Annotated in this window: 9 protein-coding genes (2 of these 9 cut by a window edge); 5 read left to right on the top strand and 4 right to left on the bottom strand. The window is 61.0% G+C overall.

Features of this window, described 5'->3' with window-relative positions; translation table 11 throughout:
• Window positions 1-15891, top strand: partial view of a beta-propeller fold lactonase family protein gene (locus Enr13x_RS36285; RefSeq protein ID WP_197455632.1) — the 3' portion only. Its footprint begins 2514 nt before the window's first position; 15891 of the gene's 18405 nt are visible here — the last part of the coding sequence; the start codon falls outside the window, past its left edge; it ends in the stop codon at window positions 15889-15891.
• Window positions 15892-16101: 210 nt separating this feature from the next.
• Here Enr13x_RS36285 and Enr13x_RS36280 read toward each other — a convergent pair whose 3' ends face one another.
• The 3 genes from Enr13x_RS36280 to Enr13x_RS36270 form a co-directional block, all read right to left on the bottom strand.
• Window positions 16102-17586 carry an arylsulfatase gene (locus Enr13x_RS36280; protein ID WP_231743999.1) on the bottom strand — a complete coding sequence of 495 codons (1485 nt, stop codon included), beginning with the start codon at window positions 17584-17586 and terminating at the stop codon, window positions 16102-16104.
• A 92-nt stretch (window positions 17587-17678) separates the two neighbouring features.
• Entirely contained in the window at window positions 17679-19190 is a 1512-nt protein-coding gene (locus tag Enr13x_RS36275) for a sialate O-acetylesterase (protein WP_231743998.1), read from the bottom strand.
• 23 nt (window positions 19191-19213) lie between these two features.
• A complete protein-coding gene (locus Enr13x_RS36270) occupies window positions 19214-20791 on the bottom strand; it encodes a sulfatase family protein (RefSeq protein ID WP_231743997.1) in 1578 nt (525 codons plus the stop codon).
• A 369-nt stretch (window positions 20792-21160) separates the two neighbouring features.
• On the opposite strand from Enr13x_RS36270, the gene Enr13x_RS36265 reads away from it, so the two are divergent.
• Window positions 21161-22021: a helix-turn-helix domain-containing protein gene (locus Enr13x_RS36265; RefSeq protein WP_145391801.1), complete on the top strand. Its 861-nt coding sequence runs from the start codon at window positions 21161-21163 to the stop codon at window positions 22019-22021.
• A gap of 146 nt (window positions 22022-22167) precedes the next feature.
• Window positions 22168-24924 carry a bifunctional acetate--CoA ligase family protein/GNAT family N-acetyltransferase gene (locus Enr13x_RS36260; RefSeq protein WP_231743996.1) on the top strand — a complete coding sequence of 919 codons (2757 nt, stop codon included), beginning with the start codon at window positions 22168-22170 and terminating at the stop codon, window positions 24922-24924.
• 15 nt (window positions 24925-24939) lie between these two features.
• Here the strand turns inward: Enr13x_RS36260 and Enr13x_RS36255 are convergent, their stop codons facing one another.
• Window positions 24940-56541 carry a right-handed parallel beta-helix repeat-containing protein gene (locus Enr13x_RS36255; protein WP_145391800.1) on the bottom strand — a complete coding sequence of 10534 codons (31602 nt, stop codon included), beginning with the start codon at window positions 56539-56541 and terminating at the stop codon, window positions 24940-24942.
• A gap of 558 nt (window positions 56542-57099) precedes the next feature.
• On the opposite strand from Enr13x_RS36255, the gene Enr13x_RS36250 reads away from it, so the two are divergent.
• Window positions 57100-57309 (top strand): hypothetical protein, encoded by a 210-nt coding sequence (locus tag Enr13x_RS36250; protein WP_145391799.1) that lies wholly within the window; start codon window positions 57100-57102, stop codon window positions 57307-57309.
• Between the two features lie 136 nt (window positions 57310-57445).
• A protein-coding gene (locus Enr13x_RS36245; RefSeq protein WP_145391798.1) for a DUF1559 domain-containing protein crosses the window boundary here: on the top strand, window positions 57446-57671 show its 5' end (the start). Its footprint extends 1016 nt past the window's final position; only the first 226 of its 1242 coding nucleotides appear in the window; it begins with the start codon at window positions 57446-57448; the stop codon falls past the right edge of the window.

Here is a 57671-nt window from a genome sequence, read left to right as displayed (position 1 = left end):
TATGCGTTGTCACCGTACGGATCCAAGCTGGCGCTTTATTCACGCGTTTCGGTCAACGACCCGTTCGCATTGCAGGCGACTTGGTCGGACGCCAGCCCGGGGTTTGCGGGTCTGGGAAGTCCGTCGCACTTGATCTTCGATTCCGACGAGCGGTTTGGGTATTTAATCGCAATCAACACCATTTTTGTCGTCCGTCGCGACGCAGCGACCGGCGAACTGACCGTCGTGGATTCGGTCGAGGGCGCGGTCAGTGACAATCGTTCGTTCGATCGAATCCGTTCTGTGGCGATCAGCCCCGACGGTGAGTTTCTGTTTACGGCGGGCATGTATAGCGACACGGTTTCCGTTTATCGGATCGACGATTCAACGGGGCTGTTGCAACCGATCCAAGAGCTGCGCCAGGGATTCGATGGGGTCGATGGGTTGGACTATCCCGATCTCGTTCAGGTCTCCCCCGACGGCACTCAGCTCTTCGTGCATTCGTATTTTCAGTCCAGGCTGACCGTTTACGACATCACCCCGGGAAGCGGTCGTTTGGTCGAGTCGCAGTCGTTCCCGGGAATCGGATCGTCGACCGATATCGAGTTTTCGCCGGACGGAGAATTCGTTTATTGCTCCAGTGCGACCAGTGGATCGCACAAAGTCCATATTTTCCAGTTGATCGCCGGACAGTGGACGCAGCAACCCACCGCGAGCGTCGGGCTGCTCACGCCGCGGGACTTGGAGATCAGCGCCGACGGACGATTTGTTTATGTCGCCGACAATGGCATCAGCAAGATCGTTGTTCTCTCGCGTGATTTACAAACCGGTGAGCTGACATCGCAACAAGTCCTGGAAGATGTTTCGCCACACGACTCGCTTGGTGGAGTGGAGTTTGTCAAGCTATCGCCCGACGGACGAGAGTTGTTCGCGGCGGCGGCAAGCGATCACAGTCTGACCCGGTTTACACGACTGAGCGGCGACGTCACGGCCCAGCCGATCACGGTCACGACGACGCGACGTGAGACGACCGGTGTCGATTTTGGAATCCGTAACCTGTCTCCATCGGTCACGGATCTCAGTCCCGCCGTCGCCGGTCCCATCACCGACCCGACCGTCTCTTTTATCGCGACCTTCGACGAACCGGTGACCGGAGTCGATTCGACGGACTTCGTGATCGAGTCGACGGGCCTCACCGGCGCGACGATCGTTGAGGTCACCGGAGGCCCCACGCAATTCAACGTCTTGGTCAACACCGGCAGCGGCGACGGCACGTTGCAATTGCGGTTGCTCGATGACGACTCCATCGTCAACGCGGCGCTCAATCCGCTCGGTGGAGTCGGTGTGGATAACGGGGGAATGCTTTCCGAATCGTTGACGGTCTTGAAATCAGGATCGATCAGCGGACGGATGGTGTTGGATGCCGACGAAGACGGCTACGCGGACCTGGGAGAAGTCGGGATCGCCGGAGCGACCGTGTTCGTCGACCTGGACGCCGATGGAACACTGGATCCGGGCGAACCGTTTGCAATTTCCATGGGCGACGATCCGGCCACGACCGACCAGGACGAAGCGGGCACGTATCTGGTTCAAGGCATCGCTGATGGCGAACATACCGTCGTCGTCTTGCCACCGCCGGGGTTTGAATTGACGAACCCGGCGACACGCGCGGCTCCGATCGGCAGCACCTCTTTCGTCAGAGCGATCAAGGATGGGACGTCCGGCGCCAACTACTTGGACGAAGCCGCCGGGGTGACGACCAGTCCCGACGGCAACTTCCTTTACGTCGCCTCGTACAACGACGATTCGGTCACGGTGTTCTCACGCAATGCCGCGACCGGACAACTGACTGTCGTCCAGCAAGTCGTCGACAACGTCGGCGGCGTGTCCGGACTGTGGGGCGCCCAGTCGATCGCGATCACCCAGGACGGTGAAAACCTGTACGTGGCTTCGGCACTCGACGACGCACTGGTGATGTTTGATCGCGATCCGCTGACCGGGCAGTTGTCATTCCTGGGAAAACTGACCGACGGAATCGGCGGCGTGGACGGTTTGAACGAAGCCGTGGGCGTCCAGGTCAGCGACGACGGAAAGCACCTGTACGTCGCGGCGCTCACCGATGGCTCGGTCACCCTGTTTACACGCGACCCGTCCACGGGGCTGGTTTCCTACACGCAGAAATACGTCGGCAATACGAGCGGCGCCTTTGCCGCCGAATTCAGTCCTGACCAGCGGCATGTGTACGTCTCCGGGGCCAGCAGTTCGGCGATCACCGTTTATGACCGTGACCTTTCCAGCGGATTGTTGACCCTGAAACAAACCATCCGTCAATCGGATCCATCCGTCGATGGGCTGTCCGGAGTATCCGGTCTGTCGGTCAGCACCGATGGAAAGAACCTGTACGCGGCCGGCTATTTCAGCGATAAGATTGCGGTATTCGACCGAGACACAACGACAGGTTTGTTGACGTTTCATCAGACGACCGCCGACCCCAATGGGACGTCGTCCGCCCGGCCCATATCGGTGCTGGCCAGCCCGGACGGTCACCACGTCGTGGCGATGTACGAAGCGTACGATGCCATCGAGATCTTTCGACGTGACGCATCGACCGGCCAGCTGACTTCGTTGCTGCGATACCGCGACGGATTTGGTGGTGTGGACGGGCTCAACGGTGCCTGGGATGCCGAGTTCTCCAATGACGGTCGGTTTTTGTATGTGGTCGGCGCCTACGACGACGCGGTCGTGATTTTCAATCGCAATGCGGGCGAGTGGACCGCGACGACGACCCAGGCGACCGTCGCGACGGGTTCAACAACCGTTCTGCCAGGCTTTGCCGCTCTCAACGTGGCGCCGCAGGGTGTCTCGATCGACTACGTCGGAAGCGTTCCTGCGACGACAAACACGATCGATGTTGAGGTGACATTCAGCGAACCCGTGGTCGGACTTGATCTCGACGATGTTCAACTCGGCGGTTCACTGACTTCGGCGACGGTGACCGGGTTGGTCGGATCCGGCGACAGCTACACCGCAACGATCTCATTGGGCGCCGAGCAGGGAACGCTGACCGTCACGGTGGTCGATGACGGTTCCATCGACGATTTGTATGGTCTTGACCTGGGCGGCCCGGCGATCGGCGACGGCACGTTTTCCTCGTCAGCGATCGACATCGATTTGCTCGCCCCGACGGTCCAGTCGATCGAAAACGTCTATACCGATTCGACCTCCACCCGTCGACTTGAATTTGTGGTGACATTCAGCGAGCCTGTAAGCGGTGTCGACGTCGGCGACTTTCAGGTCAATGCCACAGGTTTGACAGACGTCACGATTGAATCCGTCAACGGTGCCGACGATCGCTACACCGTTGTTGTCACCAACACTTCCGGTACGGGAACGATCTCGCTGAACCTGGTCGACGACGACAGCATCATTGACGTCGTTAATTTGCCTTTGGCAGGGGCCGGTCTGGGCAACGGCGACTTTGCCGGCGCCGTTGAAACGGTCCAGCCGGCGGTCGTGACCGGACGGATTTTCCATGACGAGGACGACGACGCGTATCAAGATGCTTCCGAACCGGGGATCGGCGGCATCCTGGTCTACCTGGACGAAAACGGCAATGCCGTCCGCGACGCGGGCGAACCCTTCGCCGTCACCAGCGATGATGATCCGGGGACCATCGACACCGATGAATCGGGACTCTATGCGATCTCAACGGACCAGACCGGACCCGCGACGATCGCGATTGAAGTCTCCGGCACGCAATACCTGCAGACCGCGCCACGTCAGTTCACCGGCGGCAGCGGATTTCTGAGCCATCAACAAACCATCACGACCGATCCCTTGCTGGTGACCGTGTTCGGCAACTATGGCGTCGAAGTCTCACCGGACGGGGATTTCGTCGTGCTGCAGGTCAGCGACGGTGGCGGCGGCATCGCCGTCTTTCGACAGCATCCCGGCGGAACGCTGGAGTCGTTGCACTGGTATCCGGCGGGCAGCTTGACCGATTTTGGCGATCCTCAATCACCGACGTTCTCCCCCGACGGCAAGTTTCTGTTTCTCTACTCAAAGCAGAGCAAGCAACTGCAAACCTATGGATTTGACTTGAACGACGGTTCGCTCACACAGGTCCAAAGTCTGGATCTGTCAGCGGCGGGGATCAGCAGTACCGCTTCCCAGGATCTGCAGATCAGCCCCGATGGGAAGAACTTGTACGCGACGTCTTATACCGATAGCACACTACGAGTGTTTGGCGTCGAACCGGCAACAGGCGTTGTCACGCTGCTGCAAACCTTCCATGACTGGGCCGAGACGCCGAGGCTGCAAAACGCGTCCGGACTGACCATTTCGCCAGACGGACGGCATGTTTATGCAGGCAGTTTTGCCGAGTATTACATCAACGCCTTTGATCGCGACCCGACCGATGGGACGCTCACCAAGATCCAAGAATTACCCGATGTGCGCCGTCCTACCCGGTTGCTCAGTTCATCCGACGGCGAATTTATCATCGTCAGCGGTTGGGACACGTTCAACAATCAGGACTTGACCACGCTGCGACGTGATCCCGCGACGGGATTGCTGAGTGTTCATTCCCGGCGGGTGATGCCGGCAACACCGGCCGGTGCTTCGCTTTCGCCCGATGGAACGTCGCTGCACTATGCGGACGACGACTACGCAAATTTGAACACGCTGACTCGCGATCCGGTCACCGGGGCGTTTACGGCGTTGGATGTCTTGACCGACGACGTCGATGTGCCGGGGATGCGCGGGGTGGACGACACCGCCGTCAGCCCGGACGGCAAGTACGTCTATGCCGTCAACGGATTCGAACGCAACTTACACCTGTTCACGCGGGACCAGGGGACTCGCAGCGAAACAAATCATCTGACGTCATTGAGTTTTGGAGCACAGAACGACAGGTTCGATTTCGGCTTATTCAATCCATCGCCTGTTCTGGTTTCAGCGACATCCGACCGCCCCGACCCGACCAGCGAAACCTCGGCAACGATCACCATCGAATTTAGCGAACCGGTCAGCGGGTTCGATGAGGCCGACCTCGTGTTGAGCGCCGAAACGCTGACGGCATTTCCGGCCGCGACGATCGGAACAGTCGCCGACGGACCGACGATCTACACCGTGACGATCAGCGGATTGTCGGGCGACGGAACCGTTTCCCTGATGCTCGACGACGATGACTCGATCGTCGACACGCTGGGGGAACCCTTCGGCGGAACGGGGACGGAGACCGTCGCGTTGATCTCCTTTGACGTGGACAATGTGGCCCCGTTGGTCAGCGGTTGGTTGCCCGCTGCCGGGACGGTGACGGCCGAATCGACAATCACCTTCACCGTCAACTTTGACGAACCCGTGCAAAACGTCGACATCAGCGATTTCCAATTGGACGCGGTCGGCATCACGGGCGCATCGATTCTTGGGGTATCCGGTTCGAGTGACATCTACACCATCGATGTCGACACCGGCAACGGTGACGGGACGCTGACGTTGCGGTTGGTGGATGATGATTCGATCACGGACGGCTTGACGCAACCGCTGGGCGGTCCGGGTGCGGGCAACGGAGATTCGAATTCCCATCCGGTGACGATCACCAAGACCGGAACGATTGAAGGAACGCTGTGGCATGACTTCAACGAGAATGGCGTGCAAGACCCAACCGAAGGCGGCGTTGCCGGGGTCACTCTCTACCTGGATTTGAACGACAACGGCCAGTTCGATGCCGCGAGCGAACCGAGCACGATCACCGCTGACGACGACCCCGCGACGGTGCAAGACGATGAATCCGGGTGGTATCAGTTCGTTTCCATTGACCCGGGCGAGTATGCACTTCGCGTCGATTCAGGCGTCTGGAACGCGCTGGAACACAACGATTGGGACAACGTGACGGCCAGCACGTATTCCGATCTGGTGAACTTCAACGCCGACAATAAGACGCTGCGACTGAGTCCCGATGGACGACACCTGTACGTTTTTGATCACTTGTCCGACGCGATCGTTGTCCTGGCGATGCCCCAAACCGCGGCCGAATCCTTGACGCAGGTTCAAGTCCTGGCCGATCAATTTGTCGACGCCACCAACGCTGCCGGTGACATCGCGTTCACGCCCGACGGCGCGTTCATGTATGTCTCCGAAGACCAGACCGAACGCGTCGCGGTGTACGCACGAAATACCGCCGACGGCACGTTGGTGCGAAAACAACTGATCTATGTCCCCGACATTGGTCCCTATGCACTGGAAGTCTCACCCGACGGAAAGCACCTGTACGTCGGTGGCGGTTACATCGCACCGCACGCGATTGATCCGGTGGAAGGGACGTTGACCACGCTTGCCAGTACCGGCGTACCGGCGCGGGTGCAGGACCTTGTGTTCAACAGCGACGGCACCAAACTCTATGCCGTTGATTATGGCAACGTCCTGATGCGAGTCTATACGCGGGATCCCTTGACCGGCGACATCACGCAAATCCAAGCGACGGATTCCCAGAGTAGTCCGAGTCTCTACAGCAATTGGTCCGCCGAAATCGCCGACAACGACCGCGACGTTTATGTGGCGGCACCGCTGAACGATCTGGTCTGGCATTTTCATACGCTCTCCGACGGGCAACTCTCCTACTTCAGCAAATTGGATCTCGATACCGACGGCGTTCGCGATCTGCCGATGGATCTGCAATTGAGCCCCGATGGCGAGATCGTGTTCGTCGCCTTGGGTTTGGACAATGCGATTCAGTTGCTTCACCGCGCGGCCGACGGCAGTCTGACGCAGGGGCCGATCTACGGGACGAAAGACGCGACGATCAGCAACATCTATCAAAACACATCTTCCTTGATGGCGGTCTCTTCCGCAGGAGACGTCGTCGTCCGTGTCAACAATCGAGATCAATCCATCGAGCTTTACCGCGCCGAACGATCTGACGCCCTGCGGGTCACGGTGGCGTCCACGACGGTGACGGGCGCCGACCTGGCGGTCACGACACCGGTGCCGGAGCTGGTTTCGATCACGACGTCGGCGACGAGTCCCTGGACGGGGGAATCGCTGCAATACGAAGTCACGTTCAACGAAAGTGTCAGCGGAGTGGACGCCGGCGACTTTCGCATCGCCACGTCCGAAATCAGCGGCGCGGTGATCGATACGGTGGCCGGAAACGGGACGACGTACACGGTCACCCTCGATTTGTCCGCCGCGTACGGTCGTGGTGATTTGTCGGTGGAACTCGTCGACGATGATTCGATCCGGAACGATCGCGACGTTCCTTTGACAGGCTTCGGTGCCGGCACGGTGGTCGGCGTCTCACCGACGATCGACGTTCAATTGCCAGCCCCCACGATTGCCTCCATGGTCATCGCCGGCGGAACGGCAGAACAGCTTCAGTTCACGGTCACATTTGACCAAAGTGTGTCGGGCGTCGACGCGAGTGATTTTGGACTGGAAATCGTGTCGGGCTCACTCACAGGGCTCTCCATTGCCTCGGTGACCGATGGGCCGGTCAGTTACACCGTGACCGTTGATTTGACCGCGGCCGGCGGTCAAGGCGAATTCGCTCTATTCTTGACCGACGACGATTCGATCATCAACACGCGATCGATCCCTTATGACGGGGTTGGCGTTTCAACCGCGACACCGACGTCGGATCCCGTTGTGCTCGATTTCGTGAATCCGTCCGTGGTGTCCATCACGGCCAGTCCATCGCCGTTGCTTGATTTCGCCGACCTCTTGTTTGACGTGACGTTTTCCGAGCCGGTGTTCAACGTCGACGCCGGTGACTTTTCGGTTTCCCAGTCCGGCGTTTCCGGAGCTTCCATCCTCTCCATCACCGGACTCCCAGACGGAAAAACGTTTCAGGTGCTCGTCGATTCGGGTTCCTCCGATGGCTCGATTCAGTTGTTGCTGGGCGACGATGACTCGATCGTCGACGCAACCGACAGTCCATTGGGCGGGGTCGGAGTCGGCAATGGAAACCACGCCAGCGAGATCGTCACCGTCGAACGATTCCCTCGACGTAGTCTGTCCGGACACATTTACTTTGATGCCGACGGAGACGGTGTCCGCGACCCGGGGGAACGGGGTGTGGATGCCGCGGGTGTTTACCTGGATTTAGACAACGACGGGCACCGTGACGCCAACGAACCGGTCGGCACCGCGGCCAGCGATGATCCGCTGACCACGGACGTCGACGAGGGGGGATTCTATCGCTTCGGCAGCCTGGAACTGGGAGATTACATCTTACGGGTCCGTCCGGATTTGCGTTGGATCGACGACATCAATGATTTCACCACCGTCACGCTCGAATTGTCGACGACCGAAGCCGTTGCCGACTTGGGAGTCACTGAAAACAAGGCAACCCTCAGCGGGATGGTCTTTGATGACACCGATCGTGACGGCGTGTTGGAGACGGGCGAACCCGGGCTGGCCGGCTGGACCGTTTATCTGGACGCCAACGGGAACGACCAATTCGACTCCGGGGAACGCACGACGGTGACCTCGGACGACGATCCGGCCACCGGGGAAGATGAAACGGGATGGTACTCGTTTTCGCCGCTCGAATTTCAATCGCACCGCGCTGGTCTGGTCAGTCGACCCGGTTTCTTTTCAACATCGCCGGTGTTCGTGGACCGGACGATCGTTGACGCCACGTCGATGGAAGTCGCCAATTTCGGGACCACACCCAATCTGACGCGAATCAGTGGCGCCGTTTACGGGGACACCAATGCCGATGGTGTTCGCTCGGCCGGCGAAACGGGGTTGGTCGATTGGACGGTGTTCCTGGATGAAAACCAGAACGGCCAATGGGACAGCGGCGAGCCGACGATGCAGACGCTGGCGGACGATCCGGCAACGACGTCCATCGATGAAGCCGGGATGTTTGAATTCACGACGCTGGAACTCGGCACGCACGTTGTCTACGCCAGTTTGCCGGTCGGGTACTTGAGCACCAGTCCCAATCCGGTGTCCGTCTCCTTCGCCGCCAGCACCGACACGGCGGACGTCAGCTTTGCCCTGACCAGCAACGACACGACGCTCTCCGGATACGTCTTTGACGACGCCGATCGCGATGGCGTTCGGGACGCCGGAGAAGCCGGGGTGTCCGGAGCGACGGTGTATTTGGATCTCAACGATAGCGGCGGTCACGATGTGGATGAACCGTCTCAATTCACGGGCGTGGACGGGTACTATGAATTTCTGCACGTCGTTCCGGGAAACCATGTTGTACGCGCGTCGTTGCCGCGATTGCACGAATCGACCAGCCCGGCACATCAGGTCACGGTGGCGCTGAACCAGGTGATCACGGATTTAAACTTTGGCGCACGCTTTTTCGGCTACGAGATCACCGGTACACAGTATGACGACCTGAACGACAACGGAGTTCAGGACCCCGGCGAGCCTCCGCTGAAGGGCGTCATCGTGTTTGCCGATTCGAACGACAACGGTTTTCCCGATGGCAACGAACCGCAGACCGTTTCAAATTTCAACGGCGAATACGTGCTCACGGGGACGCAATCGGGAATGTTTACCATTCGAGCGCTTTCGCCGGAACACTATCGACCCAGTGATTCCTATCCCTCACGCGATCGACTGTTCGGCATTTCCGACGTGCATTCTCAGGTCGGCCAACGACTGGTGCTCAATGAGTTTGATCCCGTCAGCGGAGCTGTGTTGGGCGAGTACATCGTCAACGGGTCTGAAACGACCGAGACAGAACTCGCATTCGATGGGCAGAACCTTGTCTTGATCAACAGCGATTCGCATGATCTTGTCCAGCTCGCATTCAACGGAACGCCGTACCAGGACTTCAGTTTACCGAGGGCGTTGACGGGCACGCCCTACGGCACGTTCAACGTCTCCTCACCGATCTTTATCGGCGGATTTTTGTTCGTCGTGGCAGGTTCGAGAACCGACAACATGGAACTGTGGCGAACGGATCTGACGCCCAGCGGGCTGGGTCAGATCTATGCCTCGCAAGGAGACTGGGAATACCTCGGTCCGATCACGCTGAACAGCCCTCCTCCGACGCAGGGAGTGACCCTGTCACTTCAGCCTGCCAGCACAACGTCGGCCGACGGTCGGTCCATTTTGGTCGGCGTGAATGCCTCGGCATCCTTTGTGAATACTTGGCTGCAGATCGATCCGTTCACGCAAACGGCCGACTTGGTCAGCGATTTCAATACGGAGGACTATGAACGCGGCATGGCACGCATCGGTGACGAGGTCTTTGTTGCCTACCCGGTTCCCTTTACAACCAATGCGGGCCAAATCCTCGTTTACGACAACACCGGGGCTCGCACCCGAACGCTGGACGGGTTCCTCCCGCAGCACGGCTTGGCCGGCGGTTTGTATCGTGACAATGGCGTCGTCGTCACGTTGGCCGAGCGTGATTCGATCACCGACGTCAACCATTTTCACCACGCCGAACTGGCTTCGATCACCGGCAACGTCGCGAAAGACCTGGACCTGAGCGGCACAATCGATGCCGGCGAACCCGCGTCGGAAGGCGTCACGGTTTACGTCGACTTGAACGAGAACCGACGATTCGATTCGGGTGAACCATCGGCGATCACGGACCAAAACGGTGACTACGCGATCGCCGGACTGATTCCCGATCGATACACCGTTCGGCAAGTTTCCCCGGCGGAGCATGACGGATTTGCCGCCGGGGATCCGATCACCCGACTGTTCACGCAAGCGACCGACGCCGGCGTCTCGACGATCTATGAAATCGATCCCCAGTCCGGAGAGGTGTTGAACCAATTCCCGTCGCCCGGACCCGTTGAAACGCACGCCGGGATGACGATTTACCAAGGCGATCTGTTTCTGGCCAAATCTGATCAGCTCTTCCAAATCGATCCCGACACCGGCGACGTGTTGGAGACGATTCCGATCACACCGGGGCCGAAAGACGCGATCGAAATTCGCGACGGCATCGCCTACATGACTCAATACAACGGCGCCGGAATCGAACAGTTCGATCTGCGACGCCGACGTCTGATCGCACAACTCGATGTGCATGCGATCAACAACATCACCGGATTAGGCTACATCATTTCCACACGCGGCACGGCCGTCGACCGGGAAAGTTTCGTACTCGAGATGCGTTCGGGCACTTACAACGTCGACTTTCGCACGGGACAGATCATTCCGCACACCCCGACTCACGGATTCCCGTGGAACGCATACCTGGCCGCCGCCGGTGGCGAATCGTTTACCTACGCCAGCTACGGCAGTTTACTGAGGACCATCGCAACGACGTCGATGGAGCCTTACAACGTTCCGGGAGCCGTCACGTACCGCTCCTTCACTTCGGTGATTTCCGGAACGGTCAGTGACTACGGCGCCGAAGTCGATCTGCCGTCGGAGCACATCGTTTGGGCGGCGCAAGGCGAACCGACCACGGGCATCGACTTCGGAAACCAACCCGGTGTCGGGACGATCAGCGGCGTCCAATTCGAAGACTTAAACGGGAACGGCGTTCAAGATCCCGGTGAATCACCATTGGCCGGCGTGACGGTGTTCGTCGATGAGAACGCCAACGGCGTTGCCGATGCCGGCGAACCTCAAACGGTCAGCGCCGCCGACGGAACGTATTTGATCGTCGACGTCCCGCGTGGAGAGCACCTCGTCCAAGCGATTTCGCCACCGCATTTTCAGCCGACCATCATCGACAGTGTGGCGGACCGTCTGTTCGGCGTCGCAAGGATCACGAACGCGGAAAGTGCGACGGGCTATTATCTGCAGATTCGCGAACTCAATCCCCTGACGGGAGACCGCTTGAGTACCCTCGACACGACAATCCCGGTTGACTTGCCGTACACCGCGGCATTCGATGGGACGCGATTGATCGTGATCGACAACAATCTGGATCTGTTGTTCGAAATCGGACTCGACGGCAGGCTGATCGATCAGGTTCCGCTGCCGGGGCAGGGAGGTTCAACGGTCTTTTCGCAAGGACCCGTCGTCATCGACGACACGATCTATCTGATGACCGTGGGCGGATCGATGCCGATGCAGTTGATTCGGTACGATGCCGATGCCAATGCGTTTTACGGTGCGATGCCGATCTCTCGCTACATTGACCCGGCCGCTGAGCTTAACGGATTGCCGCAGCTGTCCCTCTCGCTAAGTGAATCGCCCGACGGGAGGTCCATTCTCGCGTTTTCCAACGTCGATTCACGTGTCTTCGTGATCGATCCGTTGACGGCGCGGATGACATCGGTGCTGGATCTGCCTCGGACCGATGATGGCGTTTATAGCGCCGCAGCCGTCGGCGGTGAGTTGTTCGTCCGTGCCGCGGGCAGTCAAGGCAACCTGGACGTGTATGACAGCCAATACAATTTGCTTCGGACGCTCGGCAACACTGCGACCCCGGGAATGGGCGGTGGCAAGTTCATCGAGTCGGGGATCGTCGCGACCGTCTCGACGACCAGCGGAGCAACCGGAATTAATTTTGGCCACCGCAGCGTTGCAACCACGCTGTCCGGGACCGTGCTGGATGATCCCAACCACAATCGCGCCGCCGACAGTGGCGAAGCCTCTTCGGCCGGTGTGCGCGTTTATTTGGATACCAATCGCAACGGTCGTTTTGACAGTGGCGAACCGGAAACGTTGACCGATGCCGACGGGGCGTATTCGTTCACAGGCCTTACACCGGGCGACTACACGGTGCGCGTCGATCAGCCGGTCAGTTTAAAAGTATTGACCGACACCGACGCCGTCGAACTGTTTTCGCTGGAAGTCGATCAGGGCGTTTCGACGATTCGCAAGTACGATCCGATCACCGGCCAGCTGCTTCGTGAATTTCCCGCCCCCGGTGCGAGCGCGACCGATGCCGGATTGGCGCTCGACGATTCAGGTTTGTTCTATTCCGCCAATTCGACGCTTTGGAAACTGGATCCGGATGACGGAAGCGTCGTTGATTCGATTGCGCTTCCCACGGGAGAGTATGGCGGGCTGGCGGCAATCGACGAGACGGTTTACGCGATCGATGCGTCGACAAACACGTTTTACAAAATCGACGTGTTCACGATGCAGGTGATCGAATCGATCGACGTGAATGCAGTGAACCCGCCGGGCCCGAGTGGCGTCGACTTCCAAGACAACTTGGGCGAGACGCCGGACGTGACCCGTTTGATGACACGTCTGCATTCCGGTGGTGGTACCATCGTCTTGGATCCGGCGACGGGAATCTATGAACCACGCATCCCGACCAACCTGGGGACGACGGGGATCTCCGGCGCGGAGGGAGAAATTTACCGGGAGATCGGGGGAAAGATTCGTGTCGAGTCGTTCCTGGAAGGATTGATTCGCGAGGTGGTGCCGCTGCAAGCTCCCTATGGGATCGGTGCCGCTCTGGTCCCTTCGAGCGAGTACACCGTCCGCGCGGCGCCGGGGGTCGACCATCCGGGGTTGGACTTCTTTCAGCAGGTTGCCGAAGCATCGATCGAAGGCGTTCTCTGGGATGATCTCGATGCCGACGGAGCGATGGATTCCGGTGAAAGCTTGCTCGCCGGCCGGACCGTGTTTTTGGATGAAAACCAAAACGGGCAACTTGACGCCGGCGAGCCCTTTGTCGTGACCGCGACGGACGATCCTGGCACGACCGGAATCGACGAAACGGGCTCGTACCTGTTCAGCGACGTTGCGCCGGGAACGTACGATGTCGCCCAGGTCTTGCCGACGAGTTGGCGGCAGACCTATCCCTACGCCGACGCAGTTGAGGTGCGGCACGTGGCGGACAACGGCTATGTCGCGGGGCAGAGCAATGGCACCAACCCGTACTACGATTCCTCCGTCAGTGATGGTGGTGCCTTCATCGCGTTTTCGACCTACAACGCGTTGCTGGCCGAAGACACCAATGGCCAGGCGGATGTTTATGTCATTGAGACGGCAACCGGACAGCTGGAATTGATCTCGGTATCCAGCGACGAAACACTCAGCAACGGCCGCAGCTTACATCCGGTCATCAGTGCCGATGGTCGTTACGTCGTCTTTTGGTCTTATTCCACCAACTTTGTCACCGACGACAATAATAACACGTTAGACATCTTTGTCCGTGATCGGCAACTCGGTACGACGACCTTGATCAGTGCGGCCGACCCGAACCTGTCGACAGGAAGCTCGTCCGCAAACAGTTTCAGTTACAGCCCCGGATTTAGCGACGACGGACGTTATGCGACGTTCTGGTCTGACGCGACGGACATCGTTCCCGGTGACACCAACGGCATCTTCGATTTGTTTCTCCGTGATCTTCAACTGGGGACGACCGAGCGGATTAACCTCGCCCCTGATGGCAGCCAGGCCAGCGGGGGACGTACGCACGACAGCCACCTCAGCGCCGACGGTCGTTTTGTCGCCTATTGGAGCTGGGCCGATAACTTGGTCGCCGGCGATACCAACGGCGTTTCCGACGCGTTTGTGCTGGACCGTGACACGGGCATCACCGAACGCGTCAGCGTCACGGCCGGCGGTGTTCAAAGTGACGCCAACGTGCATAACGTCAGCATTTCCGATGACGGGCGCTACGTCGTCTTCCAGTCCAGTGCGACGACGCTGGACAATGTCCCCGGCGCCATTGGCACGCAGGTCTATTTGAAAGACCGAACGACGGGCGAATTGAGGATGATCGGACGCGACCGAGACGGATTCGGGCCCAATCAATCCTCGATTATTCCGACGATTAGCGGCGACGGGCGATGGGTGGTGTTCAGCTCTTGGGCCAGCAATCTGACCGACGACGATTCCGATGGCGGCAGCGATGCATTTCTATATGACGTCGCCAACGACAGGGTGACGTTGCTCAGTCAATCGATTTCCGGCGGCTCCGGCAACGGACGCAGTGACTGGGTTCGGATTTCCAACGACGGTTCGACCGTGACGTTCAATTCTGCGGCGGACAACCTGACCTCACCCGCGACGTCGGGCGGGAACCTCTATTCGGTCAGCCTCGATCAACTCACCGCTGATACGGTCTCCCATTCGGTCACTGTCGCATCCGGCCAGACCCTCGACGAAATCAACTTCGGCAGTGTTTACGATCCGATCGCGCCGAGCGATATCGTGCTTTCGGTCACCGAAATCGCGGAAAATCTGGATACCACCGCTTCCGACACGCTCATCGCACAATTATCGACGGTCGATTCCGACACGCCTGCCGGACATTCCTATGCCTTGGTTTCGGGCGTCGATGACGCGGACAATTCCAAGTTCTCCATCGTCGGCAATCAGTTGTTCCTCAAACAAGGCGAAGTCGTCGACTATGAGACTCAGGGCGAGTACCGCGTCCGCTTGAGTGTGACCGATACGACCGGATTGATGTTTGAAAAAGCCGTGCGGCTGGATGTGGCGGATGTGTTGGAGATGGCCCCGATTGAGATGGGCGGCGGATCATCACAGCATTCCTCCATGAGGTCGCTGACGATCGCGTTTGACACGCAGGTTGACGTCGATCCGGGGGCGTTTTCCGTTCGCCATCGGGACAGCGACGGCGCGGTGGACGTCGTCGTCGCACTGGACCACAGCGGCGGAAAGACGACGGTGACGTTGACGTTTACCGGGACCTACACGGAACTCAGCGGGTCGCTGGTCGACGGCAATTACCAATTGACGATCGACGGCGACAAAGTCCGCTCGACGGTCGGCGGCACGACCTTCGACGCCGATGGAGACGGCGCCGGTGGCGGGCTGTATCAATTCGGCGAAGAAGCCGCCGACGGGTTCTTCCGCTTGTTCGGCGATAGCGACGGCGACCGAGACGTCGACGGCCAGGACTACGGACAATTCGGATTGACGTTCTTGAAAAACGAAGGCCAGACCGGATTCAACGACGCATTCGACTCAGACGGAGACGGAGACGTCGACGGCCACGACTACGGACGCTTCGGCCAACGGTTCCTGCGAACCCTTGGGTTTGATTGAGCGGGGTGCGGACGGCGGATCGTTGTGCGACGTCCTTTCTAGGTCGTCGCGCAGAGCCCCACGGGCGACGGCCCGGAAGGGCCATCGTACATCAGAAAAGTGATCGCCTTAAGCTGGGCGGTCTCTTTAGCCGCTTCGCGTCGCTGCTCCGCAGCGAGCGGGGCATCGCCGAAAGGCTAGACACTAACAATGCATCGAGCGAGTGAAGGTTCAATCGCGGGCTTCCCCACCGCTGTTCTTCAAGAAGTTGAGGTTTCCTTTGTGCGGGGCTTGGCGATGGTCTTTGTTGGTCAATTGGCGGTCGTAGATTTCGCCTGGTTGGACCGGATGGTGCGCCTCGTCCGCCGTTGCCACAAGCTGCTTCAGGACGTCTGGATGGTCGTCGGCGACATTCTGTTTTTCTTCGATGTCCTGAGAGAGGTCATAAAGTTCCCACGTCCCGCTCCTGCCTCGATAGGCCTTCCATTGATTCATCCGCACCGCCGTCTGGCCCTGGTATTCCCAGTACAGATAGGGATGCGTGGGTTGATCGCCTTGCCCGAGCAAGCTGGGGGCGAAGGACAGGCCATCGGTCGTCGGACATGCCGCGCCGGCGATCTCCGCAAGCGTCGGCATGATATCCGGGTAGTAGAGTAGATGATCCGAGACCGAAGCCCCCTTGATCCGACCCGGCCAACGCACCAGATAGGGCACCTTGAGGCCGCCTTCATAGAGCGAGCCTTTCCCGGCACGGAAACGTTCGCCGGTCTCGGGGTTCAGGTTGGGGCCGAAGAAACCGTGCGGCCGCTCGGGCGTCGCGAAATAGTCCTGCCCACCGTTGTCGCCACAGAGAAAGATCACGGTGTTGTCGTCGATCGCTAACTCTTTCAGCAGGCTGATGATCTGTCCCAGTTGGCGGTCGATCAGATGCATGAATGCGGCGTAGACCTTGGCATCGTTTTCCGTCTGCTGGCCCGCGGTCCACGGTTTGTCTTTGAAAAGCTGCCAGGAGGGATCGTCTTCATCAATGCCCCACAAACCATGGGGCGGCGTCCAGGGAAGGTAGCAGAAGAAGTGCTGGTCTTGGTTCTTGCGGATGAACTTCAACGACTCCTGAAAGATGGCGAGTTGGGCATGTGTCTCGCCTTCGTAGAAGCTCAAGCCGGGATTGCCTGGCAGCGGCACTTCCACACTATTGCGAATCAGGTAGCGCGGATAAAACGTGTGGGCGTGGACTTGGTCGTAGTAGCCGAAGAACAAATCGAAGCCGTGCTTTTCGGGGATCCCGGAAGTGCCTCGTCCGCCGATGCCCCACTTGCCGAACCCACCCGTGGCGTAGCCCTGTTGCTTGAGCATGCTGCCCAGGGTGGGTTCCTCGGCGCGAATCGGCGAAAACCCGTCGTTCTTTCGCATCGACATGTGTCCGGCATGCAGTCCGGTCAGCAGCGAACAGCGGGTCGGGCCGCAGACGGGAGCGCCCGCATAGGCATTGGTCAAACGCATGCCCTCGCGAGCGAAACGGTCGATGTTCGGGGTCAGCAGATCGGAGTTCCCCATGTGCCCCGATTCAAAGTAGCCCCACTCGTCGAGCATGATGTAGATGATGTTGGGCCGCTCGGGCTCGGCGGATTGGGCCATGGATCGCGAAGGGGCCATGGCCATGCCGGCGAGCACGATCCATGTGGTTGCCAACACCAGTGCAGGATATCTTTTCATTGGATACATCTTCTCGATTGCCATCTTCAAAAACGACCGGCACTCGTGAGTCGAGTTCCGGTTCATGATTTCGCAAAACACCCGAAACGTTGTTACTCGATCGGCCAGTCATCGGTGCGGAATGATGACGCGGGAAGTCCATCTTGATTGGACAAATTGGGCATGTCGCCGCTTCCCCAGGCAAACCGTACGGCCACAGGATTCGTGACCTGATCGCTGCGAACAACGATCGTGTCGCCGTCGATGACCGCGCTGGCATCGACAAACGTTTTGTCGGCACCGGCGATGGTGAAGTGGGTCAGCGGTTGGCCGTCGCGACTGGCCAGACCGCTTCCCAGTTCTGCAAAGCGAAGTCGAATGGCGTCTTGTTCGACGGTGTGCCCGCGATAGATCGGCCCGGAGGCGACCAGATCCGTTTGCCCGTAGTCGTGCTTCAGGGCAAGCAGTGCGAGTCGCTCGCCGACGGGCTTCTTCTGTTTGGGGTGAATGTTGGTTGGATCTCCGATGTCCATCGTGACCACCATCGCCGTGTTGGGTTGTGAAAGCGACATCAGTTGTGCTTCGCGCAAGAACGCCGCGCTGACAGGTTCTTGTTTGTAGGCAAATGGAGCGATCTGGACGAAGTAAAACGGGAAATTGCCCCGCCCCCAGCGAGTTCGCCAATCGGTGATCATCGCGGGGAATAACCGTCGATACTGTTCCGGGTGCTTCACGTTGGACTCTCCCTGGTACCAGATGACGCCACGGAACGCGAACGGAATGAGCGGGCGGATCATGGCGTTGTAAAGCACGCTGGGGCTGCGTTGGTTCAGACCTTTCGGCGGTTTCCGGCCGCGACTGAACAGGACACCGGTTTGTTCCGCGATCTCGTCGTAGGTCGCAGATTGCTCATTGAATTCGGGGAAGTCGCGTTTGAGAACTTCGGGGCTGACCCATGCCTCTGCCGAAGATCCGCCCCAGTTGGTCGAGATCAATCCGATCGGCACATCGAGTTCTTGGTGCAATCGAGAACCAAAGAAATACGCCACTGCGCTGAAGTTCAACGCCGACTCGGGGCTGCAGACTGTCCAACGGGCATTCACATCGTCCTGGCCTTCGAGCGCCAAAGCCTGTGGAACATCGCAGAACCGAATTCGAGGAAACGTTGCTTTTTCGACGTCTTCTTTGAAGTGGTCAACGCCGAAGCCGCGCAGCTTCCATTGCATGTTGGATTGGCCGGAGCAGATCCAGACTTCGCCGACCAGCACGTCGGAGAGTTGCTCCCTTTCCGAACCGCTGTTCACGTCGATCTGGAAGGGGCCCCCTGCCGCAGGCGTCTCGATCGACGTGCGCCACTTGCCGCTCTCGTCGGCGATGGCTGTGGACGTTTCTTGCGACCAGGAAGGCGCGACCGCGACGGTGGCCCCAGGTTTTGCCGTCCCCCAGATCGCCGCGTCGGATTCGCGTTGAAAGACCATGTGGTCCTTGAACATGCCCGCCAGCTTCAGGGAATCGGCTGTTTGTGTTGCGGCGGCGGATGGTTGGGGCGATGCAACTTGCTGCGCCGACGCTGGCGGGCAAGCGATCGCCATCAACAATGCGAACAGGAATGAAATGCGTGACATGATCGTCGGCCAGTTGTATGTGCTTAGTTGCGGAACGGCTTGCGGCCGATGGGAGCGCTGCGGCCCGAGGTCTTCAATTTTTCCAACAGGGCTTGCAGCTCTTTGCGTTTGGCTTCTTCCTTGAAATACAGATTCGTTGTCTCGCCGGGATCCGTTTTCAAGTTGTAGAGCTGCCCGGGCGCATCCGGTTCTTGTTCCGGCAGCGCGTACAGCGCCATGCTGCCCTGTTCATATCCGTTGCCGCCGGATCCTTGGTGATCGAGGTATTTCCAGTGTCCTTGGCGAATCTGGAACTCGCCACGAAAGCTCTGCGTCAGTAGATGAGGTCGAATCGGATCGGTTTCCGGCTGTTGTCCCAGCATCACCGGCAGCATATCGAAGCTGTCCGTTGCCGCGTCGTCGGGCAGTGCAACGCCCACGACCGAAGCGACCGTGGCGAAGATGTCGGTGGTGTTTGTCATCTGGTCGGTCACCTGGCCGGGCGGGATGTGTCCCGGCCATCGCGCGATGAAAGGAACCCGGTGACCGCCTTCCCAACCGTCTCGCTTCATGCCCCGCCAGCCGCCTGACGGATCATGCTGGTGGTCTTGTCGCATCCAATGGACGTGCAGCGTTTCGGCGCCGTTGTCGGAATTGAACAGCACCAATGTGTCGTCATCGATGTCCAGTTCGTTCAACAAATCAATCACACGTCCAACGATCGCGTCGAGTTCCCACACAAAGTCGGCTCGCGGCCCGGCGTCCGTGACGCCGTTGAATTCCTTGGCCGGCAAGACCGGGGCGTGAGCGATCTGGGTCGACAGCACGGCGAAGAATGGTTTGTCGGGCGTTTGCCGGACGTGATCGGTGATGAAGGCTTTGGTCTTTTCATAGAACAGCAGGTCGGCATTGACAAAGTCATAGCCCGGCGACTTCCAGCCTTCGTCATTGTCCCACCGCCACTTGCCACCGGGGTTCGGCAGCGTGTCGCGCTGATGCCGTACACTGGCCGGAGTCGGGACCATGCCGTTTTCGATGTAGACGTAGAGCGGATCGGTGTTCGGGCAATTGGGAGTGACGAACGATTCGTCAAAGCCTCTGGCGTTGGGGCCATCGATCAGCGGCGTACTCTTTTCGTAATCGATCAGCAGCGAGTTTTCGAAGCCACCGCCGAGACGCTTGCCGTCTTTGTCGAACCAGCTGAGCCCCACATGCCACTTGCCAAAGACACCTGTGCGATAGCCCTGCTGTTTCAGCATGTCCGCAATCGTTAGCGTACCGGGCTTTAGATAGCTGGGGCCGCTTGGTCCTTCGAACGCTCCACCGCCCCGGCCGGTCGATCGATAAATCTGCTGTCCGGAAAAGAGACCGTATCGCGATGGCGAACAAATCGTGGACGGGCTGTGGGCATCGGTGAAACGAATGCCTTCGGCGGCCATCTGATCCAATCGAGGCGTCTTGTATGGCGCGTCATCGTTGTAGCACGACAAGTCGCCGAAGCCGAGATCGTCGGCATAGATCACGACGATGTTGGGGAGGTCATCAGCGGCCCGAGCGGGGTGGGACGACGCCAACACGAGGAGCCAGGCGGCACAGCAGCCGAGAAGCGTAGCATTCTTCAAAACGTTGTATTCTCCAAATCGAATCGAAAGGACAGGGACCGCAAATGGTTTCCGTGGCCAACAACGTCAAGGATTGTAGCCGAAAGAACGTCTATGCCGGACGCTTCGGCTGATCCGACACGGCAACGGTCTGAAAGTTGACATCATGCCGCGTCAGTGGATCCGAGTGGAGGGTTGGTCCGCCGTGGAGGACTGGTCAAACACAGGAAATGAATCGTTCACGGCGTAGCCCTTTGCCTGGGAAACCTTGACGACCGGTCAACGAACTAGCACAATCATCCCCTGCAGGGCAGTCTCTTTACCGGGATCCAAGCGGCCATTATCTGGCGGTTTGTGGTGCGTTCTCCAGGCGAGGCAACTTTTCACACGATGAGAACGCTCAAGAAACAGGACTGGTTTCACGAGGACGGATTTCCCATCGTCGTGGAGCGACGTGATCCCCAGGAACCGTTCGGCTTGCACCGCCACGAGTTTTCAGAAATCGTCATCATCACCGGCGGATCGGGGGTCCATATCACCGGTGAAGACAGCTACGAACTGACGACGGGAGACACCTTCGTGATCGGTGGAGACCGTCCCCATGACTATTTGAACATGGATCGATTGAGTTTGATCAATATCCTGTTCGTTCCTAGCGAGCTGCCGTTGTTCCTGGGCGATCTGCAATCTCTCTCGGGATACCATGCCCTGTTCACGTTGGAGCCTGCCTGGCGGAGCCACCATAACTTTACAAGTCGTCTGCAGTTGACCCCGGCGGAACTTGCCGAGACGCTACGGCTGGTGAAGAAGCTCGACGATGAACTCAAGCTGCGGCGATCGGGATTCCGAGTGATGGCGATCGCGGCCATGCTCGAACTGGTGACGTTCTTGTCTCGCAGCTACAGCGAGACGCGAAACCCAACGAGCCAGACACTGGTTCGGATTGGGGAAACGATTTCGTACATGCGACGCAACATCGATCGTCCGATCACGCTGAACGAGCTTGTCACGATGTCCGGCATGTCGCGGACCAACTTCTTGCGGATTTTTGAGGCCGCCATGGGAACGTCGCCGATCAACTACCTGATTCAGCTTCGGATCGACGAAGCGAGCAACCTGCTGAGAAACACCGATCGCAGCATCACCGACATCGCCTTCACCGTTGGCTTTTCAGACAGTAACTACTTCAGCCGCCAGTTCCGCAAAGTACACGACCGGTCGCCGCGCGACTACCGTAAACGCCATCAATGAAATGGGTGGGGCGGGTGAGTCGATTCTGTCGCGCGGGGAGCCAGTCGTGCGAGTCCTTGGGTGGGGGCTGACCCTCCCTTTGAGTCGCTGTTTGCTTTGTGCCCGTGATCGGAGACAATTGACATCAGCGTTCAGCCGACGGTTTGATGGTTCGCAAGATGCAGGCCGCTGCCACGCTCAAGACCTGCGAGCAACTTGCCATGCCGATTCGCAATCTAGACATGATCTTCGCGCCCCGTAGCGTGGCCGTGATCGGTGCGAGCGAACGTCGATCCAGCGCCGGGCGCATCATTGTCGACAATCTTGTCGCGGGCGGATTCGTCGGGCCGGTGTACCGGGTCAATCCCAAGTACACCAGTGTCGGCGGTATGCCGTGTTATCGCTCGATTGCCGACTTGCCCGAGGCCGTGGACTTGGCGGTGATCTGCAGTCCGGCCGAGACGGTGCCGCGATACGTTGGCGAGTGTGGTCGGGCGGGCATTCGAGGATTGGTCATTCTGACCTCCGGATTTCGCGAAGCGGCACCCGGCGGGAAAGTCCTCAAAGAGGCGGTGCTGCAATCCGCTGCGCCGTTCGAGGGGCTGCGGATCGTGGGGCCAAACAGTCTGGGCATCATGGCGCCCCACCTTTCACTCAACGCCAGCTTTGTCAGCGACATACCACCCAAGGGGAATATCGCCTTCATTTCACAATCCGCGGCGCTTTGCACCGCCGTGCTCGACTGGGCGCTCCAAGAGAACGTCGGCTTTTCGCATTTCGTGTCCGTCGGCAACATGATGGACGTCGGCATCGCCGATCTGATTGATTATTTCGCAATCGACCGATGGACTCGGTCGATCATCTTGTACGTCGGGTCGATCACCGAGCCACGCAAGTTCATGTCGGCGGCCCGGGCGTTCACGCGAACCAAGCCGATCATCGCTTACAAGGCGGGCCGATTCACCGGGTCCGCCAAGGCCGCGGCCACGCACACGGGAACAATGGCCGGCGTCGACAGTGTCTATGAAGCGGCGATGAAGCGGGCGGGTGTGTTTCGGGTCTACAGCGTGGAACAGTTGTTCGACTGCGCAAAACTTCTGTCGCAACAAAAGACGCCTTCCGGACCACGATTGGCGATCATCACCAATGCCGGTGGGCCGGGCGTGATGGCGACCGATGAGCTACTCGGTCAGCAGGGTTCGCTGGCAACGTTGTCCGATGACACGATTGAAAAGCTGAACCAACAACTGCCGCCGGTTTGGTCGCATGGTAATCCGGTCGATGTGCTCAGGGACGCCACGCCAGAACGATTTCAGTCCTCGGTGGAACTCGTGTTGGCCGACCGGGGCGTCGATGGCGTGTTGGTGGTGCTGTCGCCCTACGCGACGACCAACCCGACCGGCACCGCCGCGGCGGTGGTGCAGGCTGCAAAACATGCGTCGAAACCCGTCCTGGCGGCGTGGATGGGAGGTGGCAGGGTTCGCGAAGGCACCGAGTTGCTCAACGCGGCAGGCATTCCGACGTATTCGTCACCGGAAAAAGGCGTTCGAGCGTTCATGAACCTGGTGGCCTATGGACGGAACCGCGAAACGCTCTACGAAACGCCGCGTGAAGTCCCGATCGAGTTTCCTCTTTATCGTGCAAAGCAGCGTTCCCTCGTCACGACGTTTTTGAGCGAGGGTCACGACGTGCTGACGGAAACCACGTCCAAGGCATTCCTGCAGGCGCATGACATTCCGGTCATCCCCACCCATGTCGCCTGTTCGTTGGCGTATGCGACCGAGTGCGCCGCGCGCGTCGGATACCCCGTCGCGCTCAAAGTGTTTTCACCGGACATCACACACAAGACACACGTCGGCGGCGTCGAACTGAATCTCGCCAATCGCAACGATGTCGCACTGGCGTACGATCGGATTCTGAAACGGGCAGAGGAACTCTGTCCCGAAGCCAGAATCGATGGGGTCACGGTCCAACGGATGTTGGTCGAACCGAATAGCCGCGAGCTGATCGTGGGTGCCAAACGTGATCCGGTCTTCGGAACCGTCTTGATGGTCGGTGCCGGAGGGACGACGACCGAGTTGTTGCGAGACCTGGCGCTCGAGTTGCCGCCGCTGAACGAGCGTCTTGCCAGGCGAATGGTCCAGTCGCTCAAGTCATGGCCCTTGCTGGAGGGTGAACCTGGGCGTCCCGGCATCAATCTGAACCGGCTTGTCGAGGTCTTGATGCGGCTTTCCTATCTCGTTGCGGACTATCCCGAAATCACAGAACTGGATGTCAACCCGCTGTTGGTGACCAGCCATGACGTGATCGCCCTGGACGCCCGGATCGTGGTCGATCATGACACCGTGCTGCATCCCGTGCGGCCCTATTCGCATCTGGCGATTCGGCCCTATCCGGACGAATACACCAAGCGGATCATCCTGAAGGATTCGACGGCCATTCTGCTACGTCCGATCAAACCCGAAGACGAACCGATGTGGCACAGCCTGTTGGCTTGTTGCTCACCCGAATCGCTTCACATGCGATACCGCTACATGTTCAAAGCGTCGACCCACGAGATGGCCACGCGGTTTTGTTATATCGACTACGACCGAGAGATCGCCATCGTCGCCGAAGCCGAGGAAGACGGTCAGCGGAAACTGCTCGGGGTCTGCCACTTGGTCGCCGATGCCGACCACCACGAAGCGGAGTTCGCGATTCTGGTCGGCGATCCTTGGCAAGGCGTCGGGCTCGGTTCGGTCCTGATGGACTATTGCCTGGAGATCTGTGCGGACTGGGGGATTCGATCGGTCGTCGCCGAAATGGCTCCCAGGAATGCACGCATGATCCGCATGTTCACCAACCGTGGATTTGTGATGGACCGCAGCCAATCCGACGATGTGGTGATCGCCAGAAAGCGTCTCTCGCCTCTCATCCTGATGTGAATCATTCAGGCCTGTTTAGAACGGCAACTGTTTCAGCATACGCTGGCCGAAACGGCCGTAGTCGATTGCATCGACGTCCCCGTCGTTGTCGCTGTCGAGGGCGGGATTGAATCCCGTTTCTCCGACACCTTTCAGGAACGAGAGGCCGAAACGACCATAATCCTGGCCATCGACATTGCGGTCGCCGTCGCTGTCGCCGAACAAGCGGAAGAAGGCGTCGGCCGCTTCGTCGCCGATCACCACATCGCCACCGGCGGTGCCATCCTGGTCTCCATCGAGTACCAGGCCGCCCGCGCCGACGATCTCACCGCCCAGCAGCGTCAGCATGTAGTTGCCATCCGACAAAGACGCTCCCGCCACGTCCAAGTGCGATCCCGTGAACGTCAGCGTCGCTTCGCTGTGTCCGGCGACGTCTTCTACCGAAACGCTGAAGTCGACCGCGGCGGCGATCGGATCGGAGATGCCGCGTTTGATGACCTCAAACGCCGTCCCGCTGGGCGTGACGGTCTGATCAAACACCAGCGTGACGCTGGAGAGCCTTGATCGCTGGTGGTTACCGGCTTGGTTTTGGTCGTACCGCATTTCCACCAGCTCGGGCAGATTCAGCACCTCGACGGTCAGTGGACGCTCCAGTCTGGCCCCGACGGCATCGATCGCCGCGACGCGAACTTGGTAACTGGATTGTTGTTCATAATCCAACGACTCGTTTTGCTTCAAATACAACGAATCGCCGACGACCAGGAACCGGCCGTTGTCGATGTCCCCGTCACCGGCGACCAGTTCGTAGCTGTGCGAATCCGGAACATCGGGGTCGACGACCGTGAAGGCGGACACCAACACGTCGCCCGCGGAGGTGTTCGTGTTTTCGATCAGCAGGTTGTCGACCAAATCCACGTCGCGGGGCGCGTCGTTGACCGGCGTGATGCTGATGGTCACCCCGGCCGGGGTGCTCGTGTCGACGCCACCGTTGGCGGTGCTGCCGTCGTCTTGCACATAAAAATCAAAGCCTTCGGGTGCGACGGAATCCATCGCGGGTGTGAAGTAGAGCTGCCCATCGGTTTGGATCGGCAGATCCGACGCTTGCAGCGGCGTTCCACCCGGCGAAGTGGCCAGCGTCCCGTTGGCCGGCAATTGGGTCAGCCAATAGCTGAGCCCTTGGACGATCGCCGGATCACCATCGTCGCCGGTCAGCGTGATCGGCAATTCGACGTCTTCGGTCGCGGTCACCGATTGCGGGTCGGCGGTCGGTTGCTGGTTGATCGCGACGGTGAAAAAGCGTTCGAAATCGCCGCCTTCGTTTCCGTCGCCGTCCCCGTCCAGTCGCAGTCCGGCGGTGTCGTGAACGCTGCGGCTGAGTCCACTGGGGACCCGCAAACGGTAATCGCCCGGCGGCAAAATGCCTTCGGCGATGTCCAAGGTGACGAAGTCGTCGCCGAGATTAAACGCCGGCACCACGGTGAACACGACGTCATCACCGTCGCCGAACAATCCGTTCGTGCCGCTGGCACGCAGGTCATAGGCGGCCAACGCGGCGGCATCGATGTTGTTGACTTCTTCGCTGAAGACGATGCCGATGCTGTCGATGCCCAGCGTCGTGATCGTTTCGTTTTCGACGGCCGACGGGGTGGACTGAATGACCGTCGGCGGCGTCACGTCGGAACTCTCGCCGCGGAACTCGTAGGCGCCGATGTCGACGAAGCCGGGGACGAGTTCGAACCGCAGCGAATGAGTGTCCGTCAGTGTGGCCGAGTCGTTCAGGCTGGCGATGGTCTGTTGTCGGCCGGGCACGCCGGAAATACCGATCGTCGGTGTCAGGTTGGTGTTTCCCGGGCCGTAATGGAATTCGACTTCGTGATCGTCGTACAAGGTGACCGAAAAATTGACCGGCGATTGGTCGGCTTCATTCGTCGCCGCCCAGCGGATCGTGACTTGTCCGCCGATCGATTCGTCGATGTAGATGTCATCGCCGGTGCGGTAGGTGGACAGGTTGTCCCACAGCCCCGCGATCCGCGGGTAATCGTCCAGTTTGTCGATCGAGTTGTTCAGGTCGCCCGCATTCGAAGTGGTGCCGAACTGCAGCAGGCCATTGCTGCCGACGTTGACCTGCGTGAACGTTTGATTCGCCAGCTCGAACGGGAACGGCAGATCGTAAGTCCAGCGGGCGCCGTAGCTGCGCCAGTTTTGGGCGACGCCGACTTCTGCGAAGCCATTCGATCCCAGGTCGACTTCCCTGTATTGGAGTCGTCCGGCATCGACCGTGTCGGGATCGTCCAATCGTGGCGAACCTTGCAAGTCCGTCAGCGTGGCGACGACGCCATCGCCGCGGTCGATGGTCGGCGAGTTCTTGCGGACGATAAAGTTGTCATCGCGACCGCCGTCGTAGCCGTTCCCGGAGTTGGCCAACGGATCGAATCCGATCACATTGTCGGCACCGTCCAGGTCGATGAACAGCGGGTCGGCTTCGACGCTGAACGCGTCCTGGCCGCTGACGGTGCGCCAGTCGGCGATCAGATCCGCATCCACGCCGGCCCAGTGCCCGACAAACGCATTGGGATCGGTGCCTTGCAGGAAGACGTTGCGATCGATGTCCAGTCCGGTGGTCGCACCGGGCTGGGCAAAGATGCCGTGTCCGCTATCGATCCGTAGCACGTTGTTGCGAATCGTGGCGTCACGGCTCGTGCCCGTCAATCGAATCGCTTCGCCGACCGGTTGGTAGATCGTGTTGCCAATGATTTCGGCACCAGCGGCGGAGTAGTTGAGCTGAATGCCCTGATTGGTGTTGACGTAGATCAAGTTATTGAAAATGTCGCCTTTGAACGTTGAATACGACAATCCGGCCGCGGCAATCCCGACGCTGTTGGAATAGACCGCGTTTGCTTCGACCAGGCTGGTCGGATAGGCGAGGATCCCGGACGCCGCATTGTCAAACACGCGATTTCCGATCGCCACGCCGCCGCCGTACGTGCTGCCCAACTGGATGCCGGTGCCGCCGCCGTGAACCACGTTGCCGCGTGCGACCGACGCCGTGGTTTCGACCAGGATGCCGACGTTCGAATTGGCAAAGACGCGGTTGTTTTCCACGTCGACCGATCCGGTCACACGAATCCCGTAGTCGCTGTTGGATTCCACCACATTGCCGCTGACCAATCCGCGGCTATCGTTGTTGCTATAGTAATTCTGATAGATCCCTGTTTCGTTGGAATAGACATGGTTTCCGACGACGCGCTGCGAGGGCAACGTGTAATCGGTGTTGTTCATGTAAATCCCCCAACGCGTGTTGTCGTAGACCTCGTTGTCGGCGATCACGTTTCCACCGCCGCTGGGTTGGTAAATCCCATCGCGGTGTCCGAAGACTTCATTCCGCAGAATCACATTCTCTCGACTGCGAAGATCGATTCCGGCATAGGTCGGATTGTTATCAAAGATGCGTGAATCGAGAATGGAGATCAGATCGTTGCTTTCAAAGATTTCAATTTGAACCTGCAGGTTGTTGAACACCGTCAGGTCCGAAAGGATCAGTGAGTCACTGTCGCTCTGACTGGCCGCAACGATTCCATTTTCACCGCCGGTGATCGAAAGCGACTCGAGTGTGACACCATCGGCCCCGACAAACTCGATCGTGTGGGCCAACGCCGATTCATTGTCGCGGTCCAGCAGTGCGACCGCAGCGCCACTGGGGCCGACGATCCGGACACCCGAATCGGACTGATCGAGGAACAGATTTCGGAGCAATTCGTAATCGCCGGTGTCCACGTAAACGGTGTCGCCGGGATCCAAGTCATAGGCTTGGACGAGCGCCCGCAAATCGGCCATCGGAGTCGCCGCCGATTGGCCGTCGTTGTGATTGTCGCCGGTGGCCGTCGTGTATTGATCGCCGCTGGTTGCGGCGTCGTTGATATAGAAGACATTGCCGGCGGGAACGATCTGGAACGAATCGGTGGAGATTGCCGACGCGGCGGAGGGCTCGTTGGAGAGGATGCGGATTTGATAATCGCGTGAGACCGGGATGTCGGTCGGCACGGTCCAGGCGTAGCTGCCTTGCGCGACCACATCGTTGGCGATCACCGTGGTCGCACCGCTGGCCGAATCGACCAGTTCCAGGTCCACGCTGCTGAGCGGGGCAAGGTTTGACAAGTCGCGGATTTCGCTTTGCGTCAGGACACGCGGGTACATCGCCACTTCATCGATCGAATCTTTCCAGGTGTACGAAGGATGAGCGAAACGCCCGATTTCCAGCGGAGCCGTGTTGGTGCGGAGCGGGTCGGCGATGGTCTGTTCACCCACCAATTCACCGTCGGCGTACAGTCGTGCGGTGCTGCCGTCATAGGTCCCGACGACGTGGACCCAGCGATCGTCTGCCAGCGCAAAACTCGGGTTCTGACCGGCACCCGTTCCCCATTGATTGACGAAGAAATACAACCGTCCGTTGACGTGATAGATTCCAAATCCGTCGTTCCAGCTGGTGTTGGTCGTTTTGGAGATCAGACCGTCATAGTTTGACAAGAGGTCGGAACCCAACACCCAGGCTTTGACCGTGAACTGTGGTGTCAACAGCGAATCGTTGTGCGGCACGCGGACGTAGGTGTCATCCCCTGTGATCGTGATCGCCGCGTCGTCTTGGGAGCCGAACACACCGTCGGCCATCAATTGGACGTTGCCGATCACGGTGCCGGCTAGCGAGTTGGGACCGCTGTCGAGAATCGGAGACCCGTCGACGGTTGCCCCGGCGGCGTCGTTCAATCGCCAGTAGGCCGATGGCCCGGCCGCCAACCGCGTGTCGGCAGCGATCTGCGCATCGGCGGTTCTCACCGCGCTGCCGCCGGCGTTCCAGTGGATGTCGATGGTTTCGCCGAGTTTGATCTTGTCGAAGTCGCCCGGTGAGAGGATTTGCAGGGATGCCGGTGGGCTGGTCGTCGCGGTGGCCGTGCCGCCGAAGGCGCCGGCGTTGAGGCGGCTACCGTTGGGTGTCGGTTCCGCCGCATAGACATCTGCCAAGCGGCCATCATACGGCCGACCGGCGTCGATCGCGGGAGATCCCGATGCGACGTGGAAATCGTCATCGGCACCGACGTCGCCGACGATGCGTTGCAACCGGATGGCGTCGGCGGCGGTGTCGTAATACAAATCGTTGGCGATCAGCCGGACGGTCAAGGTGTCGCCGCTGACCACGACGGTCGCCAATTCTTCCCAGGACGCACCGTCGTCATTGAAGTCATTTGGCGGAGTGTTGTAGGTGTAGAGCACTCTGTGTTTTAGCGTTCCAAGTGCATCTTCGACCAGATAGTCGGCGGTGCTGGAGAACAACCCGCCCGGCCACGTGGCGGCGACTTGGTAGGTTCCTCCATCGACCAGTCCGGTGAATGTCCAGGACGCTTCCGGCGACACACCACCGCTGGGTCTGGCCAGCAAGAAGTCGCCACCGAAGCCGCCGGTGGTGTAATCATTCCACGGCGCGGTCACCGCGAAATCCGGATCGCCGTCATCGATGATGACGGCCGAGCCGATCGGATCGGTGAGATACCCACGCGCATTGTCGATGCCGTCGGGATCGGCGAATTGTGGATCCGAGAACGCGTCTTCGCCGAAGACGCTGTGTTGGTCCAATCCCAGTCGATGATACCACTGGGAACGATCGTCAAAGGGCTGATCACCCCACAACCCCAGCGTGCCCGCGCCGGGGGCATGGATGAGATTGTAGTCCGACGTGAAACCGTGTTGGCTGTTGTCGTGGACGCTGATGGCCGGACCGGCGGCAACTTCGATGATGTTGTTGCGGAGTTCGAAATCCCGGGAGTTGGCGGTCACTTCGACACCCAGGCCGACCGGCTGAAGAATCGTGTTGTTGACCAGTTGCCCGCCCGACCCGCCGCTGACGACGACGACGCCGGCATCGCTGTTGTCGTACAGCACGTTGCCCTTGGCCAGCACGCGATTGCCGGACGAGGACGCTTCCATCCGCATGCCAATCGCGTTGGCATAGGAGACGTTGTTTTCGACCAACGAACTGTTGTAGACCACCAAGCCGCTGGCGGCATTGGCGTAAACCCGATTGTTTCGCACGATCGATGCGTTGTAATAATCACCGCCCACGATCCCGTTGTTGCTGTGCGAGACGGTGTTGCCATCGGCAATCGCGTTCTGGCTGACCTTGATTCCGTTTCCGTTTCCGTACGCCACCGAATTGGCCGTCACGAGAACGTTGCCATAGGCGTCGATGCCCGAATCGTCGAACGATCGGACCACGTTGGATTCCACCAAACTTGGGACCGCACTGTAGGTCGATGCGATCGAGATTCCGCGATCGACATCGGCAAAGTGGTTGTTGCGAATCGTGGTCGCGTCGCCAATCGCGTTGGTTTGGTAGAGCGAGATGTCTCGCAAGCGGAGGAAGGTGTTGTCTTCCAGGAGATTTCCGGCCCCGTAAAGCTCGACGCCGCGGTAGCCGTCGGCGAAACGGTTGTTTCGCAACGTGTTGGCCTGGCCGTCCAGCAGGACCAGGGGGACATTGGCCACCGACGTCCCATCGAAGGAACTGCCTTGAACGGTCAACGCATCGTTGCCTGCAGCGAAATCGATCAAATGACGATCGCTGCCGGCAAAGATCGAATCTTGAATGACGACGTTGTCGCTGTCGCCGTTGTCGGCTGCAAAGATCCCCACGTATCCGCCGGTCAAGTGAACCGAATCGATCGTCACGTCGTCGGCGTCGACCAGTTCGAACACGTAGCTTCCCGCCGAGTGATTGGCGCGATCGAAGACGGTCGGCGTCGGGTCGGGGACGGCCACCGTCGGTTTGGCGCCGATGATGCTGATGCCCGCATCGGCTGCTGTGATCAGGATGTTTTTCGTCAACGTGTGCGTGCCGCCGTCGACGAAGACGCGGTCTCCCGGTTCCAGGTCATACGCGGCCAGCAAGGCCGGCAGGCTGGCCATCGGGCTGTCGGGTGACTTGCCGCTGGCCGTGTTGTCACCGATCGCGGTCGTGTAGACGTCGCCGGTTAAGTCATCGTCGTTGACGTAGTAGTCCGCGCCGTCGTTGACGATTTGGAACGTCGCATAAGATTCATCGCTGACCGCGCCGTTGACGCTGGACGTGATCCGCATTCGGTACTCACGATCCGCCGGCACGTCGCTCGGCACCGTCCAACGGTAAGAACCCGACGCGACCAGATCTCCGGCGATCGGTGTCACCGCACCACTGACTTCATCCACCAGATCCAGATTGACGACGACTGGTGGCAACGTGTTGGCGAGTTCGCTGATCGTGGTCGGTGTCAGGACATCGGTGAAGAACACCACTTCGTCGATGCCACCGTTCCAAAGGTAGGAATTGTGTCGTGCACGGCCGATTTCAAGCGTCGCGCTCGTCGGATCGGCCGTGATTCCCGAACGTTGGCCGACGAGTTCGCCGTCCAGATAGAGCCGCGCGGTGTCGCCGTCAAAGGTCGCCGCGACGTGGGTCCAGCGATTGAGCTGAATCGGGCCCTGGGCATCCGCGCTCAGGCTGTATTGATCGACGAAGAAATTGAGATCGCCGGAGTAGTAATAGATTCCGAATCCGTCATTCAAGCTGGTGCTGGTGGTCTTGGAGAGCACGCTGTCGAACGAGCTGATTCCGGTTTCGGGATAGACCCAGGCCGAGATCGAAAAGACGGCGTTGTTGAATGTGGGGTCGTCGGCGACTTCCACGTAGCCGTCGGCACCGTCAAAGGCCATCGCTGGATCGCGATCGCTGCGGAAAATCCCTTCGCGGCCCTGTTCCGGGGCATCGATTAGCGTGCCGTCGCGTCCGGCCAGGGCGTCGGCGGCAACGCTGCCATCGGTTTCACCGAGCGACCAATGCGAGACGGCGCCCGCCGAAGCAAGTGCTTGATGGTAGGCGGTATCCTCGTCCGGATTGACGAGGGTTCCGGCGGCGTGCCAGCGAACGTCGATGGTTTCGCCGATTGCGATTTTTTCAAGACCACGCGGCGCGAGGACTTGCAGGACGTCGGCGGGGCTTGACGGCGTGGCGGGCGTCCCTCCGGAATGCCCCGCGTTGATGCGTCGGCCGGAATGATCCGGTTCGGCGGCGAAATCGTCTTGCAAGGATCCGGCATCGATCGCCGCCGAATCGGAGACCAGATGAAAATCATCGTCGCCCGATCGGTCACCGACGATCTCCCGCAGTCGAACCGCGTCGGCCACGAGGGCTGCGTTGGTGGGTACGTCCAATCGAACCGTCAGCGATTCGCCGCCGGCGACGAGGTTGGAGATTGGCAACCACAGCGGCTCCGTCGTACCCAAATTGCGATAGGACTGGCTGATGGTTGCCGAAGTCACGATCCCGTTGGTGTCGTAGGCTCGAAAGCTGGCGGCGCCGGAGTAACCGCCATTGGGGAAGGTCACGGCAATCTCGTAGGTTGCATTGGGCGTCAAGCCGCTGAAGTCCCACGTCGCCGAGCCCGGGGTGGCGTAGGGGATCGACAAGGCGTCGCCGGCGTATCCGGATGTCAATGCGTCCCAGTCGCCGCTGCTGGCGAAACCGACGTCGCCGTTGTCGATGATGAACTCGGGGCCGACGGATTGTGACGAGGATCCTCGTACACCGTCGCCACCGGCGGGCAGCACGAAGCCGGGGGCATCCGCCGCGGACTTGCCGAAGCGGCTGTTGCGATCCAATCCGATTTCGTAAACCCAATCCGCCAGGCTATCGAATTCGGTCGTGCCCCACAGGGCCAGCTGCGCGGTGCCCGGGGCATGGATCAAATTAAAATCGCCCGACAAACCGACCTGGCTGGTCGCGTCGACTTCGTAGGCAAACCCCGATTCGACTTGAATGATGTTGTTTCGCCAGGCCACGTCACGCGACGATTCCTGGAACCGCATCGCCGACCCGGTCGGCTGTGCGATCGTGTTGTTCAAGACTTCGGCGCCGACCCGCGTTTGTCGCAGACGGATCCCGAGTTCGTGGTTGTCGTAGATCAGGTTGTTCTGGGTGCGGGTGCGGGCCGTGCTGGAGGGCTCATGGCTGATGCCGATGCGGTTGTTGAACACCGTGTTGGCATCGATCAACGAGTCGTGATAACCCGTCAGACCGATGTCGTTGTTGAAGACTCGATTGTCCCGGGCAACCGCGGGCGTGTAGTACGAACCGACCTGGATGCCGACGTTGTTGTCGCGAGCGACGTTCTGCTCGGCCACCGCGCCGCTGTTCACGGTGATGCCGGTGCCCCGGTTCCCCCAAACTTCGTTGTCGCTGACGATGACGTTGTAGTCGGCCTGGATCCCCGCCGTACTGGTGTCGAAGACATCGTTGCCACTGACCGTGGAATCCGCTGTCGACTGGTAGCCTGAGACAACGATGCCCGTCGGCATGGTGTAGACGATATTGTTGCGTACGAGGGCCGACGCATTGGAATTGGAATCGACTCGAATCCCGTACTGTCCGCTGTCGTAAATCTCATTGTCCTCGACCAACGTGCCGAGACCATTGATCTGCAGACCACGCGCATGTCCGCCGATCTCATTGCCGCGAATCACGCTGTCGGCGGACTGGATGTAGACGCCCGAGTAGCGTTTGGAAAGCGAGCGGACGACGGAGTTTTCGATCGTGAATCCGTCGTTGGACGCTTCGACGAGGATTTGTTCGTTGTTGTTTTGGAAGACGTCGGACCCCCGCACCGTGATGCCGTCGCTGTCGGCACCATTGGTTCCGAAGATGCCGCGCGCCCCGCCGGTGATTCCGAGCGATTCCAAGACAATGTCGTCGCCGCCGGCGAGTTGGAACACGTAGCTGCCGCTGGCGGTGTTGCCACGATCGAGGATGGTTTGCAGCGTTCCGTCGGCGGCCGTGGTTCCCCGGATGACGACACCGCTGTCTTGCGGTTGCAGCAAGATATTGCTGTCGACCGAATAGGTTCCCGGGCCGACGATCACGGTGTCGCCGGGTTCCAAGTCATAGGCTTGCAGAATCCCGGAGATCGACGCTTTCGGTTCGGCCGGCGAGAGACCGCTGTTGGCATCGTCGCCGTCGATCGCGACGTAGTAGGCGCTGATCGGCTCGCTGATCGTAAACGTCGCACCCGACTGATCGACCAGGCTTGGATTGTCATTGCGAACGACCTGGATCCGGTAATCGGTTGCCGCGGCGACCGCGGTGGTGATCGGCCAGGTGAACGTGCCGGTGTTGGGAACGTCGTCGCCGATGACCAGGGAGAAACCCGCATCGCTGTCGCGCAGCAGCGTGACGTCGACCGTGGTGGCCGGCCCGAGAACGTCGCTGCGCCAGGTGACGTCGAACGATTGATTCTGCAACCAGACCTCGCCGCCGTCGGGGGCAACGACCAACACATATTCCAACGGGCTCTTGGAAGCTTGCTCGCTGTTGCCATACGCACCCAAGTTGACGAATCCGCCGTTGGGATCCGGTTCCGCCGCAAAATCGAACGCGGCGTCTCCGCGATCGATCGCCGGCGATTGTGCAACGTCGACCAGTTCGACCGACGGCAGGCTGACGACGCGACCGGTCGCGGGATGGAAGACCGGGGTCAGCGATCCGGTAAAACGCCCGACCGCGCTTTGCAGATGGAAATCATCGTCGCGGCCGTCTTGTGTCACATTGACGTACCCGATCACGCCATCGGCCCCGGCCCGATCGACGAACAACGGGTCTTGGTTCAGGCTGCTGGCGTCGGTGAACGCCGCGTTCCGCCATGACGTCAGGGTCGGCCGCGGGGTGGCCTGCCAAATGGCCACGTTGCCGGTGCCGCTGGCGCGCAACAGGTTGAAGTCGGAATCGAGACCGATTTGGCTGTCGCTTTCGATCGACAGCGCCGTCGCGTCCTCGGCGACGATGATGTTGTTGCGGATCGAAACGTTCTGCGACGTCTCTTGTAGCCGCACCCCCACGCCACCGGTCGCATGAAGGGTGTTGCCGATGATCTGCGAACCGTTTCCGCCACGCACCAAGATCGATGTTTGATCGGAGTCATAAACCAGATTCCGATCGATCGCGCCGCTAAAGCCGCCGGCGGAGAGGTTTGCCCGGATACCGGTCGGGTTGGAATAGACCGTGTTCTGACGAACGACGACGTCGCGGACCGCGTCGATGCCGAGCACCGAATTGGCGTAGACGCGGTTGCGGGTCACGGTGGTGCCGGTGTCGTAATACGTTCCCGCGACGATCCCGGTCTGATTGGCGAACGACACGTTTTGATCGATCACGACGCCGGATCGTGCGAAGATGCCTGTGGCGGCATTGTCATGGACGGCGTTCAACCGCACGGTGGTGCCGTTCGTCACTTCCAATCCGTTGGTCAGCGAACCGGAGATCTCGTTGTTTTCCACGAGTGTTTGACCGCCCGTCGCATTGACGACGTACACGCCACGTTCGTTGTCGGCGATCACGTTGTCGGTGATCTGCAAATCGACTTGGCCGTCGGCGTGAATGCCGTCTTCGGAGTTGGAAGAAAACTGTCCGCCGGTGATCGAGTCGATCGGCGAATCCAAGTGAACCCCGTGACGCCCGTTGTCGGTCGCAACGACGCCGGTCAAGCTTGTGAATTCCGCGTTGTCTTCGATGTAAATCCCATCGAGCGAATGGCCGACCAGAGTCAACGCTTCGGCCGTCAGTGCGGTGCTGCCGGCGCGCTGGTGAAGACCAAAGCGACTGTCACGCAGGGTCAGGTAACGCATCGTCACCGCATCGGCATCATCGAGCAAAACGACGGCTTCGTCCGTCGCGGGGTGCGCCGGCCAGTTCTCGGCGATGCCGAACGCCGCTCCGCCGTCGGGGCCCGTCCAGGTGAAACCTTCATCGTCGCCGACGCCGACGATGTTGCTGACGACGGTGGGTTGGAACGCCGGATAGGTGCCCGCGTCTTGGAACAGTGTCTGGTTGGCTAGCAGCGAGTAGATTCTCAGCACATTGTTCGGATAGGGTTTCGGCGACCCGGGCAATTTGCCGGTGTTGCGGTTGTCGCCGATCGCCGTCGTGAATTGATCACCGACCAGCGATGGGTCGTTGACGTAAAACGTGTCATTGTTCTCGGGAACCGAAAACGTTTCGGTGCTGCGATCGACCGTGATCGGATCACCGACCAGCGAGACTTGGATTCTCCAGCCCGTGGTTCCGTATCCGATCAGATCATCGGCGGGTGTCCAGGCATAGCGGCCGTCATCGTCGGTCACGGCAACGATGGTGGTTTCAAAGACGGGGCCCTCGGGCGTGTCGCGAAGCAGATCGATTTTTACCGGCAGATCATCGGCATTGCCGAACGTTTCCCACTCGATCGTGCCCGGTGTATCGCGTCGGAAATCCACATACAGGTCGGGGCTGTGCAGTGCGATCTCGGGCCGGTTCAAGACGCGAGCCAAGTTCTGATCGCCATCGGCGCCTTGCGCCACGGCCGCGTCTTCGGACAGGACATACACGAACGCGTCGTCCAGATAGCTGTCCGTCGTTGTGCCGCTGGCGCGGGTGCCGGAGAATCGATAGACCACTTCGCGTGTGCCCGCCGGGATGGCCAGCCGATCGCCGACCAATTCCCAGCGGTCGCCGCGGTTGGTCGCCAGGGCCGTGCGATCGGAGAGCGTCGCGCCGCCGCCGTCACGGAAGGTCAGCGTGATTTGTCCCCGGTCGTTGACGGCTTCGGACGCCGATCGGATCCGTCCGCCGAACGCGATCGTCAAATCTCGCGCATCAATTTGCGCCGCGCTGTAACCGGCGGCAATCAGGTCGATCGTTTGTTCCGCGAACGACGTCGCGTCGACGCCGCCGGTGAAATAGCTTGCGTCCGAATAGGCAGCCGGGGAACTTGACCTGATGGCAGCGGTCAAGTTCGTCGCCCAGCCGGTTAGTCCGGATTCGAAACCGGGATTCGTGATCCGATTCGTTGCCGCGCGGTCCCAATCCATGACCGAAAGCGGGTCGCCGGCATTGATCGTCGGGCTGGTAAACCGAAGCCCGGCGGCCAGCGGATCCACGTCGTAGTCGCCCCACGCCAATCCGGCGAATTGGGGTTTCGCCCAAGTCGGATGGACGACGGTGGTGCCGATCGAATTCAGATCGTGGACATGGACGTCTTCCTGCCAATCCAAGATGTCGGCAAAGTCCAACGTCATCCCGCCGTCGGCCTGGATCCAGTGAACCAGCCGGCCGGAACCGGAGGAGTACAGGGTGTTGTAATCACTGAAGAATCCAGACTGGCTGGCGTTGTCGACGAAAATGTCGTAGCCCGATTCGACCCACAAGATGTTGTTGCGGATTTCCACTTCACGTGATCCGCCGACCACGCGAATGTGATCACCGGTCGCCGCGTGCATGGTGTTGCCGGTGATTCGCACGTGGACCGCGCCGGCGGTGTTGATGCCGGCGATCACGTTGTGCACAAAGACGTTGTGAAAGACCGTCTGGTCATTGGCAGCGACCACGCCGACTTCGTTTTCAATCAGCCGGTTGTACTGAATCGTGCCGACAAAATTGCTGACTCCCGTCGTGTTGGCTTCGATCACGTTGGGGAAAATGTCGTTTTCGCCGCCGAGGATTCCCGATCCCGTGAATCCGACCGTATTGCCATGCACGTGTTGGCCGCGGACACGGCCGCTGGCGTGGATGCCGGTGTTGTTGGCATAGATTTGGTTGGATTGTTGCGCGCCGACGTAGCCCAGTCCCTCGGTCAGCGAATTCACGGTCGTCGCGATCCCCGTGGTGTTGTCGTGGATCGAGTTTCCGATCAGTTCCGCCGCGGCGTCATACTGGACTCCCGTCGTCGCATCAGAAATCTGGTTGGACCGGATCGCTCCCGTCCATGACGCGTCGATCGAGAGCCCCGTCGCGAGCGCGGAAATCGCGTTCTGTGAAATCTGTCCCGAACCGGACACTTCGATCGACAGACCCGTCACCGACCCGGCCAGACGATTGTGCATCAGTTGTACGTTGGAAACCGAACCGGCGATCACGGCCGTCGGGTCACCCAGTGCGATTCCGATTTGTCCGCCGTTGATCGCGTTTCCACGGACCGTCACGTCGGCCGCGGCGCCTGCGATCACCAGCCCCGTCTGCCCGCCGGTCGGGGTGATCGAGTTGTGCGTCACTTGGTTTCGATTGCCGCCGTTGATCAACACGCTGCCGGTGACCTGACTTTCACGCAGCGCCGAGTCGTTGGTCGCGGTCAACGTGACGTCGCCGGTGATGTTCAATCGCTGCAGGACGACGGAGTTGCCGGTGACCGTGACGTTGCCGACCCATTCCGATCCGGGGGCACCCAGAATCGCCACGCCGGCATCGGCGGCGCTGACCGTGGCGTCGCCGGTGACGACTCCGTTGACGACGATCGCATCGCCGGCGGAGAGCGTTTGATTGTCCAGGATTTGTTGGACCGTCAAGCCGCCGGAACTTGCTTGATAGATCGTTCCGCCGAGTGCCAGCGAGTCGCGACGCACGTGAATTTCCGGCACACCGTCGATCGTTTCGACGTAGGCGACCGAGACCTGGCCCGTCGCGTCCACGGCGGTGACCAGCGATTCGGCGGCAACCGACGTCGCGCTGATCCCGATCGTCTGGGCATCACCGGGAATCCGTTCGACAAACTCCGTCCCGTCGTGGCGCATGGAATACAGTGAAACGGGTGCGTCGGCCAACGGCTGATGCAGCCAGGTCAGCGAAAGTGCGCCGCCGGCGGCATCCAGGTTCGGTGACCCCATCCGTCCGACGTCGCTGATGGTTTGTCGCAAAATCGGTTGGCTCGCCGAACCGTCATACTCGGCCAGTGCCAACACCGTGGCTTGATCGCTGCTGCCGACCCAACCGGCCCACAGCGATCCGCCGCTGTAGGCGAGTGTCGGCGCGGCGTTCCGCGTGACTTGGGCGGGCACCGAGCCGACCAGACTGGCGCTGACGCCGCTGCCGCCCTCGGACCCGTTGATGCCATTCCATCCCGATCCGTCGTACTCGCGCAAGTAAATTTGACGGACACCGGCGGAATCGAGCGCCGTCCAGGCGACGGCAATCAGCCCGGTCGTTTGAGTGACCGTCACGTCCCCGAGTTCTGCGCCCGCGGCGACGTTTGAAATCCCGCCCGCGCTCGCGCTGCCGCCGAGTGCTTGCCAAGTGCCGGCGCTGAACACCCGCGCGTAAACTTGATTCTGTCCCCCGCCGGTTTCTTCCCAAACGACCAGCGTCCCGAAACTCGTTTGTGTCACCAGCGGATTGGCGGCGTTGCCACTGGCCGAGATCCCGCCCGCTCCGAGTGATCCGCCGAGCGACTGCCACGCATCGGCGTCGGCGTCATAGCGGGCAAGGTAGATGTCCGTTCCTCCGCCATCCATTTGCGTCCAAGCGACCACGGGGGCGCCGGTGTCGTCGATCGCGATGGATGGATCGTACGATGCGAGTTCGTTGTTGCTGACGCCACCCAGACCCGCGCTGCCGGCCAGTTCGACCCATCCGCCGACGGGATCATGACGCGACACATAGATCTGTTGAATTCCGCTGCGTGAATCGCCCCAGGCCACCAGGGTTTGATTTCCGCTGGTCGCGATCGATGGTGTGCGTGACGTTGCCGGATCGCCCGAAAGCCCGCTGCCGGTTGCGGATCCGGCGAGTTCCGCCCAGCGTCCGATGTCATCGGCGCCGGTCGGCAGCGTCGCGGCGCCGAGGACCAACCCGGGCGGTGCCGGATCGACCGGCGGTGCCGGTGTCGCCGTGGGTGAAACAAACAGCGTCACATCGGTCGCTTCGCCGCTGCCGTAATGGATCGTGTCGAGCACGGTGGCCGGATCGGGGACGCCGGGAATCGCCAGGTCCTGGTCGATCAGGTCGTCGCCGCCTTCGCCGAACAGCAAATCGATCCCGTTGTCACCGAAGATTTGGTCCGCTCCCGATCCCGCTTCGTTGTTGTCGGTTCCGAAGTCGCCATAGACGTAATCGACGGCGCCGTCGGCACCGGTGTTGGTGCTGTTGAGTGCGTACAGTGTGTCGTGATCGGCACCACCTAAGATGACATCCATGCCGGCATCACCGCTGATTGTGTCATCACCGGCTTCGCCATGCAGAATGTCATCACCGGGACCACCGTTAATCAGATCGTTTCCGCCGCCACCGTAGGCGCGGTCTCGGCCGTCGCCGCCGAAGATCAGGTCGGCGCCGTCGTTGCTGCCGCGCAACAGGTCGTCACCGCCTTCGCCGCGAAGCTGATCACCGACTCCGCCACCGCCCAGGATTTCGTCGTCGCCATCGCCGCCGCGCAAATCATCGGCGTCGGCACCGCCGTCGATGAAGTCTGGTCCGCCGCCGCCGTCGATGGTGTCGGATCCGGCTTGTCCGTGAATCTGGTCGCTTCCGAGTCCTCCGTTTAGGACATCATTGCCGTTGTTGGATCCCCAGATCTGGTCGTCGCCGTCGTTGCCGTCGATGGTATGGGCCAGCCCGACGCCGGCGTAGACGATGTCATTTCCTGTCCCGGCGTCGACCGAATCGGATCCGGCACCGGCATCGATCGTGTCATTGCCGGGCCCGCCGAGGATCAAGTCGGCGCCGCCGAGGGCGAAGATTTGGTCATCGCCGTCGCCGCCTTCGATCCGGTCGCCGAAGCGAATCGCATCGGCATGGTCGGGATCGGATTCGCTGCCCTCATCGGATCCGAACAGGATGTCATTTCCGATGCCGCCGATCAGCACGTCTCCCACACCACGGCCGGCGATCAGTGTGTCATGGCCGGCGTTGCCCCGCAGGACATCGACGCCGGATCCGCCATCGACAACGTCGTCGTTTTGGCCGCCATCGACATCGTCATTGCCGCCGCGTGTTTTGATGTGGGTCGGAACGGTGACGCCAGAAAGACTGACAAAATCTTCGTCGTCGCCCGTTTCGATCCACGCCGTTCCGCCGACCAGGGCACCGGTGATATTGATGTTCGAACCCAGTGTGTCGACGTTCTGGTAGTCACCGGTGATGTAGGTTCGCGGGGAGGTGACCGGACCGGCGATGGTGATGTTGTCCCCGACTTGCAACCACAGCGCGCCGTCGGTGACCTGAATCGAACCGCTGCCGGGAACGATCAAGTCCTCGCCCGTGCCCGCTGATTCCAGAACCGTCAAACGGACGTGACCGAGCGTGTTGGAGTGGGCCGTCGCGACGGTCAGCGACTGGTCGATTTCGGTCACGTTGATGTCCAAGCGGGCGGCGGCCGACAGCATGCCGGCGATGGCGGTGTCGATTTCCAGATCATTGAGCAACTGGCCGATCCGATCGTGATTGGATGTCAACGAAACATTGATCGCGTTGATGTCGCTGGCGGCGTCGGCGTCGCGATCCAAAACGGAATCGTCGGCGATGATCGTGGTGTCGCCTGAAAGGGTGTTGATCACGCCCACGTCGGCCTGGCCCATGACACGGATCGTGACATCGCCCGCGGTCGATGTGACATCTTCGACATCCAGATCGATCGCACTGTAAAGAAACTGGTCGCCGACGGAGGATGTGGTCAGTGACCCGATCCGCAAACTGAGATCGAGGAAGTTCGTGGAGCTGCCGATTTGCCCACCCGCAGCAAGCAAAACATCGCCGGTCGGTGGGCTGATCGCATTGTCGGTCGTGACGTTGATGACTTCGACACCGGTGTCATCAAAGGCGTCCCAGATGTCGTCTTGGGCGGTCAGGTCGATGCCCGACGACGACAGCACGCGACCGACGAACATGTCGCCTTGGGCGACGGTCACGTCCACGTCCATGGCCGATTCGGCACGCGAAACGAATAGATCGTTGACCGGCATGGCGGAGCCGTTGATCGTCGTGTCGGCAGCGACTTGAATCAAATCAATCCCGGCGACCGCATCGGCCCGCAACAATCCGGCGTTTCCGATTTGCGTTCGCATCCATGTGCTGCCAGTGCTGCCGCTGATTTGGCTGCCGGCCCGCATCTCCAGGCTTGACGGTGTCGCGATCGCCGCCGCGCCGACGCCCAGGTCGACGATGTTGGTGGTCGCCGACAATCGGATCGGGCCCCCGGCTTCGATCCGTTCGATCCGCATGGCCGTCGGCGCGCCGATGGCGAGCCGATCATGCGCCGTGGCGACCAACGCCTGGCGGGCATCGACGATCACGCGGTCGTACAAACGCAGGGTCAACGAGTCGACTTGATGTTTGTCGGCGACCAGTTGCCCGGTCGTCACCATCGGCGATCCGTCGTCGGATTCGTGATCGGCGCTGACACGCTGCCATCGACTTGCGGCGTTGTAGTTTTCGGTCAACAGATCGAACGTCGCGGTCGGCCCGAGGTATTGGTACAGGCCATAGAAGTCGAGATCAAATTCAACCAACACGGTTTGGCCGGTGGTCACCGTGCGGCTTAGACTGGTGGTCCCGCTGCGATGGTTCACCACCACGCTCTGCCAGCGTGTGGCATCGGAGTAGTCTTCGTTTGCCAAGTCGACGTTGGCTTCGTCCGCGGCGATGAACTGGTAAAGCTGGTATTGGACGCCGACGACATCGGCTGCGTTGGCGACCGACAACATTTCTTTTTGGTCCGTCGTCAATCCGCTCGGGTTGGTCGGGTTGCGGATCGCCGCCACGTCGCGCAATTCGCCCACATCGGTCCCGGTGTGCGGCGTGGAAATCGTGACGCGGTCGCCTTGAATGTTATTGAATTCGACCGCAAACGACGGCGGCGTGCTGCCCAGGGTCGACGCGTGCGGATACAGAAAACGGATCAAGCCGGGTGAAACGGTAAAGTTGACGGATTCCAGATTCCACAAACCCTGGCTGGCTCCGGATTGCAGGAACTGGAGCTGGTCGGTGGGCAGGCTGCCGACGTTCAACGTCTCCGATGGTCGGAACAATTCATCGATGCCGTCCAACAGCGATCCGTGACTGACCGTGATCGAGACGTCGCCGTTTTCGCTAAACACCGATGCCGGGGGGCTGGTGCGTGTGGCCCGGGTTAACACCAGGTCGCCGGCGATCTCGCGGACCCGAATGCTGTTCTTTGCGTTGGCGGAAAGTCCGCCGTGCGACATGCCGCCCAAGTTTTCGCCGTCCGGTGTGGCCCCGTCGGACCGGCTGGTGTCGATCGGCAAGGCGAAGTCCAGATTGCCGATGCCGCCTGCCGTCGCGGTCAGTTCGATCTGTTCACCCTTGACCAGCGATGCCGACGACGCGGCGTCGATTCCGTGGGCGGCGTTCAGGAAAACATCGCCGCGGGCGGACTGAATCACACCGACGTCCAGAGAACTGGAAAGGTTGTCCAGGGAGATCGCCAGGATGTCGATGTCGTCACCCGCGGTGACGTTCAACGGGCCTTGATTGCCTTCGATCTGCAGCAACACTTCATCGTTTGCGATCACGGCCGGCGAGGGACCGAACAGCGCGATCGATGCGACCGAGGTCACGCTGCCGTCGGTCGACTCGATCGAGACGCTTCCGCCGCTGGGGGTTCGCACGTTGGACTGGAACAGAATGTCGCCGCCGGAGCGGATCGTCAGCGATGGAGTCGCCACGCCTTGGGCGAATTCGATGTCGATCGGATGATCGGCTTTCAACGTGTGCGTGTAAAAATCTTTGATGCCCGTCGTGATGTCGATTTTCGTCGTGCAGGTCTTTTTCCGCAGCCATCCGCCGCCGGTGCATTTTGGACCATCGACGACTTTGATGTAGTTGATGTACGTGCTGTCAAAGCGATTGGCGTCCACATCTTGGGTGAACGTCGCGGGGTCTTGGTAAGCGGCATCGCCCGGATCGAGCGCACTCAGGTTGGTCCACTTGGATGTGTCGGTGTAATCGGCTTCGGCCAAAATCAAATCGGCCGCGCCGGCCGCGTCGTAGCGATACACGCTGCCGCTTGCGCTGGCCGGATGGCGAACGAGCGAAACGCCGGGGATCAACTCGACCGAAGTGTCACGGCGCTGTTGATAGGCGATCGAATAGGCCGAACCGTTGGCATAGGTCGGCACCAGGGCTTCGCCGCTCGGTGCCGTGGTTCCTTCCAGTTCTTTGGTTTCCGATTCCAGCAGCGGTTCGTCGTCCAGGTTGATGACTTCGCGGTGTTTCCAACTGCTGTCGGCCACCAATGCGTCGGCCAGGAAATCACCGAACAGATTGAACGACTTCTTTTCGTAAATCCGCTTGTCCAGTTGCAGCTTTTCCTGGCCTTCGGTCCACACGTAGTGCAATCCGGTCGGCAGCGCATACTGGATCGATGCGCCGAAGGCGTGGAACGTCGCCGGGCCGGAGGCGGTGTATTGGATCGTCGGGATCGCTCCGTCATCGGTGTCCCCATCGCCGTCGTCGTCGATTCCGTTGACGGGATCCCCGGGCGTCAGCACCCCGTTGAAGTGTTCTTCGCGGATCTGCGACGCTTCGACCTTGTACTCCGCTTTGGTCAGCAGCCCGCTGTCGATGATCGTGATTTTGCCTTGGCGGTCGGTCGTCGTGTCGATCGCGCCCAAGATCAAGTCGTAGGGCGTCCGGTTGTCGATGTCGACGCTGGTCAATCCGTTGGCGACCTTCAATCGGCCGTTGCCCGTGCTCAACAGCTGCCCGGCGATCGTGATCTGACCGCCGTCGGGTTCGATGTCGTCCAGCACGAACGCTTGACGCACCGCATCCCAGTAGCCATCGATCGGAACGCCGTCGCTGCCGAAGCTGATACCGGTCAGCGGATTGCCCTGCTCGTCGCTGAAGTTTTGCGTCGATGCGGGGGCGACAAAGGACGGGGCGACGTCAAACTCGATCACGTCGACGCCGCTTTGGATCAGCCCGTCGACATTCAAGTAGCGTGCCGTGATCGTGATCCGGCCCTGGGCCAGGATCTTGGCCTCGTCGCGGGCGATCGCCGCATCCAACGTCGACGTCGTGCCGTCGAGTAACTTGCCGCTGAAGCTGCCGGTGGGTTCGACGTGGGTCTGCAGCGGCATCGGCAAGTCCGAATCTCGGAACACCTTGCCTTGGTTAAACAGTTGGGTTCGGAACTGGTCCCAATCCAGATATTGCCTGGGGTCTTGATTGGTATGGAACCAATTTTCGCTGTTGAGCGTAAAGTCGCGTGCGGCGAGGATGGTGACGCTTTCACCGCGAACCTCGCCGGTGACGTAGATACTGCCTTCGCGATTATCGATCGTCACGTCGCCGGCTTCGTTGATCACATCACCGGTGATGTACAGGTCTTGGTCGATGTCCAAGTTGGTGTTGGGCAGTCCGGTCAAGTCATAGGTGTTGATCGGACCTTCGGCGTCCTGCAGGATATCGATCGTGCGATCGGAGTTGTCGGTCACGCTGGTCAGCGGCGCGTTGTTCAGATAGACGTTGCCGCCTTCCAGGATCAACGCGTTGCCGCCGGCGTCGGTGGTGACCCGTCGGTTGTCGCGGACCAGGATGTCGTCGACGTCCATCGCAAAAGGTGATTCATTGACGATATCGACGCGGGCGCCGGGACGCGCCTTGAGCTGCGTGCCGACGAGGCCGTTGAAGGTGCCCACGCTCGGCGATTTGGCTTCGATGAAGATCGATCCCGGCGCCGCGGTGATCTCCGGCAGGTCCAGGATCAGAATGTCCAAGTTGCGCAGGTATTGTGTTCCGCCGTTGACACTCTCGGTCAGTCCGAGATCGGCGAGTTGTTGGTTGATCTCGTCCAGTTGGACCTGGTAACGCGCGACCGCTTCGGCATTGCCGCCGTGATTGCTGATCCATTCGATCAACAGTTCACGTTGTTCGTACAGCCGGTTGCCGATGTTGGTGTAGGAAAGTCCGACATCGGGCAATTCGGCCGGTTTGATGACGTAGAACTTGTCTTCCAGTCCGGCAGCCAACTGCAACGTGATGTCGCTGGGGTAGGTCGGATTTCCGTTGTCTTCGAGCGTCGTGATTTCACCGGCGGTCAAGACCCCCAGGTCGGTCCACATGGAGGTGTCGGCGTAATTGACCGTGTGCGGAATGATCCCGATTGAATCGAACGAGTTCACGTTTTTTAACTGGTAATAATTGCCGACGACGCCGCCCGCGTTGGCGCCCGAGACGACTTGAATGACATGCCCGTTGGCGACATCCAATTGGATGTTGCCCAGATCCAATTCGGCGTATTGGTAGTCGATGTCGACGGGAATCCCCAGGGCTGTTTTTTCCGGCCCCGTCAGCGCTGTGCCGAGTCGGTTGACGGGAAGCCGCTGGGATCCGCCGTAGAACATCGGCTGGATCGAAACCAACGCGGTGCTGTGAATCCCGGCTTCGACCAGCGCTTGGCTGCCGACGTTGACTTGACGCGTGGAGCTGAACGATTCGTTTCCGCCGACGCCGATTCCGTAGGGCAGCAACGACAACGAAAACGCTCCGCCGTCGATGCCCACGCTACCCTCGGGCAATGATGTGTCATCGGTGATGATGTTGGCATCTTCAAACGCCAAGATCTTTGACGTGCCTTGAATGTCGACGACGTTCGATTCGGTGATGGTGGAGTTCGCGGTCGGATCGTTGATGCTCGGCAGCATCGAGAACGACAGGATATTGCTGGCCGCGCGGCTGAAGTGGTTGTTCGGCAGCGCGGGCAATCCACGTCCGGCCCAGACATCCACGTCGCGGCCCTTGAGTGTCGCATTGTCGATGTCGACCCGCTGCGTGCCGTTGATGACGGCGTCGGCTTTTGCAAACGCCACGCCGGTCAGCCCCGAGGCGACGTTCAAATTGGCATCGGCCGACGCGTTGCCCTTGCCGCGCGTGGCCAACGCCAGATCCCCAGACAGATTTTCCAAGGTCGCGCCGTCGACATGGATCGACGATCGAGTCCGGGTGTTGATCTGGCTCAGCCCGGCGGTGCCACCGGCGAGCGCCGACACGCCGTCCGCCTTGACGCTGTCGACCAAATTAAAATCGGTCAACGTCGAAATCGTGAACACCGCGCCGCTGGTCCCTTTGACGACCATCTGAACGCCCGATCCGATCGAGACCGAGGACTCGAAGGGGTTGGTCGCGGTGCCCAGATCCGTGGAACTGCCCAGCCCCGTGACGGAGATGGCGGCCACGGTCGCCGCCTTCAGGGCGCGGTTGAACTTTTGTTTTTCGGCGAAGTTGCGGGCGAACAGCGTCGCGTTTTCGGCGTTGATCGTCGTCGCACCCGGTTGAATGTCGATCACGGACTTGCTGGTGATTTCATGTTCGACGGCCGCTCCCGTTCCGGCGGCCAGCCCCAAGGTCACGCTGTCGGCATTGGCGTCGACATCTTGGTCATGGTCGGGCGTGATGATCAGTGTTTTGACGTCGATGTCCGCGCCGCCGGCGATCCGCGCGACGACGGCCAGATCGGTGTTGATGGTCGAAACCGATCCCGTTCCGGCCACCACGCCGCCCGCGCCGGCGGTGGTTTCGGCGACCAGATCGTCGTCGCTCTTTGGAACCAAACGCAACGTTTTTGCGGAGATCCGCGCGTTGGATCCGATCAGTGCGACGATTTCATCGAGACTGTTTCCGCGGCCGGCGCTGACGTCAGCCAGCGTTGCGCCGGCGGCCACCACGCCGACGTTGGTGCCCGTCGCTTCGGCATCACCGTCCAAGTTCAAAAACGGCGTCAATTCCACATCGCCGGCCACCGTGATCGACGCGCCGGTTCCGATGTTGGCTTCGACCTGCGGTGCGACGTCGACGAAGGCAAAGTTGGCGGAGAACGCGCCGATGCCGGCCGACAAACCGAACGTATCCGCGGTGGCGCTCAGATTGGACGTCGGTTGCACAAAGACATCGTTGACAAGGCCGCCAAACCCGATCCGCGCGTTGTTGCCGATCGCCGCGAGGGTCTCGGTGGCCGACGCGTTCTCGACGTTGATGCGGACAAAGGAAGCGCCGACGGCCACGGCGCCGACGGTCACCTGTCCGGTGTCGGCGTCGAAGGTTTGGTTGTTGGTGACGCGGATGATGACATCGTCGGCCGACACGATCGTCGCCGAGTTGGCCAGCAGTGCCTGAACGACTGTGGTGTCATTGACGACGTAAACCGCCGCACCGATTCCGACGAACCCTCCCGCACCGACGAACGCGGTGCCGTTGACGTCTTCATCCAGGCGGGCGCGGATCGTGATGTCATCGCCGGCGGTCAACGTGCCGCCGGCCGATGCGGTTGTGTTGGCCGCGATCGACGTCACCGCCACGCCGGCACCGACACCGACCAATCCACCCGCCACGCCGCCGGTCAGAATGTCGATCTCGACATCTTCGTTGGCATCGACCGTGATATCGCCGCCGACGGTCACCGTCGATCCACCGGCGATGATGGCGGTCGTCCCCGAGACCGGTGCCGAGGCGGCGATCTTGGCCGCCAGCTGGGCCGACGAGGGCGCGTCGCTGCTGATGCGTGACGAGGCGCTGCCGGTGATCCCGCCGACCTGCTTGGTGCTGCTGTTGTGCGGATTGCCGCTGTCGTCGTCGAAGTTGGCCAGCTTGTTCGCCGTTTCGCTGTGGCTGGACTGGGCTTGTCCGGTCGCGTCGTCGGTCGCCGAGGCGCCGCCCTGACCCTCCACGGCGTCGCCCGAGTTGCCGTCGTTGTCGCTGTAGTTGGAATCGATCGTTTCACCGACCGACCAGACCGACACCGCCGCGGCGAGCGCGACCGCGCCCCCGGCACCGCTGAACGTGAATCCGGACATGTCCTTGATGCCCAGCGCGTTGACTTCCGCATCCCGGACGGCGACGACATCGGCGCCGGTGCCGATTTCCGCCAGCGTGTCATTTTTGATCGAACCGACGTCGACGGCGCCCGCCACGCCGACGAATCCGCCGGCCAGGGCACCGGCAAAACTGAAGCCGCGGACTTCGTTGGCCGCGTTGACGTAAACGCTTTGATTCGGATCCGCACCCGCGTTCCCGCCGCTGCGATTGACCTGTGCCCCGGGCGAGATCCGTGCGGTCGTGTCCGAATCGATCAGCGTCACGGTGACCGCGCCGGAAACGCCGACGAACCCGACGCCGGCGGCGATCGCCAGGTGTTTGAAATCTTCACTGCTGTCCGCTTGCACGACCAAGCCATCGACGTTGGTGGTGCCGAACGACGCGCCGTCGCTGAGCTGTTCGCCGTTGAACACGCCCGAAGTCGCGCCGCCGAGTCCCTTGGCATCGATGACCGCGTTGTCTTCGACGATCGCTTGCGTCAGCTTGTCCACGGTGACGACCCCGACCGACGCGCCAACGCCGACAAACCCGCCGCCGACCGCGCCGGAAATGACGTCCAGATCGGTGTTGTCGACCGCTCGGACCAAGACGTCTCCGTCGGCCGCAACCGTCGCGGAACCGATGACCGCGCGGGTCGTGTTGTCGATGCTTAATACGTCGACGCTGCCGCCGATGCCGACCAGTCCGGCGGCGAGCCCCAAACCGACCAACAGGATGTCTTCGCTGGCACCGGCTTTGACGCTGATGTCATCGCGGGCGTTGACCGTCGCCCCGTCGCGGATTTCTGCGACCGTCGAATTTTCCAGCACCGTTACGCCGACGGCCGGGGCCAGCCCTACGACGCCGCCGGCGAGCGTTCCGGCAAAGGCGAAGTGATAGAAATCGTTTCCCGAACCGACCAACACGTCTTGACCGGCGTTGGCACCGGTGGTGGATGGATTGATCGTCGCGGCGGCACCGATGTAACTGGTGGTGTTCGTGTCGATCACGTTCACGCCGGCACTGATCGCGACGCCCGCGATGCCACCGGCCAAACTGATGGTGTAGGTTTCGATGTCGTCGCGGTTGGTGGCGGTGACGGCCAAACCGTAGAACGTCGTTGTCGGCGTACTGGCGATGCGTTGTGACGTCAGCGATGCGTCGTTGGCGTCGTTGCCGCCCTGCTGGTCGACGTTCATGCTGTCCAGGTTGGCCAAACCGACTTCGCCTTGGGCGGACAGCGTGCCCGTGTCGGAATCGAGTGAAACGTCGCCGTTGGCTTCGATGCCCGGCGTGGCGGCGGTGGTGCCGGCGTAGCCGATGTTGATCTCGCCGGTCTTCACCGTCAGCGGCGTCAAACCTTGTGCGGTCACGGCGGCGCCGGCGCCGATGAAGGCTTCGGTCGTCTTGTCGACGGTGGAGACGCCGGCGGCGGCACCGATCCCGGCGTAGGCGGCGACGGCCAGCACGCCGACGACCTTGTCGATTTCGGTGCGGTCATCGGCGGCGACGTTGACGCTGCCGCGGACGTCGACGTTGCCCGGCCCGGCCGACGGCGTTGCGTCGCTGGGGTCGTCGCCGATGAAGGCCCGCGTGGTGAGGTCCAAGACGTGCACGCCGGCATCGAGCGCGACGCTGACGCCTGCCGAAGCGGACAGGCCGGCGGCGACGGACGTGATGTCTTCACTCGCATCGGCCAACACTTGGACGTTGCCTTCGACGTCCGCCGTGACGCCGGATTCGATGAACGCTTCGGTCGTCTTGGTGATCGTTGCCACGTCGGCACCAAATCCGACCGCGGCGGTGCCCGATGCGGCCAGCGAACCGGCAACGGAAACGATGGTCGTGTCGTCGTCGGCGGTGATCGCCAGATTGGGGCGTCCGCTGGCGACACCGTTGTCGGCATCGATCGTGACGCTGCGTCCGACCGAGGCGCGGGTGGTTTCGTTCAACACCAGGACGCCGGCCGATCCCGCCACCGCCGCGGTGCTCGCGCCGGCTCCGGCGGCGGCGGTCGAGATGATCGATTCGCTGCCGTCGGCATCCACCGTCAATCCGACCGCGCCGTGCGTGGTGACGTCCGCACCGTCGGCGATCGATGCGATCTCGTCATCGGTGTGCAACACGGTGACGTTGGCCGCGCCGATGCCGGCGGTGGATCCGAACGCCAAACTGCCTGCGATGGCGACCATGTCCATGTCACCATCGGCGGTCAGCGAGATGTTTCCGCCGGCATCCAGGGTCGCGTTGCCGACGGTCGCATCGGTGGCGTTGTGGATCACATAGACGGCGGCCGAACCGGCCACGCCGACGGTGTTGCCGACACCCGCGTTGGTCGACAAACCCGTGTAGTCTTCATCCAGGTCGGCCGTGACGCTGATGTGGTCGTCCGCGTCGACCAGCGCGGCGGCGCCGATCCGCGCGTGGGTGTCCAGGTTGTAGATGCCCAAATCCAATCCCGCGCCCACGCCGACGGCTCCCAGCGACACGCCCAGCGATCCGGCCAGACTGGTCGTTTCCAGGTCCGTCTTGGCCGAGACGACGACCGATTGGGTTGCCGCGGGCAGGATCGTGACGTCTTGGTTGATCGAGGAACCGGCCGCGATTTCGGCGACGGTGTCGACATCGTAAATGGAGATGGAAACCGCGCCGGCCACGCCGGCGTCGCCTGATGTCAATCCACCGGCGATCGCCACCGACGTTGCGACCGGGTCGTCACTGCTGCTCAACAAGGGCAGATCAAACGTCGTCGGCCGCACCGTGGCCGAGGCATCGATCGTCATCACGCCGGAGGCATCGGCGTCACCGCCGACGATGGCGTTGGTGATCAAGTCCATCGTCGTGACCGCGACGCTGCCGCCGACCGCGGTGCTGGTCGAAACCCCGACGGCACCAGCGAGCGTTTGCGGATTGACGTCGGATTCGGCGATTGTGTCCATCGCGGCGGTCGACCGGATCGTCGATCCCGACTGCAACAGCGCTTCGGTGGTGACGTCGATCACGTTGACACCGACGCTGCCGGCGACGCCCAGATCGCCCGTTCCGCCGGCGGCCGAGGCCCCCCAGGCGGCCATGTCATGGGTTTCGGTTCCCGTCGTGATCGCGGCGACGCGGACGCCGCCGCCATGAACCGTCGCGCCGCTGCCGACGGCGGCGCGGTTGATCACGTTGCCGCGATTGACGCCGACCGCCGCGGCGATCTTGTTGGAATCGCTCAGCGTGACGGCGGTGCCGGTGGCTTTGGCCGACGAGTCGACTTCGGCGGACGATTCGATCGTGGCCAGACCGGTGGCGAGCAAGCTGACGCTGGCAGCGACGGTCGCTTCGCTTTTGGCGGTGACAAAGTTGACGGCGATTGCGGCGGCGACCCCGACGCCGCTGGACCCGGTGCTCGACTCGCTGGTGGCTTGCGAGTCGGCGCTGGACGTTTCGCTCGACGCGCTCGGCAAAGTCTTCGCCGTGCCGCTGTTGGGGTTGTTGTTGGTGCGGTTGTCGGCTTCGGTGTCGGCGTCGTCACCGGTCGAATCGTTTCCGCCGGCGGTCGCTTTGGCGTTGGCCTGACTGTCGACATCCATGGTGGCGATCACCGACGCCGTGCCGCCGACGGTCACGTTGCGCGCCAGCTCGGCGATCGAGTCGTCTTCGACCACGCCGACGGCGACCGATGCGCCCACGCCGACGCTGGATCCGGCCGCATCGCCGCTGGCGTTGACGTTTGAGGTGTGCTGGTGCGTCGCTTGGATTTGCAGGTTGCCGGTGGTCGTGATCGCAGCGCCGCTGCCCAGCCGCGCCGAAACGTTGTTGTCGGGCAACGCGATCGCGACGCCCGCGCCGACCGCGACATCACCGGCGGCGCCGTTCTCGGCTTCGGTGGTCGTCGTGTATTCCGCGTCGGAGGTGATCACAAGATCGGCCAGGGTGCCGCCGATGATCGCCGCGTCTTGGATTTCGGCGGTGGCCTGGTTGTCGACGCGGTTGAGTGCCATCGAGGCGCCGACGCCGACCTCGGTGCCCGCGCCGCCCGCGTCTTCCGGTTTCGCCGTGCTGACCGATTCCACGTTGCCTTCGGCATCCAGGGTCAGGTTGCCGCCCGACAGGTTGACCGTCGCGCCGCCGGCGATGGTCGCCCGGGTCGTGGTGTCGACCAGGTTGATCGAGACCGATGCGGCGACACCGACGTCGCCATCACCGGCGCCCGAGACGGCATCGGCGGCCAGCCGATGTTTGCGATCCGAGGAAACGGTTTTCATCGTCGCTTGCATCGCCAAACCCGCGGCGGCCAAGGTCGCACCGGTGGGGATGGAAACCTGGTTGGTGATGTCGACGTGGTTGATCGCGACGGCGGCCCCGACGCCGACGCTGCCGGAGTTGGTCGCCGCGCCGCTGGCCTGGGACGCCGCGTCGCTGTTGGACGCCGTCGTCATCGATGCGTTTCCCGTTGCGTTGACGGTGATGCCGCCGACCAGGGATGCCTGCGTAGCGACGTCGACCACGTTGATCGCAACCGCTGCGGCGACCGTGACGGCGCCTTCATCGGTGCTGGCGTCGGGGGTGGACGAGGTATCGCTGCTGGTGCGTGCGCCCTTGTCGGTCGCGGTCGCGTCGGTGGCGCTGCGTTGGTTGCCGGTTTTGTTGTTGACGTTGGTGCTGTCGCCGCTTTCGCCGCTGCTGCCTTGGGCGGTGGCGGTGGCATCGGCATCGTTTTTGCCTTCTTCGGTCGCGCTGAGCGTCAACACGCCGCCGACGGACACGTTGCGGGCGATGGTCGCCTCGGTGCGTTGATTGACGATCGACAAGGCGATCGCGACACCGACCGCGGCGTTGCCCGCCCCTTCGGCATCGCCCTCGGCCTTGGTCGTGACGTCGCCCTGGTGGTCGGCCGTCAGCGACAGGTTTCCGCCGACGGTCAGCAGCGAACCGGTTCCGATCTGGACCAGCGTGTCTTCGTGGGCGACCAGGTTGCTGACCACCGCGGCGATGGCGGTGCCGCCGGCGGCCGCGCTGGTCGCTTCGGTGGTCAAGTCATAATCGGAGGTCGCCGACAGGGTTAAATCATCGACGTTTGTCAGCGTCGCGCCGTTTTCGATTGCGGCGCGGCTGATTTGATCGGGGACGTGAACGGCCACGCTGGCGCCGACGCCCAGGCTTTCACCGGTCGGTGTTTCCAGCGGTTTGGCTTTGACGGTGTTGTCCGTCGTCGCGTCGGCCGACAGCGAAAGATTGTCGCCGGACGCGTTGATGTTGGCGGTCGGGCCGATGATCGCTTGGACATCGGTGATGGCCACGTGGATCGCCAGCGCGCCGGCCACGCCGACGTCGGCACCGGAGGCATCGCCCGAGGGGCCGGATTGGGCTTCGGTGTCAAACGTGCTGGCGGTCATCTCGGCGTCGACGTCGATACCGGTCGAAGCGTTCAGCGTGGCGGTTCCGTTTAAACGCGACTTGCTGTCGACATTGACGACGGTGATCGCGGCGCCGATGCCGACGCCGGTTCCGGACGAGCCGGCCGCGGTCGTGGCGTCCGCTTCGGTGTCGACGATTTCGGTGGCGTGGCTGCCGATGCTGACGCCCCCGCCGGTCGAGCTGAGGGTGCCGCCGTCGATCGTCGTCAACACATCGCCGCCGACGGTTGCGACGGAAACCGCGGCGGCCAAATCCAAGTCGCCGTCGGAGGTGGAAGCGTCGTTGTCCGAGAGTGCTTGTTGGCCTTCGGTGTTGGTCCCCGCGTTGCCGTCTTCGGTGGCGCCGTCGCTGGTCGCGACACTGCGGGTGTTGACGGTTCGGTTGCGGGTGGCATCGAGCGACAGGTTTCCGCCGGCGGTCAGGACCGGTGAACCTTCGATGGTGACCGTGGTGTCGCCGAGAACGATGGCGGTGGCCAACGTGCCGCCGGCCGACGACGAACCCAATTGTCCGTCGGCGGTTGTGTTGACCACCACGGTTTGGCTGCTGTCGGCATCGATCGCGGCGGTGGCATCGAGGGTGGCGGTGCCGGCGATGCGGATGTCGGCGTCGCTGGTGACCGTCGACACCGAAATCGCGGCGTCTTCCTGTTTGTCGTCGTCGCTCGTGTCGCCGTCATCTTCGGTCCCACGGATGATCGCCGCAGTGACGTTGCTGGTCGCGTCCAAATCGATCGTTCCGGTCGCATCGATGTCCGCGGTGCCACTGATGTCGATCGATGCGTTAGAAACCACGACGAGTCCGCCGACGTTCAAGGCGCCATCCAAAACGTCAGCCGAGCTGACGGTCAGGTTGGTGGTGGCGATGGCCGACAACGTGACGTTGCCGGCCGACAGCGATCCGCCGACCATCGAAACCGATGCCGTCGGCAGCGCGATGATCTTCGTCAAATCGGTCGCGTCGGGCGTTCCCGTCGTCGTGGGCGTGCTCTGCAGCGTGATGTTGGTGGCAGAGATCGAGCCGGATTGCACGGCCACGGCTTGTTCGGAATCGACGTCGAAGTCACCGGCGAGCGTCACCGTATCGGTTGCGATGTCGACTTGATCGCTGGAGGTCAGGTTCAGCCCATAGCCCAGCGAGATCGCACCGGAACCTTCGACGATCACCGCGTCGTCGGAGACCAATGGAACATCGTCACCGCCAATGAAGTTGACGTTCAACGTGCCACCGTTGGCTCCGACAAACGTGTCCAGCAGCCCGAAGGTCGACAGATCGATCCGCAGCGTGTCGCCGATCAGATCCGCCGTCAACGTCCGCGTCAGATTGACATCGATGTCGCCGGCGGAGCTCAGTTGGACCTGCCCAATCTGATTCGGTGTGCCCGACAAGCTCGCCGTTTCATACAGCCGCAAGAAAGGCATCGCGCCGCCGACTTCGGCCTGCAGCGTCATGTCGGTCACGCCCACGTCGGAGTAACCGAGATCCGCGGACAACAGATGCCGATCTTCGAGCAATTCGATTAACGCGCGGCGGCGACGATGTGCCTCGGGCGACAGACGGCGGGTGAAACAGGTGGCTCCGCGGCGCGAGGTGCGGAATTGATCGTGCATGGCGCCGTGTGCGCTCCGCGCAGCCGACGGCCGGTGATTTAGACTCACAGCATTGACTCCAGTCGAATAACGCTCCGTGCGAACTAGCTGGGACCCACCCTGGAGCGTGCAGCATTAGTTATAGCGAAATGCGGGACGAGAACGTGTTCCGGAACAAAGAATTGGGGCGTCCCCCGAGCGTGCAATCGTTGTGCCCAGTCCGCGTCGGACGCGGATCGAATTCGATCGTCAGGCTTGGGAAACAGCGAATCAGAGATTCAGATGGAATGAAGATGGGACACGTGGTTTAGCAAGCATCGAGCTGTCCGTGCGTGGATGAACCACTGCGTGTGCGTGTTGACGCGCGTCTTGCATTCATCAAGCGGGTGACGCCTGTTCGCCGGGAAAATGTGTTGTTTGTCGGTCAGGGGCTGAAAATTTAACACGCAACGACGGTTGTCATTGCCGTATGTTTAGGGATACCCAATTCGGACCGGGTGGGCGAGCTCGAGACGCAAGTCACGTGGTTCAGCCGCCGAGCGGTTTCTTTTTCATCTCATCCCAAGGGTTGTCGGCAACATGCGTTCGTCATCGATTTTTCATGTCTTGCTCATTCTTTTGTTCATCTCATTCGCGGTGCCGATGTCTGGCTGTGGCAAGGACATGACGGAGTCCGAGGGCCCGGAGCTGGGGGCTGTTGAAGCGTACCTTCAAGAGCATCCCGAGGAGCGTGAAGACAATCCGGATGAAGCCGGGTCCGAAGAGGACGAGAACGAGGCGGCAAGCTGAAACACCGGTTGAGGCGATCGCTCGTTTTCTTTTTGAATTGATTCTGGTTGCGTTCCAATCCCCCGCGATCGCTGCGTGCGCGGACGGGGACAACGATTCGTATTGTTTTTTTGATTCGTACTTTGAGGTATTTCCCATGGACATCCGTTCCAGACGCGGTGGCTTCACGTTGGTGGAGTTGCTGGTCGTGATCGCGATCATTGGTATCTTGGTCGGGCTGCTCTTGCCGGCCGTCCAAGCGGCGCGCGAAGCAGCACGTCGAATGAGCTGCAGTAACAACTTCAAGCAAATCGGCTTGGGGATTCACAACTATCATTCCGCCTACAAGCGGCTGCCCACCATCCGTGGCGGGACATCTCGCG

Source organism: Stieleria neptunia (assembly GCF_007754155.1).
In the GTDB taxonomy this organism is placed as follows: domain Bacteria; phylum Planctomycetota; class Planctomycetia; order Pirellulales; family Pirellulaceae; genus Stieleria; species Stieleria neptunia.
Note: the sequence above shows the minus strand (reverse complement) of the source record. Positions and strands in the feature narration are given on the sequence as shown.

What these genes read in the sequence shown, in the direction of transcription:
- Enr13x_RS36280 (WP_231743999.1), bottom strand. Translation starts at nt 17,586, where the DNA reads ATGAAAAGATATCCTGCACTGGTGTTGGCAACCACATGGATCGTGCTC.
- Enr13x_RS36275 (WP_231743998.1), bottom strand. Translation starts at nt 19,190, where the DNA reads ATGTCACGCATTTCATTCCTGTTCGCATTGTTGATGGCGATCGCTTGC.
- Enr13x_RS36265 (WP_145391801.1), top strand. Translation starts at nt 21,161, where the DNA reads ATGAGAACGCTCAAGAAACAGGACTGGTTTCACGAGGACGGATTTCCC.
- Enr13x_RS36260 (WP_231743996.1), top strand. Translation starts at nt 22,168, where the DNA reads ATGGTTCGCAAGATGCAGGCCGCTGCCACGCTCAAGACCTGCGAGCAA.
- Enr13x_RS36255 (WP_145391800.1), bottom strand. Translation starts at nt 56,541, where the DNA reads ATGCACGATCAATTCCGCACCTCGCGCCGCGGAGCCACCTGTTTCACC.
- Enr13x_RS36250 (WP_145391799.1), top strand. Translation starts at nt 57,100, where the DNA reads ATGCGTTCGTCATCGATTTTTCATGTCTTGCTCATTCTTTTGTTCATC.